Origin of the sequence: Streptomyces sp. NPDC048566 (assembly GCF_043199735.1) — a bacterium.
In the GTDB taxonomy this organism is placed as follows: Bacteria; Actinomycetota; Actinomycetes; order Streptomycetales; family Streptomycetaceae; genus Streptomyces.
The window spans coordinates 205,868-263,538 of record NZ_JBICWL010000003.1 but is presented as its reverse complement, the minus strand read 5'-3'; the positions used below and the strand labels follow the sequence as shown (position 1 = coordinate 263,538).

Sequence of the window (57,671 nt, the reverse complement as noted above, 5' to 3'; positions counted from 1 at the left end):
GTGCGCATCCGGCTCGACGACCTCGCCGCGGAGAACGAACTCGTGGTGGACGCGCAGTGCGCCTACTCCCGTACCGGTGAGGGCATGCACCGCTTCGTCGACCCCGAGGACGGCGAGGTCTACCTCTACACGCAGTACGAGCCGGCCGACGCCCGGCGCGTCTTCGCGAACTTCGAGCAGCCCGACCTCAAGGCGCCGTTCCGGTTCGCGGTGCGGGCGCCCGAGGAGTGGACCGCGTGGAGCAACGGCACGGGTGAACTCGTCGACGGCGTATGGCGGTTCGCGGAGACCAAACCGATCTCGACGTACATCACGGCTGTCGTCGCGGGCCCGTACCACCACGTGACGGACTCCTACACGCGCACCCTCGACGACGGCACGACGCTGGACATCCCGCTCGGCGCGATGTGCCGCAAGGGACTGGCCCCGCACTTCGACCCCGAGGACGTCTTCCTGGTCACCAAGCAGGGCCTGGACTTCTTCCACGACCACTTCGACTACCCGTACCCCTTCGGCAAGTACGACCAGGCGTTCGTGCCCGAGTACAACCTCGGCGCGATGGAGAACCCGGGGATGGTCACCTTCCGCGAGGAGTACATCTTCCGCGGCAACGTCACGCAGGCGTCCTACGAGGCGCGGGCCAACGTCATCCTGCACGAGATGGCGCACATGTGGTTCGGCGACCTCGTCACCATGGTGTGGTGGGACGACCTGTGGCTGAAGGAGTCCTTCGCCGACTTCATGGGCACGTTCGCGAACGTGGGCGCGACCCGCTTCACCGACGCCTGGATCACCTTCGCCAACCGCCGCAAGGCCTGGGCCTACCGCGCCGACCAGCTGCCCTCCACCCACCCGATCACCGCCGACATCCGCGACCTCCAGGACGCCAAGCTCAACTTCGACGGCATCACCTACGCCAAGGGCGCCTCCGTCCTCAAGCAGCTCGTGGCGTACGTGGGCCAGGACGCCTTCCTGGAGGGCGCCCGCCGCTACTTCAAGCGCAACGCCTACGGCAACACCCGCCTCGGCGACCTGCTGGCGGTGCTGGCGGAGACCGGCGGGCGGGACATGGCGGCCTGGGCGCGCTCCTGGCTCCAGACGGCGGGCGTCAACTCCCTGACCCCGCAGGTGGTGCTGAGCGCCGAGGGCCGGATCGCCGACCTGGCGGTGCTCCAGGAGGCCGCCGAGTCCCACCCCGAACTGCGCCCGCACCGCGTGGCCGTGGGCCTCTACCGGCGTGAGTCGCTGCGCGAGGGCGGAACGGGCTCGCTCGTCCGCTACGCCCGCGCCGAGGTGGACGTCGACGGTCCGCGCACGGTCGTCGCGGAGCTGGCGGGCGCCGAGGCGCCGGACCTGGTGCTGGTCAACGACGACGACCTCACCTACTGCAAGATCCGCTTCGACGAGGGCTCGCTGGCCACGCTGCGGGAGGCGCTCGGCGAGATCACCGACCCGCTCGCGCGGGCCCTGTGCTGGTCGGCGCTGTGGAACCTGACGCGGGACGCGCTGATGCCGGCCCGGGACTTCGTCGCGCTGGTGCTGCGCTTCGCCGGGCGCGAGTCCGACATCGGCGTCCTCCAGACGCTGCACGGCTGGGCGCACTCGGCGCTCGTCCACTACGTGGCGCCCGACTGGCGCGCCGAGGGCGCCCGGCTGCTCGCCGAGGGCGCGCTGGGGGAGCTGCGGCGCGCCGAGCCGGGCGGCCAGCACCAGCTCGCCTGGGCGCGCTTCTTCGCCCGTGTCGCGTCGGACGAGGCCGATCTGCAGTTGCTGCGGGGCCTGCTGGAGGGGACCGCGAAGATCGACGGGCTGGACGTCGACCAGGAACTGCGGTGGGCGTTCCTGGAGCCGCTGGCCGCGCACGGCGTCGCCGACGAGTCGGTGATCGCCGAGGAGCTGTCCCGTGACGACACCGCGTCGGGCAAGCGGCACCAGGTGCGCTGCCTGGCCGCCCGCCCGTCGGCGGCGGTCAAGGCGCAGGCATGGGCGGCGGTCGTGGAGTCGGACGCCCTGTCGAACGCCCTGGTCGAGGCGACCATCTCCGGTTTCGCCCAGCCGTCCGGGCGGGAGCTGCTCGCGCCGTACACCGCCGCGTACTTCGCCGCCATCGAGCGGGTCTGGTCGCAGCGGTCCATCCAGATCGGCATGGACGTGGTCAGCGGTCTGTTCCCGGGGCTCCAGGACTCCCCGCAGACCCTGGAGGCCGCGGACGCGTGGCTCGCGGCGCACGAGGACGCGGCCCCGGCGCTGCGCCGACTGGTGCTGGAGTCGCGGGACGACCTCGCGCGGGCGCTGCGGGGGCAGGCCTGCGACACCGCCGCGGCGGGCTGACCCCGACCGGGGGACATCCACGGCGAGGGCACCGGCGCGTCGCGCGTCCGGTGCCCTCGCCCGTTCCGGGCGCCGCTCGGCGCGGGCGCCGTCCACCGTCCGCCGTGCGCCGCGCGCCGCGCGCCGCGGTGACTTCATCGGACGGGCGCACTGGTTACCAAATGCAGGTATGCAGAGCCATAACCCCGATGAACACCCGCCGGGACCTGCGCCTTTCGGCACTCGAACGCCCGTACTTTAGGGCGGGGTTGTCCCGATTCGCCGACGAGCGTGTAACAGCGGTTAGCGGGCGGCCTCCGGGCGGGAGATTCCGGGTCATGAACCACGACACCCCGCTCCCCTCGCTCCCCCTCCGCCACCTGTCCCCCGTGCGGCGGCGGGTCCTGACCACGGCTCAGCTGCGCAGCCGCGGCGTGACCGCCGCCGAGACCAACGAGCGGTGCCGGGCGGGCGGGGACTGGCGGCAGATCCTCCCGGGTGTGGTCCTGCTGCACTCCGGCCCGGCCACCGCCGAGGAGCGGCTGCACGCCGCGCTGCTCTACACCGCCCGCTCCCCCGCCCCGCGACCGGCGGACTCCATCCCCTCCCAGCCGGGCGCCGGAGAGCCGCACGCCCCGCAGCCGTTCACGGACGTGCTGGTCACCGGGCTTGCCGCGCTCGCGCTGCACGGGTTCGCCACGGCGCCGTCGCTCCACGGCCTCGAAACGATCGACGTGCTCGTGCCCCGGCTGCGACGGCTGCGGTCGACGGGCTGCGTCCGCGTCGTGCGGACGCCCGTCCTGCCGGCTCCCGCGTTCGTGACGGGCGTCCCGGTCGCCCCGGTGTCCCGGGCGCTGGCCGACGCGGTGGCGGAACTCGACGACGCCGACACCGTCCGCCGGCTGCTGACGGAGGCGGTGCGCGCCGGGCACTGCGAACCGTCCGCCGTGGTGGGGGCGCTGACGGCGGCCCGGCTGCTGGGCAGGCCGCACGTGGCGGACGCCGTGGACACGCTGCTGGCGCAGGGCCGCGCGCTCGCCGAGGACCGGCTGTACCGGATGGTCGGCGACCACGGGCTGCCCGACCCGGTGTGGAACGTCGACCTGCGGCTGCCGGGCGGCCCGCACATCGGCGGCCTGGACGCGTACTGGCCCGAGCAGGCGGTGGCGGTCGAGCTGGACACGCGGGCCGGGCGGCGGGACGAGGACGCGCTGTGGTCGGAGTACGCCCGCAAGCGGGAGGTGCTGGAGCGGCTCGGGATCACGGTCGTCCACATCACGCCGGCGAAGCTCCGTGAGGCGGTGGACCAGCAGGCCGCGGTCGTCAGGACCGCGCTGATGGCGGCGGCCGACCGGGAACCGGCGGCGCATGTCGTGGTCCTGCCCCGGTAGTGACGGACCGGGGCTGCGGCAGGAGGGGAGGGAAGGGGCCCCCGCCCGCAGTCGGGCCCCTTCCCGCGGCCCGTCCCGCGGGCCGTCCCGCGGTGTTCCGGCGGCGTTGTCGGTGGGTCGCTCTACTGTGGGTCGGACAGCGCGTCCATGGACCGGCGCCCGTGCCGCGAGCGGCGGGACGCCAGACGGGAGAACCCGATGACGACCCTGCCCGGCCGCCCGAACACCGCCCTGCTGGTGGTCGACATGCAGCACGGAGCAGTCGACTCCGCGCACAATCGCTCGACCGTGATCCAGAACATCAACACCCTGGTCGCCCGGGCCCGCGCCGAGAAGGTGCCGGTGGTCTGGGTGCAGCACTCGGACGACGGGATGAAGGAGGGCAGCGAGGCCTGGCGGTACGTGCCGGAGCTGGTCCGCGCGGAGACCGAGCCGCTCGTCCACAAGAACTACGGCGACGCCTTCGAGGCCACCGGCCTGGAGGACCTGCTCGCCGAGCGGGCCGTCGGGCACCTGGTGGTCACCGGTGCCCAGACGGACGCCTGCGTCCGTTCCACCCTGCACGGAGCGTTCACCCGCGGGTACGACGTCACGCTGGTCGGCGACGCGCACACCACGGAGGACCTCACCGCCTACGGTGCCCCCTCCCCCGCGGAGGTCGTCGCGCACACGAACCTGTACTGGCAGTGGCAGGACGCCCCGGGCCGGCGGGCGGCCACGGTCGGCACCGCGGAGGTGACGTTCACGGCCGGCTGAGGCCGAGCGGTGATCCCCCGCGGGGCCGCCGTCAGCCCTTCTTCAGCAGCAGCTCCGTGTTGCGGTCGCGGGCGGCGCCGGCGAGGTCGGTGCGGGCGCCGGGTGTGTTGAAGGAGATCTCGCGGTAGAGCGCCGCGAGTCCCGTCTGGCTGAGGTCGGCGAAGTCGGTGGCGTGCGGGGCCGCGGACTCCACCAGGGTGGTGAACACCGAGAGGGTGCCGTCCTTGTTGTCCACCAGCTCCACGACTCGGGCCAGTTGGGGGAAGTCGACGTGCGAGGCGGTGGAGATCTCCCAGAAGGAACGGTTGCCCGCGGCGGCGTGCGGGACGATCTCGTTCTTGTGGGTGTGGCCGTTCACCCAGGCCAGCACGTTGGCGAAGCGGGACAGCAGCGCGACGACCTCGTCACCGCCGTGCCGCTTCTCCGACGGGCGGCCCGGGTCGCTGTGGGTGTTGCGCATGGTCCTGCTGGTGTGGTGGCTGAAGACGACGACGTACGCGTCCCGGTTCTCGCGCAGGGTCCGCTCCAGCCAGCGCAGTTGGGCGGTGCCGAGGGACCCCTCGTAGTGGCCGCCCGGGTCGGTGGTGTCGAGGCTGACGCCGATGACGTCCTCGGCGATCCGGAACGTGTAGTACTGCGTGCCCGCCGCGAGGTTCGCGGAGGAGTAGCCGTGGCCGACCGGCCCCGGTCCGGTGTGGGCCGGGTCGAGGTGCGCCCGGAGGTACTCGGCGGGCGTGAAGGGGGCGCGGTTCTCGTCCGGGGTGACCGGACGCATCTGCCGGGTGTGGGCCTTGAGCAGGTCGTGGACCTCCTTGCCCCTCGGGCTGGTGCCCTTCTTGAGACTCCGGGCGAGGGCTGCGGTCTCGGCGGCGCTCGCCGACATCAGCTTCCTGCCGCCGACGGCGAACTCGGTGAGGTAGGAGTCGCCCCGCGTCGCGTAGCAGCCCATGGGGAGCGCGTCGTGGTTGCCGACGGTGGAGTACCAGGGCAGGCGCAGGCCCGGACTGCGCAGTTCGCGGATCGCCGCCGCGAGGAAGCCCTCGATGCGGGGGAAGCCGCGCTGCTTGTCCGCGTCGCGCAGCGCCGCGTCGGGCTGCCAGTAGGTGGGTAGGCCGCTGGACTGGACGCCCTCGTAGTGCCGCGGGTCACCGCTGTTGGGGCGGATGCGGCCCCCGCTCATGACCGTGAGGAACCACTCCAGCTCGGTCCGGGAGTTGTTGTCGGTGTTGTCGCCGGTGGTCATGACGAAGTGCAGCGGGGAGCCGGTGACGGGGGCTCCCCGCAGGGAGTTGACACGCTCCACGAGGGAGACGGCCCCCGCGACGGTCAGGGTCTCCTGCGGGCGCCAGGCGCTGGTGTTCTGCGCGCGCAGGAACTCCAGGCGCAGCGGATGCTGGGCATCGGTCAGGTGCAGGTCGGTGAGCTGCACGAACGAGGCGAGCGCGGTGCGCCGGTCGGCGCGGCCCTTGCGTCCGGCGGCCAGTTCGTCCCGGACCACCCGCTTCCAGCCGGCGCCGTCGCCGAGCCGGCGGTACCCGGAGGTGCCGGATCGCGGGGCGGCCACGCCGTGCACCGTGGTTCCGCGGGTGTAGGGGGCGGGTGCGGGAGGGGCGAGCGGGGTCACCGCCGCCGACCGGGCCCGCGAGGCGGCCACGGCGTCGGCCGCGGTCTCCGGGCCGGGGGTGGCGGCGTGCGCCGGGGACTCCGGGCGCAGCGCCAGACCGACACCGGCGGAGAGCGACAGGGCTCCGGTGGCGGCCAGCAGGGTGCGGCGGTTGAGTGCGGGTACGGCGGCGACAGAGCGTGTGCGCGACATGGCGCGGTCTCCCCGAGTGCGAACGCGTCGGCTGTGGTCGCGGGGCGGCCGGATCGAACGCCCCGCTCACCATGGATCGTTGGCACCGGTGGTGACCTGCCCGTTAACGCGGCGGCAACGTCGGGCGCCGATCGCCGTACGTGGATCTCGGCGCACCCTGCGCGTCCACGGAGCCCTGTCCGAACGGCCCGGGGACGGTCACTCCGCGTTCACCTTCCGGGGTAGGCGGGCTTCGTCCGCACCACGGGGACGGTCGTCGCCCCCAGGGAACGGTCGCTCCACGAGCACCTGACGGTAGGTCACGGTCACCACCCGGAAGCGCCCCGCCACGTCCCGCGTACGAAAGACACCCGGATGGACGGAGTCGCGCGCACCCTCCGCCCGGCATGTCCCCTCATAGGGGTGCATCACCGGCGTGGCGTATGGCGGAAGTACGCCATGCGTCCATCCCGCCCCGGTCAACTCTCCCCAAACAACCACCCCTTAGGCAAAGCTGAGCGGTCATCCGGGTCCACATACCGGACTGTCGCGACCGGTCCGCCCCAACCGGCGGAACCGGGCGCTCCCCGCTCGTTCCTTTACCTACAAGGGATGCAGATGATCTCCGACCCTCAGCGCGCCCCGATATCGGGCGCGAGACGCGTGGCCCGCATCGCCGTGGCCGCGGGCCTGGTGGCCGCGCTCTCCGCGGCCGGGCCGATACCCATGGCCTTCTCCGCCGACGCGGGTGCGCCCGCCGCAGACCCCGGCACCAAGTCCGCAGCCGCCAAGCTCGGTTCGAGCGACGCCGACCTCCTCACCGAGGCCAAGGCGAACGGCGACAAGAACGTCACGATGATGATCGCCACCGCACCGGGCCGCACCGAGCAGGTCGCCGAGGAGCTGGACGCGGTCAAGGGCGGCTCGGTGGGCCGGACCTACGACAAGCTCGGCTACGTCCGGGCGACCGTCCCGACCGGCCGGGCCGACGCGGCCATCGCCGCCGCGGCGAAGCTGCCCTCGGTGCACGGGATCGACCTGCGCCAGGAGATCGCGCTGGACGACCCGACGCCGAGCGCGGACACCGCCCGGCACGGCGCCAACACCTCCACCGCGGCCACCTACGCGGGTCCCGGCAGGAACACCCCCGCGGAGAACCCGTACAACCCGTCCTTCGAGACGGGTGCCGTCGACTTCGTGAAGGACCACCCGAAGGCGGACGGCCGGGGCGTCACCATCGGCATCCTGGACTCCGGCGTGGACCTCGGGCACCCCGCGCTGCAGAAGACCACCACCGGCGAGCGCAAGATCGTCGACTGGGTGACCGCGACCGACCCCATCCTCGACGGCGACGCGACCTGGCGCCCGATGGTCACCGCGGTGAACGGGCCGGCCTTCACCTACGGCGGCCGGAGCTGGACGGCGCCGGCCGGATCGTACGAGATCAGCACCTTCCGCGAGTCGGCGACGGCCGGAGGAGACGCCAAGGGCGACGCCAACCGCGACGGCGACACCACCGACGTGTGGGGCGTGCTCTACGACCCGGCGGCCGGCACGGTCACCGTCGACCTGAACAACAACGCCGACTTCTCCGACGACAAGCCGATGAAGCCCTACAAGGACGGCTTCCAGATCGGCTACTTCGGCACCGACGACCCGTCGACGGACGTCGTCGAGCGCCAGCCGTTCGTCGTGGAGATCCGCAAGGACGTGCCCATGGACCCGTACGGCGGGGACTGGGTCGGGCAGAAGCGCGACTTCGTCAACATCGGCGTCATCGAGTCCGAGCACGGCACCCACGTGGCGGGCATCACCTCCGCGAACGGGCTGTTCGGCGGGCGGATGAACGGCGCCGCCCCCGGGGCGAAGATCGTCTCCTCGCGGGCCTGCACCTGGTCCGGCGGCTGCACCAACGTGGCGCTGACCGAGGGCATGATCGACCTGGTCGCCAACCGCGGCGTCGACATCGTCAACATGTCGATCGGCGGCCTGCCGGCGCTCAACGACGGCAACAACGCGCGCAGCGAGCTGTACACGCGCCTCATCGACACCTACGGCGTCCAGCTGGTGATCTCCGCGGGCAACTCCGGCCCCGGCGCGAACACCATCGGCGACCCCGGCCTGGCCGACAAGGTCATCTCGGTCGGCGCGACCATCTCCAAGGCCACCTGGGCCGCCAACTACGGCTCCGCGGTGCGGACGAAGTACGCGATGCTGCCCTTCTCCTCGCGCGGACCGCGTGAGGACGGCGGCTTCACCCCGACGCTGAGCGCGCCGGGCGCCTCCATCAACTCCACCCAGACCTGGCTGCCGGGCTCCCCGGTCGCCGAGGCGGGCTACTCGCTGCCGGCCGGCTACTCGATGCTCCAGGGCACGTCGATGGCCTCGCCGCAGGCCGCGGGCGCGTCGGCCCTGCTCATCAGCGCCGCCAAGGAGAAGGGCCTGGACCTCACCCCGGCCACCCTGCGCACCGCGCTGACCTCGACCGCCGACCACATCCGGGGCGTCCAGGCGTACGAGGAGGGTGCGGGGCTCATCAACGTCCCCGACGCCTGGAAGTCGATCCGCCGCGGTGCGAGCGCCCACGACTACACGGTCAAGGCGCCCGTCGACACCGCGATCGACTACGCGCTGAAGACGCCGGGCTTCGGCACCGGTCTCTACGACCGCGAGGGCGGTCTGCGCGCGGGTGAGCGCAAGACCTACGACATCACCCTGACGCGGACGTCGGGCGAGGACCGGGCGATCCGGCACGAGCTGTACTTCGCGAACAACGCGGGCGGCACCTTCCGCATCGTCGGCCCGGACGTGGTCCGGCTCCCGCTGAACCAGCCGGTGACCGTCAAGGTGCAGGCCGCCCCGCGGTCGGCCGGTCTCAAGAGCGCGATCCTGGAGGTCGACGACCCGCGCACGGAGGGCGTCGACCGGCAGATCCTGTCGACCGTCGTGGTCTCCTCGCCGGTCCACCACACCTACAAGGCGTCGGGTTCGGTGCAGCGCAACAGCACCACGTCCTACTTCGTGACCGTCCCCGAGGGCGCCACGTCGCTGGAGGTGGCGATCGGCGGGCTCAAGGACAAGAGCCAGACCCGGTTCATCGCGATCCACCCGTACGGCGTTCCGGTCGACAACACCAGCACCCCGTACTGCTACAACAACTACCTGGACGGCAACGGCTGCACGCCCGACGTGCGCTCGTACCCGGCCCCGCAGGCCGGTGTCTGGGAGATCGAGGTCGAGGCGCGCCGCACCTCGCCGCTGCTCGACAACCCGTACAAGCTCGACGTCGCGGTGCTCGGCGCGGCCTTCGACCCGGCGGTCGTGACCGTCCCCGACGCCAAGGTGGGCGTCCCGTCCACGGCCTCCTGGACGGTGAAGAACAACTTCGCCGCGATCGACGGCACGCTGAAGGGCGGCCCGCTCGGCTCGTCCAAGAGCGCCCGGCCGACCATCGCCGACGGCGCGACGCATACCAGCACGGTCGAGGTGCCCGCGGGCGCCGCGTCGCTCGACGTGTCCATCGGCAACGTCTCGGACACCGCCGCCGACCTCGACCTGACGGTGTACGACGCCGCCGGGAAGGTCGTCGGGCAGTCCGCGGACGGTGACTCGGAGGAGGCCGTCTCCATCGCCTCCCCCGCCGCCGGCACCTACACCGTCGAGGTGGCGGGCTACTCGGTCCCGTCCGGTTCGACCGCCTACGACTACCTGGACGTGTTCTTCTCCGCCGCGCTCGGCACGGTCACGGTGGACGACTCCACCCCGGTGAAGCTCGCCACCGGCGCCTCGGCCACGGTGTCCGGTTCGGTCACCGCCGCCGCGGCGGCACCCGAGGGGCGGGAGTTCTTCGGGCAGGTCCAGCTGGTCAACGCCCGCGGCACCGTCGCGGGCACCGGCAGCGTGAAGATCGAGAAGGTCACTCCGTGACGGAGTAGGCCACCGGCCGCGTGAGCGGCACGGCACAGGGGCGGGCGCCGCGCAACGGGCGCCCGCCCTCGTGCGTCCCGCCCTCGTGCGTGGGCCGCGTCCCCCGGGGTCAGCCGCCGCACTCCGTGCGGCGGGCCTCGGGCAGCGCCTTGACGATCCAGGACCGCTCGCGGGCGATGGCGCGGTCGCCCGTGGTCCAGATGTCGGGCGCGGAGGCGTGCCGCGGAATGCCCACCAGCACCTCCTCGCCCCGGTGCAGCCGCGGGACCGCGTCCCGGCCCATCAGGAAGGTGACCTCGCGGGCGCCGGTGTCCGGCTTGTAGTAGTGGTACACGTCGAGGGTGACCCGGTCCTGTCCGGTGCCGGGCACCGCGCGCACCCCGGTCACCGTGCCCTCCGCGATGAGCCGCGAGCAGGCGATGTACCCGGGGGCGCTCAGCGAACTCCCCCCGCGGTCGGCCGCCTTGGCGTCACCGGAGGCCGCCTCGCCCGCCCCGCCCCCCGCGACCAGCCGGCCCGCGGCGACGACCAGGGAGGCCACCGCCACGGCGGTCAGCGCGCCGGCGGCGACGGCGAGCATCCCGCGCCGGCGGGAGCGGGCGGGCGGTCCGCCGGGACGCACGGCACCGCGGGCACCGCGCCGCCCCGCCGACGGGCCCGTCCCCTTCTTCCCGGGCCCGGGAAGACTGCCGGACCGGGCGGCGGCGGCCCGGCCGGCGGCCCCGGGCGGGCCGGCCAGGGCGTCCCCGATGACGACCAGCTGCTCCCGGAGCACCCGCACGTCCTCGCGGGCGGCACGGTGCTCGGCCGCGAGCACCGGGTCGTCGCGGGCGCCCTCGGGCGGCGCCGCGTCCGTGATCGCGGCCAGCAGCGCGTCGGCCTCGTGGTCCTCGGCCACGTCACACCACCTCGTCCTCGTGCAGGCGGACGCGCAGCGCGCGGACCGCCGTGTGCAGCCTGCTCTTGACCGTGCCCTCGGGGACGCCGAGCGCGCCGGCGATCTCGCGCACGGGCAGATCGGCGTAGAACCGCAGGACGACGACCTGCCGCTGGGCGTCGGGCAGGCCGTCCAGCCCGCGGGCGACGGCCAGGGCGAGCACGCTGGACTCCTCGTCGGAGGGCTGCTCCAGCTGCCGCAGCGAGGCGAGCCGCTCCCCGATCCGCTCCTGGCGGCGCCTGGCGCGATGCCAGTCCATCGCCAGGTTCGAGGCGACGACCGCGGCCCAGGCGGACACATCGCGCGGCGCCTCCTCCCCCTTGGCCGCCCGTTCCAGCAGTCGCAGCCGGACCTGCTGCACCCCGTCCGGCAGGTCCGCCTGCGGAACCCCGCCGAGCGCGAGCACGGCACGCACCCGGCGCTCCTGCGCCGCGTCCAGGGGGTCGTCCGCCCCCGGCGCGCGACGTGGCCTTCTGCGCAGCACGGCCCACCCCTTTCCCTCCCGCGTCTCCCCTAGGACGCCGCCGCGGACCGAAACGTTCGACCGGATTCGAGGCGTACGTCACACCGGGCGGGAAACCATGACGGAGCCCACACCGCACGGCTTCCGGTTCCCCGGTGTCCCGGGGCGATTTCCTCGTATCGGGGCGTCCGGCCGCCGCAGGATCGCGCCGCCGGGGGCGGGTGCGGACGCCCCGCCGCCGGTGCGCCGCGGCCAAAGGATTGGACACGCGGGCCCGGGTCAGACGCATGATGGAAACGCCGGACACGTAAAACGCACGCAAAGGGAGTCGCCGTGAGGGTCGGAATCGTCGGAGCCACCGGACAGGTCGGCACAGTCATGCGCAGGATCCTCGTCGAGCGGGACTTCCCCGTGGACGAGCTGCGCCTGTTCGCCTCGGCCCGGTCGGCCGGGACGGTGGTCGACGGTGTCACGGTGGAGGACGCTTCCACGGCGGACTACTCCGGCCTGGACATCGTGCTCTTCTCGGCGGGCGGCGCCACCTCCCGGGCGCTGGCCGAGAAGGTCGCCGCGCAGGGCGCCGTGGTGATCGACAACTCCTCCGCCTGGCGCAAGGACCCCGAGGTCCCCCTCGTCGTGTCCGAGGTGAACCCGCACGCGATCGCCGACCGCCCCAAGGGCATCATCGCCAACCCGAACTGCACGACGATGGCCGCGATGCCGGTCCTGAGGCCGCTGCACGAGGAGGCGGGCCTGGAGGCCCTCGTCGTCGCCACCTACCAGGCGGTGTCCGGCTCCGGTCTCGCGGGCGTGGCCGAGCTGCACGGGCAGGCCCTGAAGGTCGTCGCCGACGCCGACGCGCTGACCCACGACGGCGAGGCCGTCGACTTCCCCGAGCCGCAGGTCTACCAGCGGCCCATCGCGTTCAACGTCCTCCCGCTGGCCGGCTCGATCGTCGACGACGGCCTGAACGAGACCGACGAGGAGCAGAAGCTCCGCAACGAGTCCCGCAAGATCCTGGAGATCCCCGCCCTCAAGGTCTCCGGCACCTGCGTCCGCGTGCCGGTCTTCTCCGGCCACTCCCTCCAGGTGAACGCCCGCTTCGCGCGCCCGCTCTCCGCGGAGCGCGCCACCGAGCTGCTCGCGGGCGCGCCCGGCGTGGTCCTCTCCGACATCCCGACGCCGCTCCAGGCGGCCGGCAAGGACGCGTCGTTCGTGGGCCGCATCCGCGAGGACGAGACCGCCGAGAACGCTCTGGCGCTGTTCGTCTCCAACGACAACCTGCGCAAGGGCGCCGCGCTGAACGCCGTCCAGATCGCGGAGCTGGTCGCGGCCGAGCTGAAGGACCGCCGGAGCTGACGTTCCGGTCGGGCGGACGGTTCGGGAGGGGCGGGGTGCCGGACGGCGCCCCGCCCCTCCGGCGCACCCGCCCGCGTCCGCCTCCGTCGCACGGCGGGGGGCGGACGGGGGCGTGCCCGGCCCGGTGGTTCCCCGGCGCGCCGGGGCCGGGGCCTGGGCGATGGCGCCGCGTCGACCGGCGTGACGCGACGACCCGGCGGACGACCCGCCGCGACCCGCGCCTCGCGGAGGTCGCCGCGACCGCCGTGTTCCCCGCCTCGGACCCGGCGGGCTGGGTCGACGGGGACGCTGGTCGACGGCACCGGTGGCACGGTCCCCGCCGAGCGGCTCCCGCGGGCGGCCTCGGGGCTCCCGACACGACGGCGGGTGGGGAGACCGCTCCCGGTCTCCCCACCCGCCGTCACACGTCACCGCGCGGTCGTCCCCGCCGGGAACGCCGGCGGGCGCGGCCTTACGCGGTCGCCGCGCCCCGCGCGTCGGCCTCCTGGGCCCTCAGCGCCCGCTCGACGCCCGAGCGGGACTCCGAGACCAGGCGGCGCAGCGCGGCGCCCGGCTCGGCCGAGGCCAGCCAGTCGTCCGTCTTGGCCAGGGTCTCCTCGCCGACCTGGACGGCAGGGTAGAGCCCCACGGCGACCTGCTGCGCGATCTCGTGCGAGCGCTCGTCCCAGATCTCCTTCAGCACGGCGAAGTACCGGTCCGTGTACGGAGCGAGCAGCTCGCGCTGGTCGGTCTGGACGAAGCCCGCGATGACCGCCTCCTGGACGGCGTTCGGCAGCTTGTCGGACTCGACGACCGAGGCCCACGCCTCCGCCTTCGCCTCCTCGGTCGGCCGGGCGGCGCGGGCGGTCGCCGCGTGGCGCTCGCCGGCGGCCGTCCTGTCCCGCTCGTACTCGGCGGCGATCTCCGCCTCGTCGAAGCGGCCGACGGCGGCGAGCCGCTCCACGAACGCCCAGCGCAGCTCGGTGTCGACGGCGAGGCCCTCGACGGTCTCGCGGCCCTCCAGGAGCGCCTCCAGGAGGTCCAGCTGCTCCGGGGTGCGGGCGGTGGCCGCGAAGGCGCGCGCCCAGGCGAGCTGGTGGTCGCCGCCGGCCTCGGCCGCCCGCAGGTGCGCGAGCGTCGCCTCCGTCCAGCGGGTCAGCAGGGCCTCGCGGGAGGCCGGGGCGGCGTACAGCTCGATCGCCGTCTTCACCTGGCGGTGCAGCGACTGCACGACACCGATGTCCGACTCCTTGCCGATGCCGGAGAGCACCAGGGCCAGGTAGTCGCGGGTGGCGAGTTCGGCGTCCCGCGTCATGTCCCAGGCCGAGGCCCAGCACAGCGCGCGCGGCAGCGAGGACGCGAAGTCGCCGAGGTGCTCGGTGACGAAGGCGAGCGAGTCCTCGTCGAGACGGACCTTGGCGTACGACAGGTCGTCGTCGTTGAGCAGGATCACGTCGGGGCGGCGCGTGCCGACGAGCTGCGCGACGTCGGTCAGTTCGCCGTCGACGTCCAGCTCGATCCGCTCGCCGCGGACGAGCTTGCCGCTGCCGGCGTCGAGGTCGTAGAGGCCGACCGCGATGCGGTGCGGGCGCAGCGTCGGCTCGCCCTGGGCTCCGGCGGGGAGGGCGGGGGCCTCCTGGCGGACGGCGAAGGAGGTGATGACGCCGTCAGCGTCGGTCTCGATCTCCGGGCGCAGCACGTTGATGCCGGCGGTCTGGAGCCACTTGCGCGACCAGGTCCCGAGGTCGCGTCCGGAGGTCTGCTCCAGGGCTCCGAGGAGGTCGGACAGGCGGGTGTTGCCGAACGCGTGGGCCTTGAAGTAGGCCTGGACGCCGCTGAAGAACTCGTCCATGCCGACGTAGGCGACGAGCTGCTTGAGGACCGAGGCGCCCTTGGCGTAGGTGATGCCGTCGAAGTTGACGAGCACGTCGTCGAGGTCGCGGATCTCCGCCATGATCGGGTGGGTGGAGGGCAGCTGGTCCTGCCGGTAGGCCCACGTCTTCATCGAGTTGGCGAAGGTGGTCCAGGAGTGCGGCCACCGGCTGTCGGGGTGGTGCGCCTGGCAGGCGATCGAGGTGTAGGTGGCGAACGACTCGTTCAGCCACAGGTCGTTCCACCACTCCATGGTCACGAGGTCGCCGAACCACATGTGGGCGAGCTCGTGCAGGATCGTCTCGGCGCGCAGCTCGTAGGCGGCGTCGGTGACCTTCGAGCGGAACACGTACTGGTCGCGGATGGTGACCGCGCCCGCGTTCTCCATCGCGCCCGCGTTGAACTCGGGCACGAAGAGCTGGTCGTACTTCTCGAAGGGGTACGCGTAGTCGAACTTCTCCTGGAACCAGTCGAAGCCCTGCCGGGTGACCTCGAAGATCGCGTCCGAGTCGAGGAACTCGGCGAGCGAGGGCCGGCAGTAGATGCCCAGCGGCACCGACCGGCCGTCCTTCTCGTACACGCTGTGCACGGAGTGGTACGGGCCGACGATCAGCGCGGTGATGTACGACGAGATCCGGGGGGTGGGCTCGAAGACCCAGACGTCGTCCTTGGGCTCCGGCGTCGGCGCGTTGGAGATGACCGTCCAGCCGGCCGGCGCGGTCACGGTGAACTGGAAGGTCGCCTTGAGGTCCGGCTGCTCGAAGGACGCGAAGACACGGCGCGCGTCCGGCACCTCGAACTGGGTGTAGAGGTAGGCCTGCTGGTCGACGGGGTCGACGAACCGGTGCAGCCCCTCCCCGGTGTTGGTGTAGGCGCAGTCCGCGACGACGCGCAGGATGTTGCGCCCGCGCAGCAGGCCGGGCAGGGCGATCCGCGAGTCCCCGAAGACCTCGGCCGGGTCGAGCGGGTCGCCGTTGAGGGCGATCTCGTGGACCGCCGGGGCGACCAGGTCGATGAACGACTCCGCGCCGTCCTCGGCGGAGTCGAAGCGCACCGTGGTCACGGACCGGTAGGTGCCGCCCTCCTGCGCGCCGGAGAGGTCGAGTTCGACCTCGTACGAGTCAACGGTGAGCAGCTTCGCGCGCTGCTGCGCCTCTTCGCGGGTCAGGTTTGTGCCAGGCACGCGGTCATCTCCTCGTTATGTGTGGGTTGCGCCATCCTTCCACGGGACCGTGTCCAAGGCGATGTCCGTTTGCCGCCGGTGCCGGGCCCGCGCGGGCGGCAGCCTGGAGCCATGACGACGTACAGCGCACGACCCGTCCCCCCGGCCGTCCTGAAGGAGCTGCGCGAGCGCGACGACGCGGGCCGCCCCGCGGTCCCGTTCACCGACTCGGAGGGGGGTGCCCCGCTGCGCTGCTGCCTGCGGCGGGGGGAGCCGGGCGAGCGCATCGCCCTGGTCTCCTACGCCCCGCTGCGCCGCCGGGCCGCGGAGACCGGCACCGATCCGGGCGCCTACGACGAGCAGGGGCCTGTCTTCGTCCACGCGCGGGAGTGCGGCGGACCGCGGGGCGCGGGATCAGGGGACGGGAGACCGGACGGCGCGGTGCTCCCCTTCACGGACACCCACCGCGTCCTGCGCCGCCACGCGTCCGACGGGCGCATCCTGGGCGGACGCCTGGTGGAGCGGGCGGACCGGTTCCGGGAGGCGTTCGCCGCGGCGTTCGCCGACCCCGAGGTGGCACTGGTGCACGTGCGGGCGGTGGAGTACGGCTGCTTCCTCTACGAGGTGCGGCGGGACTGAGGCGGCCGGCCGCGGCGCGGGTCCGGGCGCCGCCGCGGCGGGGATAATCGGCGCATGACCATCCCCCGGGACCCCGTCGACGCGATCATCGAGCAGTGGGCGGCCGTCCGGCCCGATCTCGACACCGCGGCCGTGGAGGTCTTCGGGCGGGTCTTCCGGATCGCGCGGGCGATGGGCGACCGGATGGAGAAGGAGTACGAGCGGTTCGGGCTCTCGCGCGGGGAGTTCGACGTGCTGGCGACCCTGCGCCGCGCGGACGCCCCGTACACGCTCTCGCCGCGCCGGCTCTCGGCCGTGCTGATGCTGACCACCGGCGGGATGACCGGACGCCTGGACCGGCTGGAGCGGGCCGGGCTGGTCCGCCGCTCCCCCGACCCGCACGACCGGCGCGCCCTCCAGGTGACGCTGACGGACGAGGGGCTGCGACTCACCGACGCCGCGGCCGGCGCCGGGCTGGCCGTCCAGGCCGCGGCGCTCTCCGCCCTCGACGGCGACGAGGCCGCCCGGCTGGCCGCGCTGCTCCGCCCGCTGCTGGCGGCCACCGCCTCCTGAGCACCGCGGCGGCCCGCCCCGGCACGAACGCGCCGAGGGAGTCGCCGCGGCGTGCGTGCGGCGACTCCCTCGGCGGAGAGCGGAGCGGTACTGCGGCGAGCGGTGCTCAGCCGCGCTACGGCTGCTTGGGGGACTTGTCGAGGACCATCACCAGGCCGGCGATGACGACGAACAGGGCGATCGGCGCGGCGACGTAGAGCCCCAGCGTCTGGATCACGCTGAGACCGGAGCCGGGGTCGTCGCCGTCGTCGCGGGTCAGCGCGAGCGCGGGGGACGACATGAGCAGCATCATCAGCGTCGTACCGGCGGCCAGGGCACCGGCGCGCAGAGCGTTCTTCTTGTCCACGGTGCAAACGTAGCGAACACCCGGACGGCCCGCGCGCCCGGGGGTGCCGTACGAAGGTCAGGGACCTCCGCCCGGTCCCGGCCCGGCCCCGCCGCCCGAGGCGCCCCCCGCGGCCCGCGGCGCGGCGCTCTCCGCCCGGAGGACGCCGAGGAGGGCGTGCAGCCGGGGGGACGCGGCGAGGTCCTCCAGCGTCACCGGACGGCCCTCGGCGTCGGCGATCGGCAGCCGCCAGTTGGGGTACTGGTCCCAGGTTCCCGGCAGGTTCTGCGGGCGCCGGTCGCCGACGGTGTCCGGCAGCCAGACGCCGACCATGCGGGCCGGCGTGCGCAGCAGGAAGCGGTGCACGGCCTGGATCTCGGCCTCCTCCGCAGACGCTGGGCTGCCGCCGGTGGTGCCGTGCAGCAGGCCGAGCCGGGACAGCACGGCGAGCCACTCCCGGGTGTCGGCCGCCGCGGCGGCCCGCTCCTCGTCGAGGGTGCCGAGCAGCAGGCCCAGGGAGGCGCGGAGTTCGACGTGGTCGCCGGTGAGCCGGGCGGCCGTGGACGGCAGGTCGTGGGTGGTGGCGGTGGCCAGGCAGTCGGCGCGCCAGCCCTCGGGGGGCAGCGGCTGCCCGTCGCCCTCCCAGTCCCGTTCGAAGAACAGGACGGACGTGCCGAGCACGCCCCGCTCCCGGAGCCTCTCGCGCACGCCGGGCTCGACGGTGCCGAGGTCCTCGCCGATGACCAGGGCCCCGGCCCGCGACGCCTCCAGGACGAGGACGGCGAGCATGGCCTCGGCGTCGTAGCGGACGTAGGAGCCCTCGGTGGGCGGCCGGCCCTCGGGAACCCACCAGAGCCGGAACAGGCCCATGACGTGGTCGATGCGCAGGGCGCCCGCGTGCCGCAGCAGGGCCCGCAGCAGGCGGCGGTAGGGGGCATAGCCGGACGCGGCGAGCCGGTCGGGCCGCCAGGGCGGCAGCCCCCAGTCCTGGCCGCGCGCGTTGAAGGCGTCCGGCGGCGCCCCGACGGACATGCCGGCCGCGAAGCAGTCCTGCTGGGCCCAGGCGTCGGCGCCGTCCGGGTGGACCCCGACGGCGAGGTCGTGGACGAGTCCGACGGCCATGCCCGCGTCGCGGGCGGAGCGCTGGGCGGCGGCCAGCTGGGCGTCGGTGAGCCAGGCGAGCCGGCTGAAGAAGTCGACGCGGTCCATCAGCTCGCCGCGCGCCCGGGCGGTCTCCGGCGACCGGGGGTCGCGCAGTCCGGCGGGCCACTTGTGCCAGTCGGAGCCGTGCACCTCGGCGAGCGCGCACCAGGTGGCGTGGTCCTCCAGGGCCTGGCCCTCCTGGGCGAGGAAGTCGGCGTAGGCGGCCCGCCGGCCGGGGCCGAGCGGCACCGAGCGCAGTGCTTCCAGCGCCTCGCGCTTGAGTTCCCAGACGGCGTCGCGGTCGATCAGCGCGCCCTCGCGCAGCACGGCCGCGCGCAGCCGCCCGGCCCGCTGCGGCAGCGTGCGCAGCAGGTCGCCGTCCTCGGCGTAGGGGTACTCGGGGACGTCCTCGACGCGCAGGTGCACCGGGTCGGGGAAGCGGCGGGAGGAGGGCCGGTACGGGGAGGGGTCGGTGGGATCGCCGGGCACGGCCGCGTGCAACGGGTTGACCTGCACGAACCCGGCGCCGAGCGCGCGCCCCGCCCAGGCGGTCAGCTCGGCGAGGTCCCCCAGGTCGCCCATGCCCCAGGAGCGGTGGGAGAGCAGCGAGTACAGCTGGACGAGCAGGCCCCAGGTGCGTCCGGGCGGCGCGGGCAGCCGGGTGGGGGCGACGACGAGGTGGGCCTCGCCGGTGCGGCCGTCGGGGGCGGTGGCGTGCAGCACGTGGACGCCGGGGGGCAGGCCCTCGGCGGAGGCGCGCGTCTCGCCCTGCTCGGTGGTGACACGCAGCACGGTGCCCGCGGGCAGCGCGTCCAGTCCGGCGGGGGCGCGGTCGCCCCAGCCGACCAGGGTCGGCGGCAGCAGCCGCCGTGCCGCGTCCGCGGCGTGGCGGGCGAGGGCGGCGGTGACGGCGTCCGGGGTGCTCGCGTCGACGCCGAGGGCGGCCAGGATCGCGACGAGCGCGGTGTCCGGGGCGGCGACCGTGCGGTCCGGGGAGGGGCTGTAGGCGGGGGCGACGCCGTGCAGTTCGGCGAGCCGCGCCAGCGCGGTCCGCGGGGCCGGTTCCGATGGCGTCCGCCGCGGCTCGGCGGGCCCACTGGCTGCCACCTAGAACCCCGACGCGACGCCGGTGGAGATCGGTTCGCTCGTCAGGTGCGCGGCGTCGGCCAGCGGCGGCTCGCTGGTCAGCGGCTCCGCGTCGGGCAGCGGCGGCTCGCTGGTCAGCGGCAGCTCGGTGCCGGCGCCCTCCGCGCTGAGCAGGAAGAGTCCGGCGCCCTCGGGCTCGGTGGACGCGCGTCCGCCGCGCTGGCCCGGAAAGGACGGCTCGGTGTCAGGTTTGGACAGGGCGGACAGGAGCAGGTGAGCCGATGCGGCCACGGGGGCCTCCTTGGTCGAGTCGTACGGTGTCCCGGGACGGTCCGGCGGTCGCCGGCACGGCGTGCCGGACGGGTCGCCCGGGTGGTCACCCGCAAGCCCTACCCACAGGACGCGACGGCAGACGTCCTCGGGCAGGCAACGTGGCCCTGGTCACACTCCGGGGCCGCCCGGCGTCTCCGGCCACCCTTACAGGCTGGGTCAATCCTGACACTTCGGCCACTCTCGTTGACACCCTCACCACCCGGATGGTGGGCTCGTCGCCACTCCGGCGCGGCGGCCGGGCGGCGAGCTACGAGGGGGCACCGTGCGACTCCGGCGGGGCAAGGGGGCGACCGCGCTGGCGTTCGCCGTGGTCGCGAGCGCGCTCGGCACGGCTCCCGTAGCCGTCGCGGCGCCCGACGGTCCGGGCCTCGCGGCCTCGACGGACGATGGCGACCCCGTCGGCGGCACGGCGCCCTCCGTGTGGCCCCGCCCGCAGTCGATGCGCGCCACCGGGGCACCGGTCGCGGTCCCCGAGGACGTGGTCCTGGTCACCGGACCCACGGGCGCCCCGGCCACCGCGACGGCCGCGGAGCCGTACACCCCCGGCACCCCGTTCGCCCCGTACGCACCCGGGGTCACCCCCGTCCGGCCCGCTCCGTCCTCCCCGCCGGCCTCGGCCTCCTCCGGCTCCCCGGACGGCACGCTCGACCCGTACGCCGTCGAGGCGTTGCGCTCGGTACTGCGGGAGGCGGGCGCGCGCAGGATCGACACGGCGCGCGAGGGGGACGACCTGCCCGCGCACGCCCTGGTGGTGCGGGTGGGCACCGAGGCGGCGCACACCGGCCGCTGGGGCGCGGGCTCGGCCGCGGGCGCCGGAACGAGCGCCCTGGAGCGGTCGCTCGCCGCGCTCGGCGCGGCCCCCCGGGCCGATCTGCCCACCGGCGGCTACCGGCTGGCCGTGGGCCGGGCCGGCGGGCGCGCCACGCTCGCGCTCGCCGGGGTCGGGGAGGACGGCCTCTTCCACGCGGTGCAGACGCTCCGCCAGCTGGTGCGCGCGGACGGCACGATCGCCGGGGCGGTGATCCGGGACTGGCCCGGCACCGCCGTGCGCGGCACGACCGAGGGCTTCTACGGCAGCCCGTGGACCGGCGAGCAGCGCCTGGCCCAGCTCGACTTCATGGGGCGGACCAAGCAGAACCGGTACGTCTACGCCCCCGGCGACGACCTCTACCGGCAGGCGCGCTGGCGCGAGCCGTACCCGGCCGGGCAGCGCGCCCACTTCCGGGACCTGGCGGAGCGGGGGCGGCGCAACCACGTGACGCTGACCTGGACCGTGGCCCCCGGGCAGGCGATGTGCTTCTCCTCGGACGCCGACGTCAAGGCCCTCACCCGCAAGCTCGACGCCATGTGGGCGCTCGGGTTCCGGGCGTTCCAGCTGCAGTTCCAGGACGTCAGTTACAGCGAGTGGCACTGCGGGGCGGACGCGGACGCCTTCGGCTCCGGCCCCGAGGCGGCGGCCCGGGCCCAGGCCCGGGTGGCGAACGCGGTGGCACGGCACCTGGCCGCGCGCCACCCGGACGTGGCGGCCCTGTCCCTGATGCCGACGGAGTACTACGAGGACGGCTCGACGGACTACCGGCGCCGGCTGGCGGACGCGCTGGACGAGGGCGTCGAGATCGCCTGGACGGGCGTCGGCGTGGTGCCGAAGACCATCACCGGCGGCGAACTGGCCCGCACCCGCGAGGTGTTCGGCGACCACCGGCTCGTCACGATGGACAACTACCCCGTCAACGACTACGCGCAGGACCGCGTGTTCCTCGGTCCCTACCAGGGCCGCGAGCCGGCGGTGGCGACGGGCTCGGCGGCGCTGCTGGCGAACGCGATGCCCCAGGCCGAGGCGTCCCGCATCCCGCTGTTCACCGCCGCCGACTACGCGTGGAACCCGCGCGCCTACCGCCCCCAGGAGTCCTGGAAGGCGGCGATCGAGGACCTCGCGGACGGGGACGCCCGGCGGGCCGGCGCGCTCGGCGCGCTGGCCGGCAACGAGGCGTCCTCGGTGCTCGGGGGTGAGGAGTCGGCGTACCTGCGTCCGCTCGTCGCGGCGTTCTGGCAGGCGCGCGCGACCACGGACCGGGCCGCGAACGACAAGGCGGCCGAGCGGCTGCGGGCGGCGTTCACGGTGATGCGCGAGACCCCCGGGCGGCTCGCCGGACGCCCGGTCGCCGCCGAGGTGGAGCCCTGGACGGAGCAGTTGGCCCGCTACGGGCAGGCCGGCGAGACGGCCGTGGACCTGTCCGCCGCGCAGCGGCGGGGCGACGCCACGGCCGCGTGGACGGCGTACCGCACCCTGGGGCGGCTGCGCGCCGAACTGGCGGCGAGCGGGGTGACGGTCGGCAAGGGCGTGCTGGACCCGTTCCTGACCCGGGCCCGCACCGCGTACGAGCGGTGGGCCGGCCTCGGCAACGACACGTCGGCCGGAGCGGACGACGGGGCGGGGCCCGGCCTTGCGGAACCGGACGGGAGCGGCCCGGCGGGCGGCGGGAGCCGGGAGGACACCGGAGGGGACCGGACCGAAGCGCCGGGCGGCGACCCCGGGAAGCAGGACGGCGGGGCGGGCGAGGAAGCCGACCCCCGCGTCCTGACGCTCCCGCACCCCCGGACGCTGACCGCCGTGAGCGTGCTCACCGAACCCGGCGTCGCGGGGTCCGTCGAGGCGCACGTGCCCGGCGAGGGCTGGCGGCGCCTCGGAGAGCTGGCGGCGGGGGGCGCGACGGAGATCCACACGCCGGACGTGCGCGCGGACGCCGTCCGGGTCGGCGGACCCGCCCGCGACCAGGTCCGCCACGTGGTGCCGTGGTTCGCCGACTCCCCCGCGGCCGAGCTGGAGTTGAACCGCTCGACGGCCGACGCGGAGATCGGCGGCAGCGTGCGGGTGACGGCCCGGGTCACCTCGCTGCGCCCCTCCGACGTGCGCGGCGAGCTGACCGCGAAGGCTCCCGAGGGCATCCGGGTCGAGGTGCCGCGCGGTTCCCCGACCCTCCCGCGCGGCGCGGTCGTCGACACGCCGGTCGAGGTCACGGTGGCGCCGGGCACCCCGGCGGGCACCTACGAGGTGCCGGTCGCCTTCGGCTCCGCCACCCGCACCCTGACCGTCCGCGCCTTCCCCCGGACGGCGGGCCCCGACCTGGCACGCACCGGCACGGCCTCCTCGTCCGGCGACGAGACCCCGGACTTCCCGGCCTCGGCGGCCAACGACGGCGATCCGGAGACCCGCTGGTCCTCCCCCGTCGACGACGGAGCCTGGTGGCAGGTGCGCCTGGCCGAACCGGCCCGCGTCGGCCGGCTCACCCTGCACTGGCAGGACGCGCACCCCTCGGCGTACCGGGTGCAGGTCTCCGCGGACGGCCGGGTGTGGCGCACGGCGGCCACCGTCAGCGACGCCCGGGGCGGCCGGGAGGAGGTCCGCTTCGACGAGCGGGACACCCTTTTCGTCCGCGTCCAGGGCATCAAGCGGGCCACCCGCTACGGCTACTCGCTCTGGTCGGCGGGGGTGTACGCGGTCGCGGAGTGACCTCCGCCGGGTGCTCGGGGGACGGCCAGCGCCGGGATCGGCCTCACCGGCGCGGCCGTCGCGCTCGGCCTCGCCCTCACGTTGTCGGGTCTCGCCGTGGGAACGGCCGAGTCGGTGGCCACGCGCCGGCACGGCCTCGCGGCGCAGGTCGCGGCGGGTGTCCCGCAGGCCGTGCTCGGCCGCGCGCTGCTCCTGGAGACGGCGCTGCCCCTCGCGCCGGGGCTGGCCGTCGCCGGCGCCGGCGGCTTCGGCGTCGCGCTGTGGTACGGGCGGCTCACCTCAGCCGCCACGGTCCCGGTGCTCCCGCTCGTCGTCCCCCTCGCCGTCTACGCGGCCTGCCTGCTGGCCGCGGCCACGTCCCTGCCCCTGCTGCGCCGCTCGATGCGACCCGCGGAGCTGCGGCGGCCGTAGGGCGAGGCGGCGGCGCGGCCGGCGAAGGCCGCGGCCCCGGCCGCGCCCACCGGGCCGGCGGGTACGCGCCCGCGCCCTGCCCGCCGGACGGCACCGGGGCCGTCCGGCGGGCAGGGCGCGCGGCGTGCCGCAGGTGCCGCCGGCGACGCAAAAGCCCGGATCGTCAGGCTGAAATGCCGTCGATCCGGGCCATCGCGTCGTCCGCGCCGTAGGGCTGCAGGTAGGGCAACCAGCGCGGGTCCCTGTGCCCGGTTCCGATGATGCGCCAGGCGAGTCCCGTCGGCGGGGCGGGTTTGTGGCGCAGGCGCCAGCCGATCTCCACCAGGTGGCGGTCGGCCTTGGTGTGGTTGCAGCGGCGGCAGGACGCCACCACGTTGTCCCAGGCGTGCTGACCCCCGCGGGAGCGCGGGATGACGTGGTCGACGCTGGTTGCGACGCCACCGCAGTACATGCACCGGCCGCCGTCGCGGGCGAACAGCGCCCGCCTGGTCAGCGGGACGGGCCCCCGGTAGGGGACCCGCACGAACCTCTTCAGCCGGACCACGCTGGGTGCGGGGACAGTAACGGTCGCGCTGTGCAGGAAGGCGCCGGATTCCTCGAGGGAGACGGCTTTGTTCTCCAGGACGAGGACGAGCGCGCGGCGGAGCGGTACGACGCCGAGCGGCTCGTACGACGCGTTGAGAACCAGGACGTGCGGCACGGATGCCTCCTTGTACGCCGGCGGCGCGTGGCTCGCGCCGGGACGATCTGTAGCCAGTCTCTCCTCATGCCTGGTGGAAGCGCCACCATGTCCCGGTAACGGGCTGGGAGTGTTTTCGACCACACCCCGTACATCCCCAGGTGAGCACCGTCTCTCCCGCCGGGAAGACAACGATCCGCCCACGATGCCCCGTTAGTGTGGTGAGTCTGCCCGAAAGGCGCCGCGTACGTCCCCGGCCCCGGGCGGACCGCACACCGTGGAGGTACCTGCCGTGTCCCTGACCGTCCTTTCGGCCCCGGCCGCCGATTCGACGCCCTCGCCGTCGCCGACGACGACCGAGCGGATCGCTCCCACGCTCCAGGACGCCCAGGAAGGCGCGACGAACGCCGCCAGCTGGGTCGAGGAGAACTGGTCGACCTGGCTGGCGATCGGTCTGCGCGTGCTGCTCATCCTGGTCATAGCCGTGGTCCTCAGAGCGGTCGTGCGGCGGGCGATCACCAAGCTCATCGACCGGATGGGCCGCACCGGCCAGACCATGGAGGGCACGGCTCTCGGGGGCCTGCTGGTGAACGTCGAGCGCCGCCGCCAGCGCTCCCAGGCGATCGGCTCGGTGCTGCGGTCGGTCGCCTCGTTCCTGATCATGGGCACCGCCGCGCTGATGATCCTCGGCACCTTCGAGATCAATCTGGCGCCGCTGCTCGCGTCGGCCGGTGTGGCCGGCGTGGCGATCGGTTTCGGCGCCCGGAACCTGGTCACGGACTTCCTCTCCGGCGTCTTCATGATCCTGGAGGACCAGTACGGCGTGGGCGACACGATCGACGCGGGTGTCGCCTCCGGCGAGGTCGTCGAGGTGGGGCTGCGGGTGACGAAGCTGCGCGGCGAGAACGGCGCGATCTGGTACGTCCGCAACGGCGAGGTCAAGCGCATCGGCAACCTCTCGCAGGGCTGGGCGACGGCGAACGTCGACGTCACCGTCCGCGCGAGCGAGGACCTGGACCACGTCCAGTCCGTCCTGCACGACGTCGCCGAGACGGTGGGCAAGGAGGAGCCCTGGAACGAGCGCCTGTGGGGCCCGATCGAGATCCTCGGCCTGGACAGCGTGCTCCTGGACTCCATGGTGGTCCGCGTCTCGGCCAAGACCATGCCGGGCAAGGCCGCGTCCGTCGAGCGCGAACTGCGCTGGCGCATCAAGCGGGCCTTCGACGAGGCGGACATCCGGATCGTCGGAGGGCCGGCGGTCGAGGCGGAGGAGGAGGCGGCCGACCCCTCGGCGGGCGTGGCGGCCCCCTCGGCCCACGCCAACCCCACCTCCCCGCAGTCCCTCGCGGCGGCGCCGATCGTTCCGGCCCCCGCCCCACCGAGCACCACCAAGTAGTCCCGCCGAGCACCACCAAGTAGTACGGCCCCGTAGTACGGCTCTCCCACCCTCGGGCGGCACGGCGGCGCCCGGTCACCCGGCGGGCGCCGCCGCTTCACGTCCACCCGCCGGGGCCCGCCGACGCACGCACGCCCCCTCCCTCGTGCCCGCGCCCCGCGCCGCACTTCTCCGCCGCGCCACCCCGCGCGATCCCGCTCCCCGTTCCGGGCGGCGGGACGGCGCGGGTAACGAGTCGGTTGCCGCGCGGGCGCATTCCCTTGACGCCCCGCCCGCCTGCGGCCTACTTTCCTCCCACGGCGATAGGAAACTTTCCTAACAGTGGTGGGCGGGGTGGACTTCCCGCGGTCGCCCCTGAAAAGCTGGCCGAGAAGGGCAGGTGGCGACAGACATGGCAGGAACCGCCGGCACGCCGGGCACCCCGCGCGTCCTGCGCGCCATGAACGACCGGGCCGCACTCGACCTGCTGCTCGCGCACGGCCCCCTCTCCCGGACCCGGATCGGCAAGCTCACGGGCCTGTCCAAGCCGACCGCCTCGCAACTCCTCGCCCGGCTGGAGGCGGCGGGCCTGGTGCTGGCCACCGGCACCAGCGAGGGCCGGCCGGGCCCCAGCGCCCAGCTGTACGCGGTCAACCCGGGCGCCGGCCACGCGGCGGGCCTGGACGTCACCCCCGAACGCATCCTCGCCGCGGTCGCCGACATCACCGGACGGACGGTCGGCTCCTTCGAGCTGCCCACCCCGGGCCGCCGGCCGGCGCAGCCCGTGGTGCGCCAGGTCACCGACGCCCTCGACGGCGCGGTGAAGGCCGCCGGGCTCACCCGGGACGACGTCCGCCGCCTGGTCATCGGCACCCCCGGCGCGTTCGACCCCGGCACCGGCCGGCTGCGGTACGCCTCGCACCTGCCCGGGTGGCACGCCCCGACGCTGCTCGACGACCTGGCCGCCGCCCTGCCGATGCCCGTCGAGTACGAGAACGACGTCAACCTCGTCGCCATCGCCGAGCAGCGGCTCGGCGTCGCCCGCGGGCACGAGGACTTCGTCCTGCTCTGGAACGAGGACGGTCTCGGCGCCGCGCTCGTCCTCGGCGGCCGGCTGCACCGCGGCTGGACCGGCGGCGCGGGCGAGGTCGGCTTCCTGCCGGTGCCCGGAGCGCCCCTGGTCCGCCAGGTGACCCGGGCGGGCAGCGGCGGCTACCAGGAGCTGGCCGGCTCCCAGGCGATCCCGAAACTGGCCCGCGACCTGGGCATCGAGGACCTGCCCGCGGGCCCGTACACCGAGGTCGCTGCCACCGCCGTGGAGCGGGCCGCGGCCGTGGGGGACGGCCCCTACCGGCGACTCCTGGAGACCTACGCGACCGGGCTCGCCACCGGCCTGGCCTCCCTGGTCTCCGTACTGGACCCCGAACTGGTCGTGCTCAGCGGCTCCTCGCTCACCGCGGGCGGCGAACCGCTGCGCGCCCTGGTCCAGGCCGAGCTGGCGGAGCTGGCCGCCGCCCGGCCGCACCTCGTGGTCGGCGACGTCCGCGACCAACCCGTCCTGCGCGGCGCCCTGGAGAGCGCCCTGGCAGCCACCCGCGACGAGGTCTTCGACACCTCCCGCTGACCCCCGCCACCCCCACCGGCACCCATCCGGCCCCGGCGTCCGCGCCTCGCTCCGCCCCGCCCCGCCGATCCGCACGTCGTCCCGTTTCCGCCCCGTCCTTCGCAGGGAGACCTCGTCATGCCCGGAATGTCCCGAAAGGCGGCTGTCGCGCTCGCCGCCTCCGCCTCGATAGCCCTCCTCGCCACCGCGTGTACCGGCCAGTCCGACGCGGGCGCGAGCGACGACGCGTCCAAGGAGCAGACCATCAACTTCTGGCACGCCTGGAGCGCGCCGGGCGAGGTCAAGGCCGTGAAGGCACTGGTCGCCGGCTTCGAGAAGGCGCACCCCAACATCCACGTGAACGTCGTCGCCGACATGACGGACGACAAGATCAACCAGGCGCTGCGGACCGGCGGGGCCAAGGCACCCGACGTGATCTCCTCGTTCACCACCAACAACGTGGGCAGATTCTGCTCCTCGGGCGCGCTGGTCGACCTCAACCCGCTGTTCGAGAAGGCGGGCGTCGACCCGGAGGCGACCTTCCCCCGGGCCATGAACGAGTACACCCAGTTCGACGGCGACCGCTGCACGGTGCCGCTGCTCGGCGACGCCTACGGCCTCTACTACAACAAGACCGCCTTCGCGAAGGCCGGGATCTCCGCGCCGCCGAAGACCTGGTCGGAGTTCGAGAAGGACGCCAAGAAGCTCACCGTCACCAAGGGCGACTCCTACGCGCAGCTCGGCTTCATGCCGAACTACCACGGCTGGGAGTCCACGACCGAGCACTACTTCGGGCAGTTCTCGCCGACGTACTTCGACAGCAGCGGCAAGTCGAACGTCGCCAAGGACCCCGCCTTCACCGCCGGTTTCACCCTCCAGAAGAAGCTGGTCGACGAGCTCGGCGGCTTCAAGAAGCTGGAGACCTACCGCTCCAAGCTCGGTGACGAGTGGGGCCCCAAGCACCCCTTCCACACCGGTCAGGTCGCCATGCAGCTCGACGGCGAGTGGCGGCTCGGCATGGCCGAGGAGACGAAGCCCGGCTTCGAGATCGGCGTCGCCCCGCTGCCCGTCCCGGACGACCAGGCGGACCAGTACGGCAAGGGCTACATCACCGGCACGATCGCGGGTATCGCGGCGACCAGCAAGAAGCAGAACGCGGCCTGGGAACTGATCAAGTACATGACCACGGACACGGACGCGGTGGTCGGCTTCGCCAACGCCATCCACAACGTGCCCTCGACGCTCGCCGCCCTCAAGTCGCCGAAGCTGAAGTACGACCCGCGGTTCAAGACGTTCCTGGACATCGCGTCGAACCCGAACTCGACGACCACGCCGGCGTCCATCAACGGCGGCACCTACCTCGTGACGCTGCAGCAGTTCGGATACGACTACGAGAGCGGGAAGACGAAGGATCTGAAGGCGGGCCTCGCGTCCACCGCCCGGCAGATCGACACGGACATCGCGCAGGCGAAGTAGCCACACGATGAGCACTGTCACGCTGGCTTCGAAGCGCCGCAGGGCGGCGCTTCGCACTCTCGCCTTCATGTCGCCCTGGCTGATCGGGTTCGCGGTCTTCTTCGCCTACCCGCTCCTGTCCACCGTCTACTTCTCCTTCATGCACTACGACGGCTTCAAGCCGCCGACCTGGGCCGGGACGAAGAACTGGACCTACGTCTTCGAGAACTACCCGCTGTTCTGGCCCGCGTTGCGCAACACGCTGTGGCTGGTCCTCGTGATGGTCACCCTGCGGGTCCTGTTCGGACTCGGCGTGGGCCTGCTGATCACGAAGATCAAGACGGGCACGGGGGTCTTCCGCACCCTGTTCTACCTGCCCTACCTCGCCCCTCCGGTGGCGGCCACCATGGCCTTCGCCTTCCTCCTCAACCCCGGCACCGGACCGGTCAACTCGCTCCTGGAGAAGGTCGGTGTACCGGCTCCCGGCTGGTTCAACGACCCGTCCTGGTCCAAGCCGGCCCTCACCCTGCTCGCCCTGTGGGGCATCGGCGACCTGATGGTCATCTTCATGGCCGCGCTGCTCGACGTGCCGACCGAGCAGTACGAGGCCGCCGAGCTGGACGGAGCCTCCGCCTGGCAGCGCTTCCGGTACGTCACCCTGCCGAACATCTCGCCCATCGTGATGTTCGCCGTGGTCACCGGTGTGATCCAGACCATGCAGTACTACACACAGCCGCTCATCGCCGGGAAGGTCGCCTCGGGCGTCATCCAGGGCGCCGGCACGCAGTTCGAGCCCGGCTATCCCGACAAGTCGACGCTCACCCTGCCCCAGCTCGTCTACAACCTCGGCTTCCAGCGCTTCGACTACGGCTCCGCCTGTGTGGTCGCGCTCGTGCTGTTCGCCCTGTCCATGGTGTTCACCGCGTTCCTGATGCGGCGCCGGGGCGGTCTCATCCAGGCAGGTGACTGACCGATGACCCACGTACTCGACAAGCCGGTGGAGTCGGCGAAGGCCGTCTCCCCCGCCGAACGCACCGCCCGGCGCAAGGCGCTCCTGGAGTGGGTGGCCGTGCACTCGCTCGGTCTCGCCGCCGCCCTCTTCTTCGTCCTGCCCTTCGTGTTCGTGTTCCTGACCTCGCTGATGAGCGACAGCCAGGCACTCAGCCGCGACCTCATCCCGCACACCTGGGAATGGGGCAACTACAAGAAGGTCTTCGACACCCCGGGCTTCCTCACCTGGTGGAAGAACACCCTGCTGTACGCGGGCTTCGGCACCGTCCTGACCGTCGTCTCGTCGGTCCCGGTCGCCTACGCGCTCGCCAAGTTCCGCTTCCGCGGCCGGAACCTGTCCCTGATGCTGGTCATCTCGATGATGATGCTGCCGCCGCAGGTCGTGATCATCCCGATGTACCTGTTCTGGGCCAAGCAGCTCGACCTGTCCGGGACGCTGTGGCCGCTGATCATCCCGATGGCGTTCGGCGACGCGTTCTCCATCTTCCTGCTGCGCCAGTTCCTGATGACCATCCCGAACGAGTACCTGGACGCCGCCAAGGTCGACGGCTGCGGGGACCTGCGCACCCTGCTGCGGGTCGTCCTGCCGATGGCCAAGCCCGGCATCGCGGCCGTCGCGCTGTTCCAGTTCTTCTACGCCTGGAACGACTACTTCGGCCCGCAGATCTACGCCTCCGAGAACCAGAGCGCCTGGACCCTGTCCTACGGCCTGGAGTCGTTCAAGGGCGCGCACCACACCGACTGGAATCTCACCATGGCCGCGACCGTTCTGGTCATGGCCCCCGTGATCCTCGTGTTCTTCTTCGCACAGAAGGCGTTCGTCGAGGGCGTCACGCTCACCGGAGTGAAGGGTTAACCATGAAACTCACCGTGGTCGGCGGAGGGTCGACCTACACCCCCGAACTCATCGACGGCTTCGCCCGGTTGCGGGACACGCTGCCGGTCGAGGAGCTGGTCCTGGTGGATCCGGCGGCCGAGCGTCTGGAGCTGGTGGGCGGTCTGGCACGGCGCATCTTCGCCAAACAGGGCCACCCCGGCCGGATCGTCACGACCTTGGACCTCGACGCGGGCGTGGAGGGCGCCGACGCGGTGCTCCTGCAACTGCGCGTCGGCGGCCAGGCGGCCCGCCAACAGGACGAGACCTGGCCGCTGGAGTGCGGCTGCGTCGGGCAGGAGACGACGGGCGCGGGCGGCCTGGCCAAGGCGCTGCGGACCGTTCCGGTGGTGCTGGACATCGCCGAGCGGGTCCGCCGCACCAACCCCGACGCGTGGATCATCGACTTCACCAACCCGGTCGGCATCGTGACGCGCGCCCTGCTCCAGGCGGGCCACAAGACGGTCGGTCTGTGCAACGTGGCGATCGGCTTCCAGCGGAAGTTCGCCGGCCTGCTCGGTGTCTCCCCCGCCGACGTGCACCTCGACCACGTGGGGCTCAACCACCTCACCTGGGAGACCGGGGTGCGCCTCGGCGGCCCCGAGGGCGAGAACGTCCTGCCCAAGCTGCTTGCCGAGCACGGGGACTCCGTCGCCGACGACCTCCGGCTGCCGCGCAGCCTCGTCGACCGCCTGGGTGTGGTCCCCTCGTACTACCTGCGCTACTTCTACGCGCACGACGCCGTCGTCGAGGAGCTGCGCACCAAGCCCTCCCGTGCCGCCGAAGTGGCGGCGATGGAGCGTGAGTTGCTGGAGATGTACGGCGATCCGGCGCTCGACGAGAAGCCGGAACTGCTGGCCCGCCGCGGCGGCGCCTTCTACTCCGAGGCCGCCGTCGACCTCGCCGCGTCGCTGCTCGGCGGGGGCGGCAGCCCCTACCAGGTGGTGAACACGTACAACCGGGGAACCCTGCCGTTCCTCCCGGACGACGCGGTGATCGAGGTGCAGGCCGCGATCGGTGCCACGGGTCCGACGCCGCTCGCGGTGCCGGCCGTGGACCCGCTGTACGCGGGCCTGATGGCGAACGTCACGGCGTACGAGGACCTCGCGCTGGAGGCCGCCCTGCGCGGCGGCCGCGACCGGGTCTTCCGAGCCCTGCTCGCCCACCCCCTGGTCGGCCAGTACGCCTACGCCGACGCCCTGACCGACCAGCTGATCGCGCACAACCGGGAGCACCTCGCGTGGGCATGACCTCGACGGCGACCGGGGCCGGGACGGCCGCCGGGCCCGGCCCCACCGGACTCGTCCTGGCCATCGACGCGGGGAACAGCAAGACCGACGTCGCCGTCGTCGCCGCGGACGGCCGGGTGGCCGGCGGCGCGCGCGGCGGCGGCTTCCGGCCCCCGGTGGTCGGCGTCGAGCCCGCCGTCGACGTGCTCGCCGACGCCGTGCGGCGGGCGTTCGCCGAGGCCGGCGTCACCGGTGTCGAGCAGGTTTCGGCCTGTCTCGCCAACGCCGATCTGCCGGTGGAGGAGGAGCGGCTGGCGGCGGCGCTGCGAGCCCGCGGGTGGGGCGCGGACGTGGCGGTCCGCAACGACACGTTCGCGGTACTGCGCGCGGGGATAGCCGAGCCGCGGGGCGTCGCCGTCGTGTGCGGCGCCGGCATCAACTGCGTCGGCATGCGCCCCGACGGCCGCACCGCGCGCTTCCCCGCCATCGGCCGCATCTCCGGTGACTGGGGCGGCGGCTGGGGTCTGGCGGAGGAGGCGCTGTGGCACGCCGCACGGGCCGAGGACGGCCGGGGCGGGCCCACCGCCCTGTCCCGCACCCTGCCCGCGCACTTCGGCCTGGACTCCATGTACGCGCTGATCGAGGCGCTCCACCTGGAGCACATCGGCCTCGCCCGGCGGCACGAGCTGACGCCCGTCCTGTTCGCCACCGCGGTGGACGGCGATCCGGTGGCCCGCGCGCTCGTCGACCGGCTCGCGGAAGAGGTCGTCGCCCTGGCCACGGTCGCGCTGACCCGCCTCGACCTGCTCGCGGAGGAGACGCCCGTCCTGCTCGGCGGCAGCGTCCTGGCGGCACGTCACCCGCAACTCGACGAGAGGATCGGCACGCTCCTGGCCGCCCGCGCCCCGAAGGCGGTCGCCCGGGTGGTGTCCGCCCCGCCCGTGCTCGGTGCCGCGCTGCTCGGGCTGGACCGCGCGGGAGCCGGGGAGGAGGTCCAGGCGCGCGTGCGCTCCTTCTACGCGGCGGACTGACCCGGCCGGCGATCCGGCGCCGGGGTGCTCCGGCCGGGGAACCGAAGCGCACCGCACCACGTGTTCATGAGAGGGGGGCGGCGCGGGCCGGTGCGTGCCGCGCCCCGATCCGAACAAGATCCAGGCAAGCCCTGTGCGGATAGCGGTCCCGGCGGCGATACTTGCCGCCGGGCGCCCGCGCCGCACGGTCCCGCGGGCCGGGTCCGCGGGGGCGTGACCGGACGGATGACCATGGGGGAGGTCACGTGACACAGCCGCCGAAGGGCAGCGCGGCGCCGCCGGGGCGGGGCGCGCCGACGATGCCCGCCGTGCCGCCGCGGTCCGTGCCTCCCGCGCCGCGCGGCCCGTCGGGCCCCGCCCCGGGACCGCGGCCGGCGACGGGCGGCGGTCCGGCCGCGCCACCGCGCCGCACGGCGTGGTCGGAGGGCGTCGACCGGCTGCGGGCCGCCGCGACGACGGAACCGGGGCGGCTGCGCGCCATCGGCGCCTTCCTCGCCGTGCTGGTGGTCGCGTTCGGGGCGGTGACCGCCGTGCAGATGACGCAGCGATCGGACGCCGCGGACAACGTGCTGCACCGCAGCCAGCCGCTGAGCGCGAGCGCCGCCGACATCTACCGCTCGCTCGCGGACGCCAACACCGCGGCGGCCAGCGGCTTCCTGGCGGGCGGCCAGGAGACCGGGGAGACCCGCGACCGCTACGAGCGGGACATCCGCACGGCGGCGGCGAAGCTGATCACCGCGGCCAACAGCTCCGAGCCCGGCTCCCCCGCGGCCGTCACCATCTCCCAGCTGAACGAACTGCTGCCCGAGTACAAGGGCCTGATCGAGCGTGCCCGCGCCAACAACCGGCAGGGCTACCCGCTGGGCGGCGCCTATCTGCGGTACGCCAACGACACGATGCAGAACCGGATGCTGCCGAAGGCCCAGCTGCTCTACACCCGTGAGAACCAGCGGCTGGGCGCCGACTACGCCGACGCCACGCCCTACCCGTGGGCCGCGATCGCCCTCGGCCTCGTCGCGCTCGGCGCCCTCGGGTGGGCGCAGCGGCGCAACTACCGCCGGACCAACCGGGTGCTGAACCAGGGCATGGCCGCCGCGACCGCCGCGACCGCCGTCGTCCTGCTGTGGCTCACGGTCGGGCACAGCGTCGCCCGCGCCGGACTCGACGCCTCCTACGACCACGGGGTCCGCTCCCTGAACGTGCTGCACGACGCGCAGATCGCGTCCCTGAAGGCGCGCGGCAACGAGAACCTCACGCTGGTCAGCCGCGGCGCGGAGACCACGAAGAACGCCGACGGCCAGGTCGTCGACCTGTACGACAGCGAGTTCGACACGGAGATGGGGTCGCTCACCAAGGGCCTGGCCGTGGCGGCGGGTCTCGCCGACGACGCGGCGGGCGAGCGGCCGGTGCGGACCGCGACGTCGAACATGGAGGAGTGGAAGCGGCGGCACGCCGCCGCCCGCCGGGCCGACCAGGACGGCCGCTACCAGGACGCGCTCGACAAGGTGATCGGCTCCGCGGACAAGAAGCCGACGCGTGCCTGCTTCGACGGGGTCGACACCAACCTCACGCTCGCCCTCACGCACGAGCAGGCGGAGTTCCGGCGGGCCGCGGGCGACGGCCTGGGGGCCCTCACCGGGCTGCCGGCCGGCGCGGCGGTGCTCGCGGTGCTGGCGGCGGCGGGCGCGCTGCTCGGTGTCGGACGCAGACTTTCGGAGTACCGGTGACCGGAGGAGGAGCGGCGATGATCGCACGGCGCCTGAGGGCGAGCCTCCGCGGCTGGGGCGGGGTGGGCGCGATGGCCGCCGCCTGCGCGGCCGCCCTCGTCCTCGCGCTGCTGCTCCCGCTGAGCGACCCGCGCGGGCAGACCGGCCTCGGCGGCCGGGGCACGGCGCGGGGCGCCCAGGCCAGGGCGGAGAAGTGCACCGACCCGCAGGACGAGAGCCTCGCCCCGTCGGGCGCCGACGGCCCCTCCATCGACGCCATCAAGGCGCGCCCAGACCGGCGGCTGATCGTCGGCGTCGACCAGAACAGCTACCACTGGGGCTACCGCGACCCCAACAACCCCCGGGCCGGGAGCGACCTGGAGGGGTTCGACATCGACCTGGTGCACGCGATCGCCCGGGACATCCTCGGCGACCCGGACGCCGTCCAGTTCCGCGCCATCCCCACCGACCAGCGCATCCCCGCCCTGCGCAACGGCACCGTCGACATGGTGGTGCGGACCATGACGATCACGTGCGACCGGCTGCGGCAGGTGGCCTTCTCCGCGCCCTACTTCAGGACCGGCCAGCAGGTCCTCGCCCCCGCCGGGTCCACGATCAGGGGATACGACAAGACCCTCGCGGGGAAGCGGGTCTGCGCGGCGGCGGGGTCCACGGCCCACGACCGGCTGGCGGCGGACCGGCGGGAGGGCCGGCCGGCCCCCTCGGTGTCCGTCACGACCGTGCCGAACCAGCTGGACTGCCTGGTGCGGCTCCAACTGGGCGAGGTGGACGCGGTGGTGACCGACGGCGCCCTCGCCGCGAGCCAGGCGGCCCAGGACCCCACGGTCGAGCTGAAGGGCGACACCTTCACCACCGAGTACTACGGCGTGGCGATGCAGCGCGGCTCCGAGGACCTGGTACGCCGGGTCAACCGGGTCCTGGCGGACTACCGCGAGGACGGCTGGCGGCGCTCCTACGACCGGTGGCTCGCCGCGACCCTCGGGCCGGACTCCCCCTCGGAGGATCCGCCCACCGCCCGGTACGGGCGACCGACCTGATACCACTGGAGAGTCGGCCGGGCGCGCGGCCGGCGCGCGACGGACGGACAGGAAGCGAGAGGTGATCGATGGGCGTCACGGGACCCCCCGGGCCGGTGATGGACCGGGACGAGGCGGACCGTGCGCTGGCGCGCCTCGGCGCGGAGCACGAGGCGATCGAGACCTCGCTGCTCGCCCTCCAGGACCACGCCGGCCGCCGGCTCCTCGAAGGCGCCGAACTGACCGGCACCACCAAGGAGCGCTGGACGGCCGCGGACGCCTCGATCACCCTGCTGTGGGCCTACTTCGACGCGTACTCGGGCGCGCTGCGCTCCGCTCGCGAGATCCGCTCGCGGCGCCGCTGGTCCAGCCGCGAGGACCTGGTCGAGCTGACCGAGCTGCTGCGCGGTCCGGGGGTCACCGTCGCCGGTTCCGCCACCGCCGCGGCGAACGCGCCGACCCAGGCCGGCACCGGGAAGCTCAGCGAGCGCTTCACGCTGACGGCGCTGGTGGACCGGATGAACGAGCTGTACGCCTCCTCGCTCGACCTCGTGGTCAGCGCGGACGCCGTGTGGTCGGCGCTGCCCGCCCGGATCGACTTACTGGCCGCGGAGCTCCAGCGCACCCGGCGGCTCGCCCACTCGGTGGGCGTCCGCCCCGGCGAGCACCCCTCGGGCGACGACCTGGAGCGGATCACCCGGACGCTGACGGCCCTGCGCGATCGGGTCGTCTCCGATCCGCTGGCCTTCTGGGCTCCCGCGCAGGGGAGTTCGGCCCCGGGCGGCGGCCGGCCCGACACGACCGCCTACGACCGGGAGGCGCGCGCGCTGGAGGATGTGCGCCGGGAGATCGACGCGGTCCTCACCGTCCGGCAGGACGCGGAGGCGCGGCTGGTGAAGCTGCGGGACGTGCTCGGCCGGGCGGACCGCACGCTCGCCGAGGCCCGCAGCGCCCGCGGTGAGGTGCTCGCCAAGATCGCCGCCTCGGAGGTGCCGGCCGTGTCCGGTCCGCCGACCGCGCTGCAGGAACAGCTCGCGAGGGCGGCGGAGTACCGCAGGCACGCGCAGTGGCACCGCCTGTCCCCCCTGCTGGAGGCGCTGGAGGAGAAGGCCGAGGACGAACTGCTGCGTGCGCGGGAGTCGTTGACGGCCGTCACGGCGCCGCTCGCGGTCCGGGCGGAGCTGCGGGGCCGGCTCGACGCGTACAAGGCGAAGGTCGCCCGGCTCGGCTTCGCCGAGGACCCGTTCCTCGTCGAGCGCTACGACGCGGCGCGGCGCATGCTGTGGAGCGCCCCGTGCGACCTCCGGGTCGCGGAGGAGGCGGTGCTGCGCTATCAGCGGGCCGCCGCGGAGGTGCTCGGCCCGGCGGTGCCGGAGCAGGGCGGGCCGCGCGACCGGGCGGAGCGCGGGGGGCCCGACGCGTGAGGCGGAGAGGGGGTGCGGCGTGAGTGAGCACGCTGCGGGAGGGCGCGCATGTCAGCGGCCCGGTTGTGCGGGCGCGTACGAGGACATGGGCGGCGGCGAACTGTACTGCGACACCTGCGGGCTCGCCCCGGTGGTGTCCGCGACGGGGACGGTGGGGTCGCCCGCGACCGGCGTGACGGCGGGCGAGGGCGGCTCCCCGGGTTCCGCCGGGAGCGCCGCGGACGGTTCGCGCGGCTCCGCCGGGAGCGCGGGCGCCGGTGCGCGGGCCGGCACGCGGACGTCGTCGCGTTCCTCGCGGTCGCGGCGGTCGGTGTCCGGACGGCTGTCGCACGCGCTGTCGGGCGGTTCGACGGGCCGTTCGGTGTCGGTGCGCAGTTCGGGCTCCACCGCGGCCTCCTCCGGCCGGGGACGGCTCGGCGCGGGGCTCGTCGAGGTGCCGGGCGTGCCGCGGCCCGACCCGCGCGAGATGGTTCTGGACGACCCGGAGGTCCCCGAGCGGAAGCGGTTCTGCTCGCGCTCCGACTGCGGGGCCCCGGTGGGGCGGGCGCGCGGCGACCGGCCCGGCCGCACGGAGGGTTTCTGCACCAAGTGCGGCCACCCGTACTCGTTCGTGCCGAAGCTGCGGTCCGGTGACGTCGTGCACGGCCAGTACGAGGTGGCGGGCCCGCTCGCGCACGGCGGGCTCGGCTGGGTGTACCTCGCCGTCGACCGTGCCGTGTCCGACCGCTGGGTGGTCCTCAAGGGGCTGCTCGACACCGGCGACCAGGACGCGATGGCCGCGGCGATCTCCGAGCGGCGGTTCCTCGCGGAGATCGAGCACGCCAACATCGTGCGGATCTACAACTTCGTGGAGCACCTCGACCAGCGGACGGGTTCGCTGGACGGGTACATCGTCATGGAGTACGTCGGCGGCAAGTCGCTGAAGGAGATCGCCAACGCCCTGCGGACACCGGAGGGCAGGCGCGACCCGCTGCCCGTGGAGCAGGCCTGCGCGTACGGCATCGAGGCCCTGGAGGCCCTCGGCCACCTGCACAGCCGCAACCTGCTGTACTGCGACTTCAAGGTCGACAACGCCATCCAGACCGAGGACCAGCTCAAACTCATCGACATGGGCGCGGTGCGCCGGATGGACGACGAGGAGTCGGCGATCTACGGCACGGTGGGCTACCAGGCTCCCGAGGTCGCCGAGGTGGGCCCCTCGGTCGCCTCCGACCTCTACACGGTCGCCCGGACCCTCGCGGTCCTCACCTTCGACTTCCAGGGCTACACGAACGTCTTCGCGGACTCCCTGCCCGACCCCGGGCACATCGAGGTCTTCCGCCGGTACGAGTCGTTCTACCGGCTCCTCGTCCGCGCCACCGACCCGGACCCCGCGCGCCGGTTCGCGTCGGCGCAGGAGATGGCCGAGCAGCTGACGGGCGTGCTGCGCGAGGTGGTGTCCCTCCAGACGGGGCGGGCACGGCCCGCGCTGTCCACGCTGTTCGGTCCGGAGACGAAGGTCACCGACACGCAGCTGTTCGGGACGGAGACCGGGGAGGTGTCACGGCTCGGGGCCCGGCCGGTGCCCGTCCGCGGGCGCGGGGCCGCGGCGTCGACCGGCGCGGCCGGGCCGCCGGACGGCGCGGCGCTCGTGCTTCCCGTGCCCGCCGCCGCGGCGGCGCTCGCGCTGCCCGCCCCGCGCGTGGACCCCGGCGACCCGAACGCCGGTTTCCTCGCCGGGCTCGTGGCGTCGGCGCCCGCGGAGCTGATCGCGGCGCTGCGCGCGGCCCCGGCCGACTCCCCGGAGCTGCGGCTGGGCGAGCTGCGGGCCCGCCTGGAGATGGGGGAACTGGCGGCGGCGCGGGACGCGGTGGAGGCGCTGGAGGCGGAGCACCCGGACGACTGGCGGGTGGTCTGGTACCGCGGTGTCACGGCGCTCGCGACGGGCGCGCACGAGATCGCGGCGCTGTCCTTCGACGCGGTGTACGACGCCTTCCCCGGCGAACCCGCTCCGAAGCTGGCCCTCGGTCTGTGCGCCGAGGTGCTCGGCCAGCCGGACAACGCCGCCGAGTACTACCGGCTGGTGTGGACCACGGACCCCGGCCACGTGAGCGCCGCGTTCGGCCTCGCCCGGGTGCGGCTCGCCGCCGGGGACCGCCCCGCCGCCGTCCGCACCCTGGAGTCCGTGCCCGAGTCGTCGATCCACTACACGGCGGCGCGGGTCGCCGCGGTGCGGGCACGGCTGCGGCGCAGGCCGGTCGAGGAGGCCGCCGCGCCGCCGTTCCTGGACGAGCTGACGGCCGCCGCCGGACAGGTGGAGGCGCTCGACGGGTTCGGGCTCGACGCCGTGCGGCGCGAGCGGTTGTCGACGGAGGTCCTCGGGTGCGCCCTGGACTGGGTACTCTCCGGTGGCCGGGGTTCCGCTCCGGCCGGCGGAGGCGGAACCGTGCTGCTCGGCAGCGCGTTGGACGAACGTGGCCTGCGTTTCGGCCTCGAACGTTCGTACCGGACGCTGGCCCGGCTCGCGCGGGACGGCGAGGAGAGGATCGACCTGGTGGAACGTGCCAACCGTTACCGCCCCCGGACGTGGGTGTGATTGATGTCCCAGATGCCCCAGCCGACGGCCCTGTCGCGGTGCCCCAGTTGCGCGGAGCCGCTGGAGGCGGGTGACCGTTTCTGCGGCGCGTGCGGCCACGACCTGTCGGCGGTGCCGGCACCACCGCGGGACGAGCCGGCCGCCGCCGTCGACGGTGCCGCCTCGGGCCCGCCCGCGGCGCCCCCGGTGGACTGGCCCGCGGCTCCGGAGACCGACAGCTCCGACGTGCCGGCACCGGTGCACGCCGCGGCCGACATCCGGGGTACCGACTCCGGCGGTTCCGAACTCCCGCACCCGGAGCAGCCGGACGGCGTGCCGGCCGCGCCCCGCGCGGACGGCACGGCGGGGCGGCCCGCCGGCGTGCGCTTCGACCGTCCCCCCGAGCCCGACGCCTACCCGCTCGCCCCGCCGTCCGCCGGCGACCGCGCGGCCGGCCCCGCGGCCACCGCAGCCCCGGCGCCGGGAACCGCGGCAGACCCCCGCACCGCCGACCTCCCGGCACCGCCGTCCGCCGGAAAGACGTGTGTGGCGTGCCGATCGGGGCAGGTCGACACCGACGGATACTGCGAGAACTGCGGTCACGCGCAGCCACGGGAACGGGACCACATGGAACAGGAGTTGGGGGCGGTCGCCGCGGTCACCGACCGCGGGCTGCGCCACCACCGCAACGAGGACGCCTTCGCGGTCTCCTCCACCGCGCTGCCGGACGGCTCGCCGGCCGTCGTCGCGATCGTCTGCGACGGCGTCTCCTCGGCGACCCGCCCCGACGAGGCGTCCCTCGCGGCGTCCCGCGCGGCGAGCGAGTCCCTGATGGCTGCCCTGCCGCTGGGCACCCACCCGCAGACGGCCCTGCACGAGGCGATCGTCGCGGCCTCGGAAGCCGTCAACGCGCTCGCCGACCCCTCCACCGACCAGGGCGACCACGCCCCGCACGTGAACGCGCCCGCCTGCACCATCGTGGGCGCCGTCGTCACCCCGGCCCTGCTCATCGTCGGCTGGATCGGCGACAGCCGCGCCTACTGGGTGCCCGCCGACCGCACCTCGATGCCCGCCCGGCTCACCGAGGACGACTCGTGGGCCGCCCAGATGGTCGCCGCCGGCCTGATGGACGAGACCCAGGCGTACGCCGACGAGCGCGCCCACGCGATCACCGGCTGGCTCGGCGCCGACGCCTACGAACTGGAGCCGCACACCGCGTCGTTCAAGCCCGACCGGCCCGGCGTGGTGATCGTGTGCACCGACGGACTGTGGAACTACGCCGAGACGGCCGCGGAGCTGGCCGCGATCGTGCCGGCCGACGCCGCCGAACGGCCGCTGCACAGCGCGCGGGTCCTGGTCGGCCACGCCCTCGACGGCGGGGGCCACGACAACGTAACAGTGGCGGTTCTGCCGTTCCCCGCCCCCGCGCAGGGGGCAGGATCGGCCTGAGGCCGCGTAGGACACGGGGACGGCCGAGGACCGAAGGGGATCGGTCCGCACGGTGCACGGCCCCCGCCGCCGGCGGGGGCTCCAGGGGGCGGAGTGGGCATGGCCAATTTCTCGAAGTCGAGCGTGCCGCGGTTCTCGGTCGACGTCTACCAGAACGCGTACCTGCCCGAGGGCGGGCGCGAGGTGAACGCCATCGTCACGGTGAGCGCCACCGGCGGCGGCACCATCGGCGGCGCGGTCGCCGCACCGCACCTCTACACCGCCGGACAGGGCCCGGACGCCGCGGTGGTGGTGATGGTCGACTGCTCGGGCTCGATGGACTACCCGCCGACCAAGATGCGCAACGCCCGTGACGCGACGGCCGCCGCGATCGACACGCTGCGCGACGGCGTCCGCTTCGCCGTGGTGGCCGGCACGCACGTCGCCGCGGAGGTCTACCCCGGGGGCGGCCGGCTCGCGGTGGCGGACGCGGCCACCCGCGGTGAGGCCAGGCAGGCCCTGCGCAAGCTGAGCGCCGGCGGCGGCACGGCGATCGGCACCTGGCTGCGGCTCGCCGACCGGTTGCTGTCCTCGGCGGACGTGACGATCCGGCACGGCATCCTGCTGACCGACGGGCGCAACGAGCACGAGTCCCCCGAGGCCCTGCGGGCGGCCCTCGACTCCTGCGCCGGGCGCTACACCTGCGACGCACGGGGCGTGGGCACCGACTGGGAGGTCAAGGAGGTCACGGGGATCGCCTCGGCGCTGCTCGGCACCTCCGACATCGTCGCCGACCCGGCCGCGCTGGCCGCCGACTTCACGCACATGATGGAGACGGTGATGGGCAAGGAAGTCGCCGACGTGGCGCTCCGGCTGTGGACGCCGGTCGACACCGAGATCGCCTTCGTCAAGCAGGTGGCACCCGCGGTGGAGGAGCTGACCGGCCGCCGCACCGAGGCGGGCCCCCGCGCGGGCGACTACCCGACCGGCTCGTGGGGCGACGAGTCCCGCGACTACCACGTCTGCGTCCGGGTCCCGGCCGCGGGCATCGGCCGGGAGATGCTCGCCGCCCGGGTCTCGCTGGTGATCCCGCAGGCCGACGGCGGGGTGCAGAACCTGGGTGCGCAGGGTCTCGTCCGGGCCGTCTGGACCGACGACACGGCCGCCTCGACCTCCATCAACCCGCAGGTCGCGCACTACACGGGGCAGGCCGAACTGGCACAGGTCATCCAACAGGGCCTGGATCTGCGCAAAGCGGGAGATGTCGACGGGGCGACGGCCAAGCTCGGGCGGGCCGTCCAGCTCGCCGGCGCCTCCGGCAACGCCGATACTGCGAAACTGCTTGCGAAGGTGGTGGACGTGGTCGACGCGGCGACGGGTACTGTGCGATTGAAGGCCCGGGTCGAGGAGGCCGACGAGATGACCCTCGAGACCCGGTCCACCAAGACGGTTCGTGTAAAGAAGTAGCGAGCCCGGTTCCCGCGGGGAACCGGAGACACCCGGTCACAACGGCCGGAAGAGGAGAGGGGGAAGCGCCGACATGCCGACCTGCCCGAACGGACACCAGTCGGGTTCCGACGACTGGTGCGAGGTCTGCGGTCACCGCATGGCCGGTGCCGTGCCCCCGCTGCCCCCGCCGCCGCCCGGCGCCGGATACGGCTACCCGCCGCCCGCCTCGCCGCAGCAGGGTGCGGGCCGCCCGCACCCGTCCGCGGTGCCGGACGGCGAACCGGAACTCTGCCCGCAGTGCCGCACGCCCCGGGAGGGCGCCGCGCCGTTCTGCGAGGAATGCCGGTGGAACTACCTGACCAACACCGCGACGTCCTACACCCCGGCGGCACCGCGCCCCTCCGGCTCCGCCCCGGGCGGTCCCGGCGGCGCCCCGCCGTTCGGCGGCCCCGGTGGTCAGGGCGGCCCGCCGCGCTTCCAGCAGCAGGGGCCGGGCGGCCCGGGCCCCGGCGGCCCCGGGCACGACCCGTTCGACTACCAGAGTTCGCGCCCCTCGCAGATGAACCGGCCGGCCGAGCCCATCCCGCAGGGTCCTTCCGGCCACCGGTACGACGGCCCCTCGGGCTTCGGCGGCGATCCGGCCTTCGGCACGGACCCGGCCCGCCCGGCGTACCCCGACGGACCCGGCGGCGGACAGGGGCAGGGCGGTCCGGGGCGCGGCGGCCCCGGCGGCGCTCCGCAGCAGGCGTACACCCAGCAGCCCGCCGCGCCCTTCACCCAGGGCCGGCCGCCCCAGCAGGGCGGCCCGCGGTCCGGCGGCCCCGCCTTCGGCGGCGGGGACGACGACTGGGTGATCTCCCCGCCCACGGCCGGCGCGCCCGGCGGCCAGGACGGCCCCGGACCGGGCGGCCCGAACGGCCCCGGCGGGGGCGGCTACGGCTACCCGCAGCCGGGCGCCACCCAGGCCCCGCCCGGCCCCGGCTACCAGCGGCAGCCGGTGTCCTGGAGCGCGACGATCGGTCCGGACCGCGAGTACTTCATGGCGATGATGCAGCGCTCGGGGCCGGAGGCCGCGGGGCTGAACCTGCCCGCCTACTCGCCCGAGCAGCAGCGCCGGCTCACCGGGGACCAGCTGACCATCGGCCGCCGCAGGCATTCGACGGGCGACACCCCGGACATCGACCTGTCGGTGCCGCCGGAGGACCCGGGCGTCTCCCACCAGCACGCGGTCCTGGTCCAGCAGCCCGACGGCGGCTGGGCGGTCGTCGACCAGAACTCGACGAACGGGACGACCGTCAACGGCGGCGAGGAGCCCATCCAGCCCTTCGTTCCGGTCCCGCTCCAGGACGGCGACCGGGTACATGTGGGCGCCTGGACGACGATCACGATCCGGCGGGACTGAACGGAGGCCCGCCCGGTCGGGCGGCGCCGCCCGGCCGCCGGGCGGCCCGGCGGTCACGGAGGGTCGGCGGATGCGGCACGGTGCGGCGGCCCGGTCCGGCTGCTCAGCTCAGCGGCCAGACGTGCGGCCCCCGCGGATCGTCCAGCCAGGCGCGGACGGACCCGTCGCCGACCGTGACCCCGTACCGCTCGCGCTCGGGCCGCCCCTCCTCCTCCCACAGCGCGTATGCCGCGTGCGGGTCGAGCCGGCCGGCCGTCAGGGCCAGCAGGAACCGGAACAGATCCTGCCCCCTGGCCCGCCGCGGCAGCCCGTCGAGCCGGTCCGCCTCCGGGCCGGGCGGAGTGGCACCGCGCAGCGGCACGAAGTAGGCGGACGTGTGCAGGAAGTTCCCCTCGGCCCGTCCGGGGTCGTGCACCCGCAGGGCGATCAGACCGGTGGCCAGCGGGGCGAGGATGCGGGCGCCGGGCGTGCACTGGCGCAGCCAGCCGGGCGGCACGGTGGGGAGCGTGCAGGTGGCGATGATCCGATCGTAGGGGGCTCGTTCGGGCACCCCGAGGGCGCCGTCGCCGGTGACGACGGCCGGGTGGTGTCCGGCCCGGGCCAGGTGAGCGCGGGCGGCCTCGGTGATCTCCGCGTCGAGGTCGACGGTCGTCACCCGGGAATCGCCCAGCCGGTGGGCCAGCAGAGCCGCGTTGTAGCCGGTGCCGGCACCGATCTCCAGGACCCGGTGGCCCTCGCGGACGGCCAGCTCGACCAGCATCACCGCCATCAGGGACGGCTGGCTGCTGGAGGAGACCAGCTCGCCGTCGCGCACCCGGGTCGCGAGCGGCGCGTCCGCGTACGCGCCGCGCAGCCACCTCTCGCGGCCCCTCGGGTCCGGGTCCTCGCTCCACACCCGCTCGAAGCCGCCGGCGACCCCCACGTAGTAGGACGGCACGAACAGGTGCCGCGGAACCGCCGCGAACGCCTCCCGCCACACCGGGTCGCCGGCGAAGGCGCCGCTCCGCTCGATCTCGCGCACGAGAGCCGCCCGCGCCCGGTCGGCGAGGTCCTCCGGTCCGCTCCCGGACGCGTCCGCCTGCATACCTCCACTGTCCTGCCATCCGGCCGCCGGAGCGAGCCGCCGGGAGAGTCCCTCGGCCCTGGGTCCCGGGTCACCCCGTCTGAGAGCATGGGGGGCGTGAATGAGATTCGGCGCGGCACGTTGCAGGAGCAGACCTTCTACGAGCAGGTCGGCGGCGAGCAGACCTTCCGTCGGCTCGTGCACCGTTTCTACGAGGGGGTCGCCGGGGACGCGCTGCTGAAACCCATGTACCCGGAGGAGGACCTGGGCCCGGCCGAGGAGCGCCTCACGCTGTTCCTGATCCAGTACTGGGGCGGCCCGACGACGTACAGCGAGAACCGGGGGCACCCCCGGCTGCGGATGCGGCACGCGCCCTTCACCGTGGACCAGGCCGCACACGACGCCTGGCTGCGGCACATGCGGGTCGCCGTGGACGAGCTCGGCCTCTCCGAGGAGCACGAGCGCACGCTGTGGAACTACCTGACCTACGCGGCGGCCTCGATGGTGAACACCGCGGGCTGACCGGCGCTCACCGACGGCGACGCTCCCGGCCCCGTCCGGCGACGCGGCGGGTTCCGCTCGGTGGGGCGGGCGCCCCCGGCCGGCGAGCCCTGCGCGCCGGCCCCGCACCCGCGCGGCTCGCCCCCCGGTCCCGAGCGGGGCGGAGGCCGCCCGCAGGCGGCGGGGTGCCACGACAACCGCGCACGGACCGTCGAGGGCCGCGGACGCCCGCGCAGGGACCACCGGCGGGGGCGGCCGGAGCAGCGGCGCCGAGGTTCCGCGGAGCAGGGCGCGGCGAACCGGGGTCGCGGTCGCCGCGGGCCACCGCCGGTGACGGACGACGTCCGCGCGTTCGGCCCGTCACGGGCAGGGCGGGGCGGGGCGGGGACGGCCCGCAAGCGGGCGGGTGCCACGGCACCGCGCGCGGGCGAAGGGCGCGAACGCCCCCGCGGGGACCACCGGCGGAGCCGACCAGAGCAGCATCCGATGTCCGCGGAGCACGGCCCGGAGAACGGTGGTCACCATCGCCGCGGGCCACGGCCGGTGGCGGAGGGCGTCCGGACGTGGACGGCGTGCGTCCAGTCGTCAAAGGGGTTCGTCCGGACGGCGAAGGCGCGCGTCGACGATCCGCGAAGGCACGCGTCCGGTCCCTCCCGGGGTGCGTCCGGCCGGCGGACCGGTGGTGACCCGCACGCCCGGGCTCGCCGGTCCGCCTCGGGGTGCGTCCGGCCGACCGGTGGTGACTGCGATGCCGGGGCCGGCGGGTCCGCCGCGGCGCGGTTCTCCCGGCCCCGGGCCGTCGGCCACCGAGCGGACGGATCGAGCGGCCTCAGCGGACGCTGACGTCCAGCGCGCCACGTCCCGCCCTGCGCACGGCGATCGAGCCGAACGGCGTCCGCAGCCGCAGCCACGCCCCCGACGAGTAGAGCCCCAGTTCCCCTTCGCCGGCGGGGTCGAGCCGGCGCTCGTCCGGCCGGTCCGGGCCGGTGGACCGCGGGACACCCGCGTCGCCGGGGGCCGCCGGTCCGCGGGCGGGCGAGGGACGCAGGAAGCCCAGCGACTGGGCGGCGTGCGCGGCCCTGACGGGCAGCACGCTGTCACCGACCGGCCGGGACCAGATCTCCCGCCCGATCCGGTCGAGTTCGGCACGGGTGCGCCGCTCGGGCTCCAACTCCTGCGTGCGGGAGCGGAACTCGGCGACCACTCCGGCGACGACGCCGCGCACGGCGTCGAGGGCGGGCAGCCCCGGCTCCGGACGCCAGCCGCCGCGCGGCGGGAGGACGCCGGCCCAGGGCGGGCCGGTGACGGCGCCGGGCACGGCGACCGTGGCCGCCGACTCGTCGACGGACTCCAGGAGTTCGCCCGCGGAGACGGTGGCGTCGAGCCGCATGTCGAGGCCGTGCTCGTAGGGCTTGGCCAGCCGCGCGGTGCGGATCGCGAGGACCTCGAACGACGGAGGCCGGCCGAACACCGCGAGGGTGGTGCCGTGGGCCTGGAGGCGCACGGCGGCGGCACGGTCGTAGTGGACCAGCCGGGCGAGGAAGGCGCCGAGGTCGGCCGCCTCCCCCGCGTCGGCGAGGTGCAGGACGGTCATGCCGCGACGGCCTCGTCCTCGTCGTCCCGGTAGGACTCCAGGAAATCGCGCTCGTCGGCGGTGATCCGCCGCGGGCGCTGCCGCTCGAAGTCGAACGGCACGATGACCGTGGACGCCGTGACGTAGATCTGGTCCGGGTCCTTGACCTCGTAGGAGATCGTGAAGGACGCCGCCCGGATCTGCGTCACCCACAGCTCGACGTCCACCGGCGTGTGCCGGTGGACCAGCTGCCGCTTGTAGTCGATCTCGTGCCGCGCCACCACGGAGCCCTGCTGGAAGTCCTTCTCCGGGCGGAACAGGAAGTCGATACGGGCCTCCTCCAGATAGCGGAGGAACACCACGTTGTTGACGTGGCCGTACGCGTCCATGTCCGCCCAGCGCAGGGGGCAGCGGTAGATGTGGCGCAAGACCGATCAGCCCCGGGTGAGCTTCTTGTAGGTGGCGCGGTGCGGGCGGGCCGCCTCCGCACCGAGGCGCTCGATCTTGTTCTTCTCGTAGGACTCGAAGTTGCCCTCGAACCAGAACCACTTGGACTCGCCCTCGTAGGCGAGGATGTGGGTGGCGACCCGGTCCAGGAACCAGCGGTCGTGGGAGACGACCACGGCCGCGCCGGGGAACTCCAGCAGCGCGTTCTCCAGGGAGGACAGCGTCTCGACGTCGAGGTCGTTCGTCGGCTCGTCGAGGAGCAGCAGGTTGCCGCCCTGCTTGAGGGTGAGCGCCAGGTTGAGGCGGTTGCGCTCACCGCCGGACAGGACGCCGGCCGGCTTCTGCTGGTCGGGGCCCTTGAAGCCGAAGGCGGACACGTAGGCGCGGGAGGGCATCTCGACCTGGCCGACGTTGATGTAGTCCAGCTCGTCGGAGACGACGGCCCACAGCGTCTTCTTGGGGTCGATGTTCTCGCGGCTCTGGTCGACGTAGGAGATCTTGACCGTGTCGCCGACCTTGATGGAGCCCGCGTCCGGCGTCTCCAGTCCCTGGATCATCTTGAACAGCGTGGTCTTGCCGGCGCCGTTCGGGCCGATCACGCCGACGATGCCGTTGCGCGGGAGGGTGAAGCTCAGGTCGTCGATGAGGACCTTGTCGCCGAAGGCCTTCGAGAGGTTGGCGACCTCGACGACGATCGAGCCCAGCCGCGGGCCCGGCGGGATCTGGATCTCCTCGAAGTCCAGCTTCCGCATCTTGTCGGCCTCGGCCGCCATCTCCTCGTAGCGCGCGAGTCGCGCCTTGGACTTGGCCTGACGCCCCTTGGCGTTGGACCGCACCCAGTCGAGCTCCTCCTTGAGCCGCTTGGCGCGCTTGGCGTCCTTCTGGCCCTCGATCTTGAGGCGGGCGGCCTTGTTGTCCAGGTACGTGGAGTAGTTGCCCTCGTACGGGATCGCCCGGCCGCGGTCGAGCTCCAGGATCCACTGGGCGACGTTGTCCAGGAAGTAGCGGTCGTGGGTCACGGCGACGACGGTGCCGGGGTACTTCGCGAGGTGCTGCTCCAGCCACTGCACGGACTCGGCGTCCAGGTGGTTGGTGGGCTCGTCGAGGAGCAGCAGGTCGGGGGCTTCGAGGAGCAGCTTGCAGAGCGCGACGCGGCGGCGCTCACCACCGGAGAGGTTGGTGACGGGCCAGTCGCCGGGCGGGCAGCCCAGGGCGTCCATGGCCTGCTCCAGCTGGGTGTCCAGGTCCCACGCGTTGGCGTGGTCGAGGTCTTCCTGGAGCTTGCCCATCTCGTCCATCAGGGCGTCCGAGTAGTCGGTCGCCATCAGCTCGGCGACCTCGTTGAAGCGCTTGAGCTTGCCCATGATCTCGGCGGCGCCGTCCTGGACGTTCTCCAGCACGGTCTTGGACTCGTCGAGCGGCGGCTCCTGGAGCAGCATGCCCACGCTGTAGCCGGGCGACAGGAACGCGTCACCGTTGGAGGGCTGTTCGAGGCCCGCCATGATCTTGAGGACGGTGGACTTGCCGGCACCGTTCGGTCCGACCACACCGATCTTCGCACCGGGCAGGAAGCTCAAGGTGACGTCGTCGAGGATCACCTTGTCGCCGTGCGCCTTGCGCGCCTTGCGCATGGTGTAAATGAACTCAGCCAAGAGAAACCGTCCGGACGCTTGAAATCGGCAGTGGGCAGATACACCCCATCTTGCCTGACGGCCACCCCTCGGGGGAAACCCGTTCCGTCGGGTGGCCGTGACCTCGCGCTTCGCCGCCCTCGCGCGCACCGGATCGGTCACCGGCTGTCACCGCGGGTCACCGCCGAGCGCCCTCGCACGACTCCGGGACGGCCCGGCGCGATCACTCGGACCGGCCCCACCCATCCAGCGTGATCTCCACTGGGTGGTTGTGATCTGCATGCCGGATGACCACGCCTGCCACCGCCGCACCCATGGCGGGCAGCTCCGGATCATGCGGCATGCCGCCGACCTCGGCCGGCCCCACTGCGTCGGGCATCCCGTGCATCCGGATGAAGACACCGAACCCCTGACGGCCGATGACCTCTCCCCGGATACGGGCGCCCTCAGGCAGCGCCGCGAGGGTTGCCGTCCAGTTCTGCCGAACTGCTTCCCCCGTCGGCACTCCGGGACCGGCCGGCCACGTGGACTCATCCATGATCAGAGCATGACCGTGCCAGGCACCGCCTTGCCCAGGCCGGTCCAACTCGGTTCCACGGTAGGCAGAATGAGACCACGGATGCTGGACTCACCGCATTGCTCGGCGCCGCCGTAGGATCACTCGCCACACTCGGCTCCGCGATGGTCACCGGGCGGGGGGCGGCGCGCTCGCAGTGCGGCCAGTGGCGAAGGCAGCACCGCCGGGATGCCGGCGCTCGGCTCGTCGCGATCACGGCTCCGTGAGGCCACGACTCCTCAACGCTGTCCTCCGCTGTACTGCCAAGCACTCACGGCTCGGGCCCTCACCCGGTTCGGCGCCGGTGCTTCCACGCGCGCAGCTCAAGCAGGGCGACCCACCCTGCGAACAAGGCGATCACCGTTTCGATCGCCTGCCTCCACGTCTCCGGGGCCCACTCGTGTGCCGCGACGGCCACGAGGCCGAACCATGCGCTCAGCAGGAGGTAGTCCCGAAGGCGGGTCCGCAGGCGTGCGTCCGGTCGCGCCAGGTGCACCATGGAGATCCCCCCTCTCTCGAACCGGAGCGTACAACCGGGCCAAAACCGCGCCCTCTGCGTACCGGTGCCGGCGCTTCCTCCGCCGGAGCCGGGAGCCGCCCCGCGGTGGAGCCGGGGGGGCGCGCCCGGGGCTTGACGAGGTGGAGAAGCCTCTCGGGACGAGGTGTCGAAACCCCTCGGGGCGCTCGCCTCGTGCGGGCCGGGCACCCGGAGGACACTGGGAGGAGAGGGTCCGGCAGGGGGCCTGTGGGGGACGCGGCTCCGGAGGTGATCGCGATGACACAGACGCAGGACCGGCCACGCACCACGGTGGGCTGGCACGTGGAGATGGAGTTCGAGGAGGACGAGCACCGGACGCGGGCCGCCGCCCTGCTGCGGCTCCCCGACGGCAGCGAGCTGCGCGCACACGGGTACGCCAGCCGCCACCCGTCGGACGCCAACCAGCCCCGGGTGGGCGAGGAGGTCGCGGGCGGACGCGCGCTGAACGAACTCGCCATGCAGTTGCTGACCAAGGCACACGACGAGATCGACGCGGCGTCGGGCAGGACCTCGCACACCCTCAGGTGACGCACACCGCACGGAACATACGACGGGCCCGGCGGCCCGGCCGCCTCCCATCCCGGATCGCCGTGGTCGTCCCGCCCTGCGAGGGGCGGGCGACACCCGGCGGGACCTGCGGTCAGCCGCCTGTGTCGATGTGGTGGGGCCGATCCGGGTGGGGGCGAGGTCGAGGGCGGGCAGTGCCCTGCTCAGGTGGGGAACTCGCCGAGCCAGGCACGCTGGAGCAGGTGTTTCGGCAGGTAGTCGGACTCGACCTCGATAGGGATGCCGCCGTCGTAGGCACGGCAGGCGATGGCCAAGGGCCCGAGGGCGACAGCGCCGTCAATGTCCGCTGCCCGCTCCTCGTTCAAGGTCCAGTACGCCGTGTGCAGCTTCAGCGCCTCTACCAGGGCGGGACTGAAGCCCTCCTCGTCCCTGCGGACGACGTGGTAGAAGAGGTTGATCGGCGGATAGAGGATGCCAACCAGCAGGTCCCGAGGGGCGATACTCGCCACAGCGGGGTCGGACCTCTCCAACGTGGCGGTGAGCTTCTCCACGAGCGCCGCCTGCCAGTCGGGACGCCGCAGCCAGTACGTCTGCAGAGCGTCGACCCACTGGTAGATGTACTCGTCGTACTGCCCTTCCGGCGCCCGCAACCGGTCCAGCGGGATCTCGCACAACTGCGCCATCCGGTCCTGCTCACGGCAGATGACGGCCAGCCAGAACGCCCGCAGCCAGGTGCCCGCATCAGCAGTGGAAAGGGCACCGGCAGCAGGCACGTTGCGCACCTTGCGGTCGATACGGCCCTTGACGGTGCCCTCGCTCACTCCGGTCACAGCAAACAGTGCAGAACCCATGCGCATCGCCGTGACCACGGCCTCCCACGTTTCCACTGCCGCCGCCCGAGGGTCGACGACACAGCGGGCCCGTAGGTGCAGGACGGACGTGTTGAAGGCCGAGTCGATGGTGGACGCGGACTCCTCAAGCCGATCGACCTTCCTGCCGGGGTGCTTGTGAAGTCGTTCGGCGAACCGCTCGGCCTCAGGCCCTGTCGGCAGCCCATGCCGGTCGATACGTGCGGTCACGGAAGGGTCCCCTTGCTGATGTCGAACCGGCGCGATCCGAAGGCGCGCCGAGAGCGACACCGGCACCGCGCCGGGCAGCCCTCACCCATTCCCCGGCAGTGCGTCGAGGACGAGGAGCTGCGCCCGATGTCGCCGCCCCGCGGGGCGGCGGTCCGCGTTCTCGCCGGTCCCGTGGTGCGCGGAGCACGGCGCGACGCGCGCGGCAGTCCCACGCTCCGCGTCTCGTCGACTCGGCCTCACGATGACCGGGAAGGCCCCCGGAGCGCCGCCACGGCACGCGAGGCGCACTCCGGCCAACGAAAAGCCCTCCCCAGAGGGAGGGCGGAGACTGGCGCCCCCGGCAGGACTCGAACCTGCGGCCAAGCGCTTAGAAGGCGCCTGCTCTATCCACTGAGCTACGGGGGCCGGTTTGTGTCGGCCGGAGTCCTGGCGTCCGAGTGCGGACCGATCCCTGACCTTGCCGGGGACAAGAATAGGGCTCCCGCGTCCCTGCCCCCCGCGCTTCACCTCCGTGGCTCGATGTGGAGGTTCAGTGAAGCGGTCCCGATAATCGCAGGCAGGTACGAATCGTGCACCGATTTTGACGCCTCGCGCGACGGGTGTTGTGCACTCGTTATGCCTGCGCCCCAGTCATCCCTTCCGCCCCGAGTGTCCGGTCGGCGCGCAGGAGTACCCATATGCTTCAGAAAGCCACCAAAATTGGGCATTCTTCACATGTGGTGACCTTGGACGTACGGCCTCAGCTGCTCGACGCACTTTCCGCCCTGCGCGATCGTGTCGCCGCCGCACGCTTCCCGCTGCCCCTGGCGGGGGCTCCACGCGCGCGTGCCAATCGCGACGAACTGCTCGCCCAACTCGACGACTATCTGGTGCCCCGGCTGCGGGAACCCGAAGCGCCGCTTCTCGCCGTCATCGGGGGGTCCACCGGAGCCGGCAAGTCGACGCTGGTCAACTCCCTGGTGGGGCGCCGGGTCAGCGAGGCGGGCGTCCTGCGCCCGACGACCCGTACACCGGTACTGGTGTGCCATCCCGAGGACCACCACTGGTTCAGCGGGATGCGCGTTCTGCCGCGGCTCACGCGCGTGTGGGTGCCTCATCAGGAGCCGGGCGACGAGGTTCCCGGGCTCGGTGACCGCGGCGAGCAGGTCCTGCGCATCGAGACCGCCGACACCCTGCCCAAGGGCCTCGCCCTCCTGGACGCCCCGGACGTCGACTCCCTGGTGGCCGAGAACCGCGTGCTGGCGGCCGAGCTCATCTGCGCGGCCGACATCTGGGTGATGGTCACGACGGCGGCCCGCTACGCCGACGCCGTGCCCTGGCACCTGCTCCGCACCGCCAAGGAGCACAAGGCCACGCTGGTGACCGTGCTCGACCGGGTGCCGCACCAGGTGGTGTCCGAGGTCTCCCGGCAGTACGGGGCGCTGCTCACCAAGGCGGGGCTCGGCGACGTACCGCGCTTCACCGTGCCCGAACTCCCCGAGTCCGCCTGGGGCGGTGGCCTGCTGCCCGCGACGGCGGTGGCCCCGCTGCGCACCTGGCTCACACACCACGTGCAGGACCCGGGGTCCCGGCAGGACGCCATGGCCCGCACCGCCTACGGCGTTCTGGACTCCATGAAGTCGCGGATGCCGGAGCTGGCGAGCGCGGCGGCGGCCCAGTACGCCGCGGCGACCCGGCTCACGGCGGCCGTCGACGGGGCCTACGACAGCGAGCACGCGCGCGTGAAGGGCCGTTTGCAGGCCGGTGCCGTGCTCTCCGGTGACGCGCTCAAGCGCTGGCGGGCGTATCCCCTCGACTGCACGGCGGACGAACTGCTGGACGCCCTCGTGGAGAGCCTGTCGGCGCTCCTGCTCTGCTCGGTGACGGCCGCCGACGAGCGGGTGGACGAGGCGTGGCGCCGCGAACCCGCGGCGGACGGGGCCGGGCTGACGGACCGTGATCCCACCGTGGAGAGCGCCGAGCACCGCATCGGGATGTCGGTCCGCCGCTGGCGGCGCGTCCTGGAGGAGTACGCCGAGGAGGAGGTGCGCGATCTCGAACGGAGCGTCGCCCCGGACCCCTCGGTGGTGGCCGTCCTCGTCGCGACCGCCCTCCTCGGGGGGCGCAGGGCGCGCACCGCGGGCGAGGGGCTCGCCGAGCGGATCGGGGCGCACGGCGCGCTGCGGCTGCGCGACAAGGGCGGCCGGCTGCTGACCGACCTCGTCGACAGGGCCCTGCACACCGAGCGGGAGCGTCGGCTGGGCCCCCTCGACGCGCTCGACGTCCACCCGGAACCCCAGGCCGAACTCATCGCCGCGCTGTCCGTACTGCAGAAGGAGAGGTGACCGCCGTGACTGCCGTCACTGACCACACGGATCACGCCGACCGTCCCGGAGACGAGCCCTCCGGCGACGACCGCCGGGAACAGGACCGGCCCGGCGACGACCGTCCGGAGGCGGGGCCCCGGGAGGCGCAGTCCGCCTCGGGGGCCCGTACGGGGGATGCCCGTGACGGGGGACCCCGCGACGGCGAGGCCCGTGACGGCGGGGCTCATGACGGGGTGACGCCTTCCGAGGAGATCCGGCGAGGAGAGACCGGAGCCGGGGAGGGCGACGCGCGCGGCACACACTCCGGGGACCGCTCCACGACCCTCGCCGGCTCTGGAGGCGGGACCAGGGACGCGGTGGCGCCCGGGAACGCCACCGCCCGGACGTCGGGTGCCCCCTCCGCGCGGGAGGAGGGCTCCGGCCGCGGCTCCGGATCGGGCTCCGGCTCCGAACGCGCCGACGCGGCGGAGGCCGGGTACCCGCGGGGAGGCCTGACGGGCGGCGGGGCCGGCCGGCGCGACCCGGGCGGCGAGGTCGCGCGGAACGCGAAAGCGACCGCTACGGACGCCGCGCGGCCCCGCACGCACGACACGGCCGACGCTCCCCCGGCCGACCGCGAGGGAACCGCCCCGGAGGCGCGCGAGGGCACCCGCTCGACCGGCGCCACCGCGCCGGCCGGCGGCACCGGCGCGCCGGGCGGCACACGGAAGGCCGCCGCCGGTGGTGGAGCCGGTGCCACCCGGACGGACGACCCGGACCCGGCGGACACGCCCCGAACGGGCGACCCCGCCGACCGGGCGGAGGACGGCCCGGTCTGGGACGACGGTCTCATCGCCCGGCGCGTGAACGAGTCGGCACCCGCCCGCCACCAGACTCCGGCATCGGAGCCGCGCGCCTCCTCCCCCGCGGCCCCGGCGCCCCTCGCCTACGACGGTCCGCTGCGCTCGCGCCTGGACGCCCTCCGCGAGCTGGTGGGCCTCTCCCGCGCCCGGCTCGACAGCAGGACGCTCGCCGAGGCGGGCCGTGTCCTCGACGAGGCGGCGGCACGCCGGAAGTTGTCCGGGGAGCACACCGTCGTCGCCATCGCCGGCGCCACGGGCAGCGGCAAGTCGCAGCTCTTCAACGCCCTCGCGGGCGTGGCCATCTCGGAGACCGGGGTCCGCAGGCCGACCACCTCGGCCCCCATCGCGTGCAGCTGGAGCGACGGGGCGGCCACCCTCATCGACCGGCTCGGCATCCCCGGCAGGCTGCGCAGGCGACCGTTGCAGAGCGCGGAGGCGGAGGCACAGCTGCGCGGTCTGGTGCTGGTGGACCTGCCCGACCACGACTCCGCGGCGGTCCGGCACCGCGAGCAGGTGGACCGGGTCCTCGCCCTGGTCGACGCCGTCATCTGGGTGGTCGACCCGGAGAAGTACGCGGACGCCGTCCTGCACGAGCGCTACCTGCGCCCGCTGGCCGGGCACGCGGAAGTCACCTTCGTCGTCCTCAACCAGGTGGACCGGCTGCCCGGTGAGGCCGCCGACCAGGTGCTCGACGATCTGCGCAGGCTGCTCGACGAGGACGGCATCGCGCTCGGCGAGTACGGCGAACCGGGTGCCACGGTGCTCGCCCTGTCCGCGCTCACCGGCGACGGGATCGGCGAACTGCGCGAGTGCCTGGGCCAGTTCGTGGCGGAACGCGGCGCGGCGGCCCGGCGCATCGCGGCCGATGTCGACGCCGCCGCGGCCCGGCTGCGCCCGGTCTACGCGACCGGCAGGCAGGCCGGGCTCAGCGAGGAGGCGCGCGACGAGTTCGCCGACCGCCTCGCGGACGCGGTGGGCGCCGTCGCGGCGGGTGAGGCCGCGGAGCGGGCCTGGCGCCGCAACGCCAACCGCGCCTGCGGCACTCCGTGGCTGCGCCTGTGGCGCTGGTACCAGGACCGGTGCGAGCCCCCGACCGGACGGCTGCCCGTGCGCGCCCCGGCGGACGAGGAGGCCACCGCCCGCCAGCGGGTGGAACAGGCGGTCCGGACCGTCGCGGACCGGGCGGCGTACGGGCTGCCCGTGCCGTGGGGCCAGGCGGTGCGCGAGGCGGCCGTGCGGGGCGTGCAGGGGCTCCCGGAGGCCCTGGACGACATGGCGGCGCGGGCGGCGGCCCCGGTGGGCCGGCCGCCGCGGCCCGGCTGGTGGCCGGTGGCGGTGCTCGCGCAGGCCGCGATGACGCTCGTCCAGGTCGTCGGCGGGCTGTGGCTGGTGGCGCAGATCGTCGGGGTGGCCGTGCCGAATCTCGGGGTTCCGGTGCTGCTGATGGTGTGCGGGATCGTCGGCGGGCCGGCCGTCGAGTGGAGCAGTCGCATGGCCGCCCGCGGGCCAGCCCGCCGCTACGGCCTGGAGGCGGAACGCAGGTTGCGCGAGGCGGCGGCGGGGTGCGGCCGGGCGCGGGTCCTCGATCCGGTCGCGGCGGAGCTGCTGCGCTATCGCGAGGTGCGGGAGCAGTACGGCCGGGTGATGGGCGTGGCGAGGGCGGGTAGCCCGGTCGGGTGACGGGTTTTTCCCCATCGGGCCGGTGCTCCACAGTCTCCGGCGGGCCCGGCCGGGCGAGGGCAGTCTGATGTCGCGGCGACCGCAGCCCATGCGGTCGCCGCGACGGACGCATTCGCACGGGAGGGATTCGCGATGAACGAGACGATGGTGTGCGCGGTGGGGAACGTGGCGACACGGCCCGTCTACCGGGAGTCGGCGAACGGGGCGTCGGCGCGGTTCCGGCTGGCGGTGACCTCGCGGTACTGGGACCGCGACAAGAGCGGGTGGACGGACGGGCACACCAACTTCTTCACGGTGTGGGCGAACCGGGTGCTCGCGACGAACGTGGGGGCCTCGGTGTCGGTGGGCGATCCCGTCATCGTGCAGGGCAGGCTGAAGGTGCGCACCGAGACCCGCGACGGACAGAGCTGGACGTCGGCGGACCTCGACGCGGTGGCGATCGGCCACGACCTGTCCCGGGGCACGTCGGCCTTCCGGCGCCCGGCCCGCGAGGGGGAACCGGCCGGGGACGGCCGTCCGGAGCCGAGGTGGGAGTCGGCCCCGCCGGCCCCCTCGGCGTCCGCGCCCCCGGACGGGCCACCGGACTCCCCCACGCCGAACGGTGCTCGACCGGCGCCCGCCGCGGCCGGGGTGGCGTGACGTCGGCGTGGGGGGGGGGGGGCCCCCCCCCCCCCCCCCCCCCCCCCCCCCCCCCCCCCGCGCCCCCCCCCCCCCCCCCCCCCCCCCCCCCCCCCCCCCGG

At 74.1% G+C, this 57,671-nt stretch carries 41 protein-coding genes, 1 tRNA gene and 1 pseudogene (1 of these 43 cut by a window edge); 28 read left to right on the top strand and 15 right to left on the bottom strand.

Translation table 11 applies throughout. The features are described 5' to 3' along the window. The 3 genes from pepN (ACGFS9_RS08010) to ACGFS9_RS08000 form a co-directional block, all read left to right on the top strand. On the top strand, nucleotides 1–2,331 hold the 3' portion of the coding sequence (pepN, locus tag ACGFS9_RS08010; RefSeq protein ID WP_393251489.1) for an aminopeptidase N. 276 nt of this gene lie to the left of the window's left edge; 2,331 of the gene's 2,607 nt are visible here — the last part of the coding sequence; its start codon lies off the left edge, out of view; it ends in the stop codon at nucleotides 2,329–2,331. Nucleotides 2,332–2,648: 317 nt separating this feature from the next. Beyond that, nucleotides 2,649–3,701: a hypothetical protein gene (locus tag ACGFS9_RS08005; protein WP_393251488.1), complete on the top strand. Its 1,053-nt coding sequence runs from the start codon at nucleotides 2,649–2,651 to the stop codon at nucleotides 3,699–3,701. A gap of 198 nt (nucleotides 3,702–3,899) precedes the next feature. After that, nucleotides 3,900–4,457 (top strand): isochorismatase family protein, encoded by a 558-nt coding sequence (locus tag ACGFS9_RS08000; RefSeq protein ID WP_393251487.1) that lies wholly within the window; start codon nucleotides 3,900–3,902, stop codon nucleotides 4,455–4,457. Between the two features lie 31 nt (nucleotides 4,458–4,488). On the opposite strand, the gene ACGFS9_RS07995 is transcribed toward ACGFS9_RS08000, so the two are convergent. Then, nucleotides 4,489–6,273, bottom strand: coding sequence for a TIGR03767 family metallophosphoesterase (locus ACGFS9_RS07995; protein WP_393251486.1), 1,785 nt, complete (start codon nucleotides 6,271–6,273; stop codon nucleotides 4,489–4,491). Between the two features lie 597 nt (nucleotides 6,274–6,870). On the opposite strand from ACGFS9_RS07995, the gene ACGFS9_RS07990 reads away from it, so the two are divergent. Next, a complete protein-coding gene (locus tag ACGFS9_RS07990) occupies nucleotides 6,871–10,179 on the top strand; it encodes a S8 family serine peptidase (RefSeq protein WP_393251485.1) in 3,309 nt (1,102 codons plus the stop codon). A gap of 109 nt (nucleotides 10,180–10,288) precedes the next feature. Here the strand turns inward: ACGFS9_RS07990 and ACGFS9_RS07985 are convergent, their stop codons facing one another. Both ACGFS9_RS07985 and ACGFS9_RS07980 read right to left on the bottom strand, forming a co-directional pair. Next, nucleotides 10,289–11,077, bottom strand: coding sequence for a hypothetical protein (locus tag ACGFS9_RS07985; protein WP_393251484.1), 789 nt, complete (start codon nucleotides 11,075–11,077; stop codon nucleotides 10,289–10,291). 1 nt (nucleotide 11,078) lies between these two features. Beyond that, the gene (locus ACGFS9_RS07980) at nucleotides 11,079–11,600 is read right to left on the bottom strand and encodes an RNA polymerase sigma factor (RefSeq protein WP_393251483.1); all 522 of its coding nucleotides are present in this window, start codon (nucleotides 11,598–11,600) and stop codon (nucleotides 11,079–11,081) included. A 312-nt stretch (nucleotides 11,601–11,912) separates the two neighbouring features. Here ACGFS9_RS07980 and ACGFS9_RS07975 point away from each other — a divergent pair, with 312 nt between their 5' ends. Then, on the top strand, nucleotides 11,913–12,938 hold the full coding sequence (locus tag ACGFS9_RS07975) for an aspartate-semialdehyde dehydrogenase (RefSeq protein WP_393251482.1): 1,026 nt from the start codon (nucleotides 11,913–11,915) through the stop codon (nucleotides 12,936–12,938). A 451-nt stretch (nucleotides 12,939–13,389) separates the two neighbouring features. Here ACGFS9_RS07975 and pepN (ACGFS9_RS07970) read toward each other — a convergent pair whose 3' ends face one another. Further along, nucleotides 13,390–15,972: an aminopeptidase N gene (gene pepN, locus ACGFS9_RS07970; protein WP_393251481.1), complete on the bottom strand. Its 2,583-nt coding sequence runs from the start codon at nucleotides 15,970–15,972 to the stop codon at nucleotides 13,390–13,392. A 111-nt stretch (nucleotides 15,973–16,083) separates the two neighbouring features. Here pepN (ACGFS9_RS07970) and ACGFS9_RS07965 point away from each other — a divergent pair, with 111 nt between their 5' ends. Next, complete coding sequence (locus tag ACGFS9_RS07965) at nucleotides 16,084–16,590, top strand: DUF1203 domain-containing protein (RefSeq protein WP_393251480.1); 507 nt, start codon at nucleotides 16,084–16,086, stop codon at nucleotides 16,588–16,590. A 54-nt stretch (nucleotides 16,591–16,644) separates the two neighbouring features. Further along, nucleotides 16,645–17,142 (top strand): MarR family winged helix-turn-helix transcriptional regulator, encoded by a 498-nt coding sequence (locus ACGFS9_RS07960; protein WP_393251479.1) that lies wholly within the window; start codon nucleotides 16,645–16,647, stop codon nucleotides 17,140–17,142. Between the two features lie 115 nt (nucleotides 17,143–17,257). Here ACGFS9_RS07960 and ACGFS9_RS07955 read toward each other — a convergent pair whose 3' ends face one another. Genes ACGFS9_RS07955 through ACGFS9_RS07945 form a run of 3 tightly spaced genes read right to left on the bottom strand, consistent with a single transcriptional unit; the run spans nucleotide 17,258 to nucleotide 19,987 of the window. Beyond that, a complete protein-coding gene (locus ACGFS9_RS07955) occupies nucleotides 17,258–17,488 on the bottom strand; it encodes a hypothetical protein (protein WP_393251478.1) in 231 nt (76 codons plus the stop codon). 57 nt (nucleotides 17,489–17,545) lie between these two features. Beyond that, nucleotides 17,546–19,717 carry a 4-alpha-glucanotransferase gene (gene malQ, locus ACGFS9_RS07950; protein WP_393251477.1) on the bottom strand — a complete coding sequence of 724 codons (2,172 nt, stop codon included), beginning with the start codon at nucleotides 19,715–19,717 and terminating at the stop codon, nucleotides 17,546–17,548. Beyond that, nucleotides 19,718–19,987: a hypothetical protein gene (locus ACGFS9_RS07945; RefSeq protein ID WP_393251476.1), complete on the bottom strand. Its 270-nt coding sequence runs from the start codon at nucleotides 19,985–19,987 to the stop codon at nucleotides 19,718–19,720. Between the two features lie 481 nt (nucleotides 19,988–20,468). Here ACGFS9_RS07945 and ACGFS9_RS07940 point away from each other — a divergent pair, with 481 nt between their 5' ends. Together ACGFS9_RS07940 and ACGFS9_RS07935 are read left to right on the top strand one after the other, a co-directional pair. Continuing rightward, nucleotides 20,469–23,540: a beta-N-acetylglucosaminidase domain-containing protein gene (locus ACGFS9_RS07940; protein ID WP_393251648.1), complete on the top strand. Its 3,072-nt coding sequence runs from the start codon at nucleotides 20,469–20,471 to the stop codon at nucleotides 23,538–23,540. A 27-nt stretch (nucleotides 23,541–23,567) separates the two neighbouring features. Beyond that, nucleotides 23,568–23,951 (top strand): annotated as a pseudogene (locus ACGFS9_RS07935) (ABC transporter permease); the annotation flags it as partial. Between the two features lie 163 nt (nucleotides 23,952–24,114). On the opposite strand, the gene ACGFS9_RS07930 reads toward ACGFS9_RS07935, so the two are convergent. After that, nucleotides 24,115–24,651 carry an HNH endonuclease gene (locus tag ACGFS9_RS07930; RefSeq protein ID WP_362969766.1) on the bottom strand — a complete coding sequence of 179 codons (537 nt, stop codon included), beginning with the start codon at nucleotides 24,649–24,651 and terminating at the stop codon, nucleotides 24,115–24,117. Between the two features lie 271 nt (nucleotides 24,652–24,922). On the opposite strand from ACGFS9_RS07930, the gene ACGFS9_RS07925 reads away from it, so the two are divergent. From ACGFS9_RS07925 to ACGFS9_RS07860, 14 genes are all read left to right on the top strand, one after another. Beyond that, a complete protein-coding gene (locus tag ACGFS9_RS07925) occupies nucleotides 24,923–26,026 on the top strand; it encodes a mechanosensitive ion channel family protein (protein WP_393251475.1) in 1,104 nt (367 codons plus the stop codon). A gap of 391 nt (nucleotides 26,027–26,417) precedes the next feature. Beyond that, nucleotides 26,418–27,629, top strand: coding sequence for an ROK family protein (locus ACGFS9_RS07920; RefSeq protein ID WP_393251474.1), 1,212 nt, complete (start codon nucleotides 26,418–26,420; stop codon nucleotides 27,627–27,629). A gap of 117 nt (nucleotides 27,630–27,746) precedes the next feature. Then, nucleotides 27,747–29,084, top strand: a complete 1,338-nt coding sequence (locus ACGFS9_RS07915) for an ABC transporter substrate-binding protein (protein ID WP_393251473.1) — start codon at nucleotides 27,747–27,749, stop codon at nucleotides 29,082–29,084. Between the two features lie 7 nt (nucleotides 29,085–29,091). Next, nucleotides 29,092–30,033, top strand: a complete 942-nt coding sequence (locus tag ACGFS9_RS07910) for a carbohydrate ABC transporter permease (protein ID WP_393251472.1) — start codon at nucleotides 29,092–29,094, stop codon at nucleotides 30,031–30,033. A gap of 3 nt (nucleotides 30,034–30,036) precedes the next feature. After that, the gene (locus ACGFS9_RS07905; RefSeq protein ID WP_393251471.1) at nucleotides 30,037–30,930 is read left to right on the top strand and encodes a carbohydrate ABC transporter permease; all 894 of its coding nucleotides are present in this window, start codon (nucleotides 30,037–30,039) and stop codon (nucleotides 30,928–30,930) included. Nucleotides 30,931–30,932: 2 nt separating this feature from the next. After that, nucleotides 30,933–32,198, top strand: coding sequence for a 6-phospho-beta-glucosidase (locus tag ACGFS9_RS07900; protein WP_393251470.1), 1,266 nt, complete (start codon nucleotides 30,933–30,935; stop codon nucleotides 32,196–32,198). After that, nucleotides 32,195–33,208: an N-acetylglucosamine kinase gene (locus tag ACGFS9_RS07895; RefSeq protein ID WP_393251469.1), complete on the top strand. Its 1,014-nt coding sequence runs from the start codon at nucleotides 32,195–32,197 to the stop codon at nucleotides 33,206–33,208. The genes ACGFS9_RS07900 and ACGFS9_RS07895 overlap by 4 nt, the downstream gene beginning before the upstream one ends. 245 nt (nucleotides 33,209–33,453) lie before the next feature. Beyond that, nucleotides 33,454–34,935, top strand: coding sequence for a hypothetical protein (locus ACGFS9_RS07890; RefSeq protein WP_393251468.1), 1,482 nt, complete (start codon nucleotides 33,454–33,456; stop codon nucleotides 34,933–34,935). Nucleotides 34,936–34,952: 17 nt separating this feature from the next. Further along, entirely contained in the window at nucleotides 34,953–35,972 is a 1,020-nt protein-coding gene (locus ACGFS9_RS07885; RefSeq protein ID WP_393251467.1) for a glutamate ABC transporter substrate-binding protein, read from the top strand. Between the two features lie 68 nt (nucleotides 35,973–36,040). Continuing rightward, nucleotides 36,041–37,375 (top strand): hypothetical protein, encoded by a 1,335-nt coding sequence (locus tag ACGFS9_RS07880; RefSeq protein ID WP_393251466.1) that lies wholly within the window; start codon nucleotides 36,041–36,043, stop codon nucleotides 37,373–37,375. Nucleotides 37,376–37,460: 85 nt separating this feature from the next. Further along, nucleotides 37,461–39,950: a tetratricopeptide repeat protein gene (locus tag ACGFS9_RS07875; RefSeq protein ID WP_393251647.1), complete on the top strand. Its 2,490-nt coding sequence runs from the start codon at nucleotides 37,461–37,463 to the stop codon at nucleotides 39,948–39,950. Further along, nucleotides 39,951–41,378, top strand: coding sequence for a PP2C family serine/threonine-protein phosphatase (locus ACGFS9_RS07870; protein WP_393251465.1), 1,428 nt, complete (start codon nucleotides 39,951–39,953; stop codon nucleotides 41,376–41,378). Nucleotides 41,379–41,477: 99 nt separating this feature from the next. Further along, nucleotides 41,478–42,824, top strand: coding sequence for a VWA domain-containing protein (locus ACGFS9_RS07865; RefSeq protein WP_393251464.1), 1,347 nt, complete (start codon nucleotides 41,478–41,480; stop codon nucleotides 42,822–42,824). A gap of 73 nt (nucleotides 42,825–42,897) precedes the next feature. After that, on the top strand, nucleotides 42,898–44,208 hold the full coding sequence (locus ACGFS9_RS07860; protein ID WP_393251463.1) for an FHA domain-containing protein: 1,311 nt from the start codon (nucleotides 42,898–42,900) through the stop codon (nucleotides 44,206–44,208). Nucleotides 44,209–44,311: 103 nt separating this feature from the next. Here the strand turns inward: ACGFS9_RS07860 and ACGFS9_RS07855 are convergent, their stop codons facing one another. Beyond that, a complete protein-coding gene (locus ACGFS9_RS07855; protein WP_393251462.1) occupies nucleotides 44,312–45,292 on the bottom strand; it encodes a methyltransferase domain-containing protein in 981 nt (326 codons plus the stop codon). An 87-nt stretch (nucleotides 45,293–45,379) separates the two neighbouring features. Between ACGFS9_RS07855 and ACGFS9_RS07850 the strand changes: the two genes are divergently transcribed. Further along, nucleotides 45,380–45,793, top strand: coding sequence for a globin (locus tag ACGFS9_RS07850; protein WP_393251461.1), 414 nt, complete (start codon nucleotides 45,380–45,382; stop codon nucleotides 45,791–45,793). Between the two features lie 808 nt (nucleotides 45,794–46,601). Here ACGFS9_RS07850 and ACGFS9_RS07845 read toward each other — a convergent pair. From ACGFS9_RS07845 to ACGFS9_RS07830, 4 genes are all read right to left on the bottom strand, one after another. Then, nucleotides 46,602–47,366 carry a hypothetical protein gene (locus ACGFS9_RS07845; RefSeq protein WP_393251460.1) on the bottom strand — a complete coding sequence of 255 codons (765 nt, stop codon included), beginning with the start codon at nucleotides 47,364–47,366 and terminating at the stop codon, nucleotides 46,602–46,604. After that, nucleotides 47,363–47,773 carry an acyl-CoA thioesterase gene (locus ACGFS9_RS07840; RefSeq protein ID WP_393251459.1) on the bottom strand — a complete coding sequence of 137 codons (411 nt, stop codon included), beginning with the start codon at nucleotides 47,771–47,773 and terminating at the stop codon, nucleotides 47,363–47,365. The genes ACGFS9_RS07845 and ACGFS9_RS07840 overlap by 4 nt, the downstream gene beginning before the upstream one ends. Nucleotides 47,774–47,779: 6 nt before the next feature. Next, nucleotides 47,780–49,444 (bottom strand): energy-dependent translational throttle protein EttA, encoded by a 1,665-nt coding sequence (ettA, locus tag ACGFS9_RS07835; protein WP_393251458.1) that lies wholly within the window; start codon nucleotides 49,442–49,444, stop codon nucleotides 47,780–47,782. A 202-nt stretch (nucleotides 49,445–49,646) separates the two neighbouring features. Further along, nucleotides 49,647–49,961 (bottom strand): hypothetical protein, encoded by a 315-nt coding sequence (locus ACGFS9_RS07830; protein ID WP_393251457.1) that lies wholly within the window; start codon nucleotides 49,959–49,961, stop codon nucleotides 49,647–49,649. A gap of 793 nt (nucleotides 49,962–50,754) precedes the next feature. On the opposite strand from ACGFS9_RS07830, the gene ACGFS9_RS07825 reads away from it, so the two are divergent. Further along, the gene (locus tag ACGFS9_RS07825) at nucleotides 50,755–51,045 is read left to right on the top strand and encodes a DUF1876 domain-containing protein (protein WP_393251456.1); all 291 of its coding nucleotides are present in this window, start codon (nucleotides 50,755–50,757) and stop codon (nucleotides 51,043–51,045) included. A 182-nt stretch (nucleotides 51,046–51,227) separates the two neighbouring features. Here ACGFS9_RS07825 and ACGFS9_RS07820 read toward each other — a convergent pair whose 3' ends face one another. Beyond that, a complete protein-coding gene (locus ACGFS9_RS07820) occupies nucleotides 51,228–52,103 on the bottom strand; it encodes an immunity 49 family protein (RefSeq protein ID WP_393251455.1) in 876 nt (291 codons plus the stop codon). A gap of 329 nt (nucleotides 52,104–52,432) precedes the next feature. Beyond that, nucleotides 52,433–52,508: transfer RNA gene (locus tag ACGFS9_RS07815), tRNA-Arg, on the bottom strand. 311 nt (nucleotides 52,509–52,819) lie between these two features. Here ACGFS9_RS07815 and ACGFS9_RS07810 point away from each other — a divergent pair. From ACGFS9_RS07810 to ACGFS9_RS07800, 3 genes are all read left to right on the top strand, one after another. Then, nucleotides 52,820–54,427, top strand: coding sequence for a dynamin family protein (locus ACGFS9_RS07810; protein WP_393251454.1), 1,608 nt, complete (start codon nucleotides 52,820–52,822; stop codon nucleotides 54,425–54,427). Next, nucleotides 54,424–56,931 (top strand): GTPase, encoded by a 2,508-nt coding sequence (locus ACGFS9_RS07805; RefSeq protein WP_393251453.1) that lies wholly within the window; start codon nucleotides 54,424–54,426, stop codon nucleotides 56,929–56,931. Before ACGFS9_RS07810 ends, ACGFS9_RS07805 begins: the two co-directional genes overlap by 4 nt. A 132-nt stretch (nucleotides 56,932–57,063) precedes the next feature. After that, entirely contained in the window at nucleotides 57,064–57,570 is a 507-nt protein-coding gene (locus ACGFS9_RS07800; protein ID WP_393251452.1) for a single-stranded DNA-binding protein, read from the top strand. The last annotated feature ends 101 nt before the right edge of the window (nucleotides 57,571–57,671 follow it).

Excerpts from the sequence above, each read along its gene's own strand:
- ACGFS9_RS07800 (WP_393251452.1), top strand. The coding sequence starts at position 57,064 with ATGAACGAGACGATGGTGTGCGCGGTGGGGAACGTGGCGACACGGCCC.
- ACGFS9_RS07915 (WP_393251473.1), top strand. The coding sequence starts at position 27,747 with ATGCCCGGAATGTCCCGAAAGGCGGCTGTCGCGCTCGCCGCCTCCGCC.
- ACGFS9_RS07940 (WP_393251648.1), top strand. The coding sequence starts at position 20,469 with ATGCGCGCCACCGGGGCACCGGTCGCGGTCCCCGAGGACGTGGTCCTG.
- ACGFS9_RS07900 (WP_393251470.1), top strand. The coding sequence starts at position 30,933 with ATGAAACTCACCGTGGTCGGCGGAGGGTCGACCTACACCCCCGAACTC.
- ACGFS9_RS07825 (WP_393251456.1), top strand. The coding sequence starts at position 50,755 with ATGACACAGACGCAGGACCGGCCACGCACCACGGTGGGCTGGCACGTG.
- ACGFS9_RS07860 (WP_393251463.1), top strand. The coding sequence starts at position 42,898 with ATGCCGACCTGCCCGAACGGACACCAGTCGGGTTCCGACGACTGGTGC.
- ACGFS9_RS07880 (WP_393251466.1), top strand. The coding sequence starts at position 36,041 with ATGGGCGTCACGGGACCCCCCGGGCCGGTGATGGACCGGGACGAGGCG.
- ACGFS9_RS07830 (WP_393251457.1), bottom strand. The coding sequence starts at position 49,961 with ATGGATGAGTCCACGTGGCCGGCCGGTCCCGGAGTGCCGACGGGGGAA.
- ACGFS9_RS07995 (WP_393251486.1), bottom strand. The coding sequence starts at position 6,273 with ATGTCGCGCACACGCTCTGTCGCCGCCGTACCCGCACTCAACCGCCGC.
- ACGFS9_RS07865 (WP_393251464.1), top strand. The coding sequence starts at position 41,478 with ATGGCCAATTTCTCGAAGTCGAGCGTGCCGCGGTTCTCGGTCGACGTC.
- ACGFS9_RS07990 (WP_393251485.1), top strand. The coding sequence starts at position 6,871 with ATGATCTCCGACCCTCAGCGCGCCCCGATATCGGGCGCGAGACGCGTG.
- ACGFS9_RS07960 (WP_393251479.1), top strand. The coding sequence starts at position 16,645 with ATGACCATCCCCCGGGACCCCGTCGACGCGATCATCGAGCAGTGGGCG.
- ACGFS9_RS07885 (WP_393251467.1), top strand. The coding sequence starts at position 34,953 with ATGATCGCACGGCGCCTGAGGGCGAGCCTCCGCGGCTGGGGCGGGGTG.
- ACGFS9_RS08005 (WP_393251488.1), top strand. The coding sequence starts at position 2,649 with ATGAACCACGACACCCCGCTCCCCTCGCTCCCCCTCCGCCACCTGTCC.
- ACGFS9_RS07855 (WP_393251462.1), bottom strand. The coding sequence starts at position 45,292 with ATGCAGGCGGACGCGTCCGGGAGCGGACCGGAGGACCTCGCCGACCGG.
- ACGFS9_RS07910 (WP_393251472.1), top strand. The coding sequence starts at position 29,092 with ATGAGCACTGTCACGCTGGCTTCGAAGCGCCGCAGGGCGGCGCTTCGC.
- ACGFS9_RS07845 (WP_393251460.1), bottom strand. The coding sequence starts at position 47,366 with ATGACCGTCCTGCACCTCGCCGACGCGGGGGAGGCGGCCGACCTCGGC.
- ACGFS9_RS07965 (WP_393251480.1), top strand. The coding sequence starts at position 16,084 with ATGACGACGTACAGCGCACGACCCGTCCCCCCGGCCGTCCTGAAGGAG.
- ACGFS9_RS07850 (WP_393251461.1), top strand. The coding sequence starts at position 45,380 with ATGGGGGGCGTGAATGAGATTCGGCGCGGCACGTTGCAGGAGCAGACC.
- ACGFS9_RS07875 (WP_393251647.1), top strand. The coding sequence starts at position 37,461 with ATGGGCGGCGGCGAACTGTACTGCGACACCTGCGGGCTCGCCCCGGTG.
- ACGFS9_RS08000 (WP_393251487.1), top strand. The coding sequence starts at position 3,900 with ATGACGACCCTGCCCGGCCGCCCGAACACCGCCCTGCTGGTGGTCGAC.
- ACGFS9_RS07905 (WP_393251471.1), top strand. The coding sequence starts at position 30,037 with ATGACCCACGTACTCGACAAGCCGGTGGAGTCGGCGAAGGCCGTCTCC.
- ACGFS9_RS07895 (WP_393251469.1), top strand. The coding sequence starts at position 32,195 with ATGACCTCGACGGCGACCGGGGCCGGGACGGCCGCCGGGCCCGGCCCC.
- ACGFS9_RS07920 (WP_393251474.1), top strand. The coding sequence starts at position 26,418 with ATGGCAGGAACCGCCGGCACGCCGGGCACCCCGCGCGTCCTGCGCGCC.